The sequence below is a fragment of the Streptomyces sp. NPDC006435 genome, from assembly GCF_040612315.1.
Taxonomy (GTDB): Bacteria; Actinomycetota; Actinomycetes; order Streptomycetales; family Streptomycetaceae; genus Streptomyces.
This window is the reverse complement of sequence record NZ_JBEXPY010000006.1, coordinates 1-56,275: the sequence shown is the minus strand read 5'-3', so window position 1 is coordinate 56,275 and position 56,275 is coordinate 1. Positions and strand designations below refer to the sequence as shown.

48 protein-coding genes and 1 tRNA gene (1 of these 49 cut by a window edge) are annotated in these 56,275 nt (G+C 72.7%); 25 read left to right on the top strand and 24 right to left on the bottom strand.

Translation table 11 applies throughout. The features are described 5' to 3' along the window. The 4 genes from ABZZ04_RS09290 to ABZZ04_RS09275 all read left to right on the top strand — a co-directional run. Positions 1-441, top strand: the 3' end of a protein-coding gene (locus tag ABZZ04_RS09290) for a DNA polymerase III subunit delta' (protein ID WP_356931576.1). Its footprint begins 765 nt before the window's first position; only the last 441 of its 1,206 coding nucleotides appear in the window; its start codon lies off the left edge, out of view; the stop codon is at positions 439-441. 259 nt (positions 442-700) lie between these two features. Then, a complete protein-coding gene (locus tag ABZZ04_RS09285; protein ID WP_356931575.1) occupies positions 701-2,245 on the top strand; it encodes an alpha/beta hydrolase in 1,545 nt (514 codons plus the stop codon). Between the two features lie 118 nt (positions 2,246-2,363). Next, positions 2,364-2,437: transfer RNA gene (locus tag ABZZ04_RS09280), tRNA-Thr, on the top strand. A gap of 240 nt (positions 2,438-2,677) precedes the next feature. Next, positions 2,678-3,340: a response regulator transcription factor gene (locus ABZZ04_RS09275; RefSeq protein WP_356931574.1), complete on the top strand. Its 663-nt coding sequence runs from the start codon at positions 2,678-2,680 to the stop codon at positions 3,338-3,340. A gap of 50 nt (positions 3,341-3,390) precedes the next feature. On the opposite strand, the gene ABZZ04_RS09270 is transcribed toward ABZZ04_RS09275, so the two are convergent. From ABZZ04_RS09270 to ABZZ04_RS09250, 5 genes are all read right to left on the bottom strand, one after another. Continuing rightward, a complete protein-coding gene (locus ABZZ04_RS09270; RefSeq protein WP_356931573.1) occupies positions 3,391-4,812 on the bottom strand; it encodes an aldehyde dehydrogenase (NADP(+)) in 1,422 nt (473 codons plus the stop codon). A gap of 47 nt (positions 4,813-4,859) precedes the next feature. Then, complete coding sequence (leuD, locus tag ABZZ04_RS09265) at positions 4,860-5,453, bottom strand: 3-isopropylmalate dehydratase small subunit (RefSeq protein WP_356931572.1); 594 nt, start codon at positions 5,451-5,453, stop codon at positions 4,860-4,862. Continuing rightward, a complete protein-coding gene (locus ABZZ04_RS09260; RefSeq protein WP_356931571.1) occupies positions 5,453-7,051 on the bottom strand; it encodes a 2-isopropylmalate synthase in 1,599 nt (532 codons plus the stop codon). Before ABZZ04_RS09260 ends, leuD begins: the two co-directional genes overlap by 1 nt. A gap of 187 nt (positions 7,052-7,238) precedes the next feature. Continuing rightward, positions 7,239-8,057, bottom strand: coding sequence for a cyclase family protein (locus ABZZ04_RS09255; RefSeq protein WP_356931570.1), 819 nt, complete (start codon positions 8,055-8,057; stop codon positions 7,239-7,241). Further along, positions 8,054-8,848, bottom strand: a complete 795-nt coding sequence (locus tag ABZZ04_RS09250) for a YmdB family metallophosphoesterase (RefSeq protein ID WP_356931569.1) — start codon at positions 8,846-8,848, stop codon at positions 8,054-8,056. The genes ABZZ04_RS09255 and ABZZ04_RS09250 overlap by 4 nt, the downstream gene beginning before the upstream one ends. Before the next feature lie 249 nt (positions 8,849-9,097). Here ABZZ04_RS09250 and ABZZ04_RS09245 point away from each other — a divergent pair, with 249 nt between their 5' ends. The 3 genes from ABZZ04_RS09245 to ABZZ04_RS09235 are packed head-to-tail and all read left to right on the top strand — an operon-like array spanning position 9,098 to position 12,967. Then, the gene (locus tag ABZZ04_RS09245; RefSeq protein WP_356931568.1) at positions 9,098-10,453 is read left to right on the top strand and encodes a cation:proton antiporter; all 1,356 of its coding nucleotides are present in this window, start codon (positions 9,098-9,100) and stop codon (positions 10,451-10,453) included. Further along, positions 10,450-12,192 (top strand): dihydroxy-acid dehydratase, encoded by a 1,743-nt coding sequence (ilvD, locus tag ABZZ04_RS09240; RefSeq protein ID WP_356931567.1) that lies wholly within the window; start codon positions 10,450-10,452, stop codon positions 12,190-12,192. The genes ABZZ04_RS09245 and ilvD overlap by 4 nt, the downstream gene beginning before the upstream one ends. Then, on the top strand, positions 12,182-12,967 hold the full coding sequence (locus ABZZ04_RS09235; protein WP_356931566.1) for an SDR family NAD(P)-dependent oxidoreductase: 786 nt from the start codon (positions 12,182-12,184) through the stop codon (positions 12,965-12,967). The genes ilvD and ABZZ04_RS09235 overlap by 11 nt, the downstream gene beginning before the upstream one ends. A gap of 79 nt (positions 12,968-13,046) precedes the next feature. On the opposite strand, the gene ABZZ04_RS09230 is transcribed toward ABZZ04_RS09235, so the two are convergent. The 6 genes from ABZZ04_RS09230 to ABZZ04_RS09205 form a co-directional block, all read right to left on the bottom strand. Next, entirely contained in the window at positions 13,047-13,616 is a 570-nt protein-coding gene (locus tag ABZZ04_RS09230) for an adenine phosphoribosyltransferase (RefSeq protein ID WP_356931565.1), read from the bottom strand. Between the two features lie 146 nt (positions 13,617-13,762). After that, positions 13,763-14,587: an SAM-dependent chlorinase/fluorinase gene (locus ABZZ04_RS09225; RefSeq protein WP_356931564.1), complete on the bottom strand. Its 825-nt coding sequence runs from the start codon at positions 14,585-14,587 to the stop codon at positions 13,763-13,765. Between the two features lie 311 nt (positions 14,588-14,898). Further along, on the bottom strand, positions 14,899-16,065 hold the full coding sequence (metK, locus tag ABZZ04_RS09220; RefSeq protein ID WP_356931563.1) for a methionine adenosyltransferase: 1,167 nt from the start codon (positions 16,063-16,065) through the stop codon (positions 14,899-14,901). Continuing rightward, entirely contained in the window at positions 16,062-17,171 is a 1,110-nt protein-coding gene (gene leuB, locus ABZZ04_RS09215) for a 3-isopropylmalate dehydrogenase (RefSeq protein ID WP_356931562.1), read from the bottom strand. Before leuB ends, metK begins: the two co-directional genes overlap by 4 nt. After that, entirely contained in the window at positions 17,168-18,598 is a 1,431-nt protein-coding gene (leuC, locus tag ABZZ04_RS09210) for a 3-isopropylmalate dehydratase large subunit (RefSeq protein WP_356931561.1), read from the bottom strand. The genes leuB and leuC overlap by 4 nt, the downstream gene beginning before the upstream one ends. Before the next feature lie 14 nt (positions 18,599-18,612). After that, positions 18,613-19,416, bottom strand: a complete 804-nt coding sequence (locus ABZZ04_RS09205; RefSeq protein WP_356931560.1) for an SDR family oxidoreductase — start codon at positions 19,414-19,416, stop codon at positions 18,613-18,615. A gap of 226 nt (positions 19,417-19,642) precedes the next feature. Here ABZZ04_RS09205 and mtnP point away from each other — a divergent pair, with 226 nt between their 5' ends. From mtnP to ABZZ04_RS09185, 4 genes are read left to right on the top strand one after another with little or no spacing between them, the layout of a single operon-like run. Next, on the top strand, positions 19,643-20,548 hold the full coding sequence (mtnP, locus tag ABZZ04_RS09200) for an S-methyl-5'-thioadenosine phosphorylase (RefSeq protein WP_356931559.1): 906 nt from the start codon (positions 19,643-19,645) through the stop codon (positions 20,546-20,548). Next, positions 20,541-22,001, top strand: coding sequence for an MFS transporter (locus tag ABZZ04_RS09195; protein ID WP_356931558.1), 1,461 nt, complete (start codon positions 20,541-20,543; stop codon positions 21,999-22,001). Before mtnP ends, ABZZ04_RS09195 begins: the two co-directional genes overlap by 8 nt. Continuing rightward, on the top strand, positions 21,998-22,399 hold the full coding sequence (locus ABZZ04_RS09190) for a DUF1330 domain-containing protein (RefSeq protein WP_356931557.1): 402 nt from the start codon (positions 21,998-22,000) through the stop codon (positions 22,397-22,399). The genes ABZZ04_RS09195 and ABZZ04_RS09190 overlap by 4 nt, the downstream gene beginning before the upstream one ends. Further along, positions 22,396-22,734: a hypothetical protein gene (locus ABZZ04_RS09185; protein ID WP_356931556.1), complete on the top strand. Its 339-nt coding sequence runs from the start codon at positions 22,396-22,398 to the stop codon at positions 22,732-22,734. Before ABZZ04_RS09190 ends, ABZZ04_RS09185 begins: the two co-directional genes overlap by 4 nt. Here the strand turns inward: ABZZ04_RS09185 and ABZZ04_RS09180 are convergent. Continuing rightward, a complete protein-coding gene (locus ABZZ04_RS09180; protein ID WP_356931555.1) occupies positions 22,706-24,313 on the bottom strand; it encodes a helix-turn-helix transcriptional regulator in 1,608 nt (535 codons plus the stop codon). The genes ABZZ04_RS09185 and ABZZ04_RS09180 overlap by 29 nt on opposite strands. A gap of 438 nt (positions 24,314-24,751) precedes the next feature. Then, positions 24,752-25,675, bottom strand: coding sequence for a LysR family transcriptional regulator (locus ABZZ04_RS09175; RefSeq protein WP_356931554.1), 924 nt, complete (start codon positions 25,673-25,675; stop codon positions 24,752-24,754). 207 nt (positions 25,676-25,882) lie between these two features. Here ABZZ04_RS09175 and ABZZ04_RS09170 point away from each other — a divergent pair, with 207 nt between their 5' ends. The 6 genes from ABZZ04_RS09170 to ABZZ04_RS09145 all read left to right on the top strand — a co-directional run bounded on the left by ABZZ04_RS09170 (position 25,883) and on the right by ABZZ04_RS09145 (position 32,323). Further along, entirely contained in the window at positions 25,883-27,367 is a 1,485-nt protein-coding gene (locus tag ABZZ04_RS09170; protein ID WP_356931553.1) for an MFS transporter, read from the top strand. Between the two features lie 30 nt (positions 27,368-27,397). Further along, positions 27,398-27,886, top strand: coding sequence for a pyridoxamine 5'-phosphate oxidase family protein (locus ABZZ04_RS09165; RefSeq protein WP_356931552.1), 489 nt, complete (start codon positions 27,398-27,400; stop codon positions 27,884-27,886). A 128-nt stretch (positions 27,887-28,014) separates the two neighbouring features. Beyond that, positions 28,015-29,256 (top strand): serine hydrolase domain-containing protein, encoded by a 1,242-nt coding sequence (locus tag ABZZ04_RS09160; protein WP_356931551.1) that lies wholly within the window; start codon positions 28,015-28,017, stop codon positions 29,254-29,256. Positions 29,257-29,481: 225 nt separating this feature from the next. After that, positions 29,482-30,837 carry an alpha-lytic protease prodomain-containing protein gene (locus ABZZ04_RS09155; RefSeq protein WP_356931768.1) on the top strand — a complete coding sequence of 452 codons (1,356 nt, stop codon included), beginning with the start codon at positions 29,482-29,484 and terminating at the stop codon, positions 30,835-30,837. 210 nt (positions 30,838-31,047) lie between these two features. Then, positions 31,048-31,881, top strand: coding sequence for a carbohydrate-binding protein (locus tag ABZZ04_RS09150; RefSeq protein ID WP_356931550.1), 834 nt, complete (start codon positions 31,048-31,050; stop codon positions 31,879-31,881). 241 nt (positions 31,882-32,122) lie between these two features. Beyond that, on the top strand, positions 32,123-32,323 hold the full coding sequence (locus ABZZ04_RS09145) for a hypothetical protein (protein WP_356931549.1): 201 nt from the start codon (positions 32,123-32,125) through the stop codon (positions 32,321-32,323). Between the two features lie 39 nt (positions 32,324-32,362). Here ABZZ04_RS09145 and ABZZ04_RS09140 read toward each other — a convergent pair whose 3' ends face one another. The 6 genes from ABZZ04_RS09140 to ABZZ04_RS09115 all read right to left on the bottom strand — a co-directional run bounded on the left by ABZZ04_RS09140 (position 32,363) and on the right by ABZZ04_RS09115 (position 41,951). Next, the gene (locus ABZZ04_RS09140; protein WP_356931548.1) at positions 32,363-34,057 is read right to left on the bottom strand and encodes a bifunctional 3'-5' exonuclease/DNA polymerase; all 1,695 of its coding nucleotides are present in this window, start codon (positions 34,055-34,057) and stop codon (positions 32,363-32,365) included. A 135-nt stretch (positions 34,058-34,192) separates the two neighbouring features. Then, complete coding sequence (locus ABZZ04_RS09135; protein ID WP_356931547.1) at positions 34,193-35,251, bottom strand: type III polyketide synthase; 1,059 nt, start codon at positions 35,249-35,251, stop codon at positions 34,193-34,195. 845 nt (positions 35,252-36,096) lie between these two features. Continuing rightward, positions 36,097-37,302, bottom strand: coding sequence for a cytochrome P450 (locus ABZZ04_RS09130; protein WP_356931546.1), 1,206 nt, complete (start codon positions 37,300-37,302; stop codon positions 36,097-36,099). A gap of 344 nt (positions 37,303-37,646) precedes the next feature. Then, positions 37,647-38,690 carry a DUF1259 domain-containing protein gene (locus ABZZ04_RS09125; protein WP_356931545.1) on the bottom strand — a complete coding sequence of 348 codons (1,044 nt, stop codon included), beginning with the start codon at positions 38,688-38,690 and terminating at the stop codon, positions 37,647-37,649. Positions 38,691-38,853: 163 nt separating this feature from the next. Continuing rightward, positions 38,854-41,028 carry an FtsX-like permease family protein gene (locus tag ABZZ04_RS09120; protein ID WP_356931544.1) on the bottom strand — a complete coding sequence of 725 codons (2,175 nt, stop codon included), beginning with the start codon at positions 41,026-41,028 and terminating at the stop codon, positions 38,854-38,856. Beyond that, positions 41,022-41,951 carry an ABC transporter ATP-binding protein gene (locus tag ABZZ04_RS09115; RefSeq protein WP_356931543.1) on the bottom strand — a complete coding sequence of 310 codons (930 nt, stop codon included), beginning with the start codon at positions 41,949-41,951 and terminating at the stop codon, positions 41,022-41,024. Before ABZZ04_RS09115 ends, ABZZ04_RS09120 begins: the two co-directional genes overlap by 7 nt. A 106-nt stretch (positions 41,952-42,057) precedes the next feature. Between ABZZ04_RS09115 and ABZZ04_RS09110 the strand changes: the two genes are divergently transcribed. Both ABZZ04_RS09110 and ABZZ04_RS09105 read left to right on the top strand, forming a co-directional pair. Further along, complete coding sequence (locus ABZZ04_RS09110) at positions 42,058-43,260, top strand: DUF2786 domain-containing protein (RefSeq protein ID WP_356931542.1); 1,203 nt, start codon at positions 42,058-42,060, stop codon at positions 43,258-43,260. A 226-nt stretch (positions 43,261-43,486) separates the two neighbouring features. Continuing rightward, complete coding sequence (locus ABZZ04_RS09105) at positions 43,487-45,784, top strand: FUSC family protein (protein ID WP_356931541.1); 2,298 nt, start codon at positions 43,487-43,489, stop codon at positions 45,782-45,784. Between the two features lie 91 nt (positions 45,785-45,875). On the opposite strand, the gene ABZZ04_RS09100 is transcribed toward ABZZ04_RS09105, so the two are convergent. Continuing rightward, a complete protein-coding gene (locus ABZZ04_RS09100; RefSeq protein ID WP_356931540.1) occupies positions 45,876-46,376 on the bottom strand; it encodes a hypothetical protein in 501 nt (166 codons plus the stop codon). Between the two features lie 252 nt (positions 46,377-46,628). Between ABZZ04_RS09100 and ABZZ04_RS09095 the strand changes: the two genes are divergently transcribed. Beyond that, complete coding sequence (locus tag ABZZ04_RS09095) at positions 46,629-46,871, top strand: DUF397 domain-containing protein (protein WP_148840675.1); 243 nt, start codon at positions 46,629-46,631, stop codon at positions 46,869-46,871. A gap of 223 nt (positions 46,872-47,094) precedes the next feature. Here ABZZ04_RS09095 and ABZZ04_RS09090 read toward each other — a convergent pair whose 3' ends face one another. Beyond that, the gene (locus ABZZ04_RS09090) at positions 47,095-47,592 is read right to left on the bottom strand and encodes an ATP-binding protein (protein WP_356931539.1); all 498 of its coding nucleotides are present in this window, start codon (positions 47,590-47,592) and stop codon (positions 47,095-47,097) included. 347 nt (positions 47,593-47,939) lie between these two features. Between ABZZ04_RS09090 and ABZZ04_RS09085 the strand changes: the two genes are divergently transcribed. From ABZZ04_RS09085 to ABZZ04_RS09070, 4 genes are all read left to right on the top strand, one after another. Next, positions 47,940-48,803, top strand: a complete 864-nt coding sequence (locus ABZZ04_RS09085; RefSeq protein WP_356931538.1) for a helix-turn-helix transcriptional regulator — start codon at positions 47,940-47,942, stop codon at positions 48,801-48,803. A 54-nt stretch (positions 48,804-48,857) separates the two neighbouring features. Further along, complete coding sequence (locus tag ABZZ04_RS09080) at positions 48,858-50,315, top strand: aldehyde dehydrogenase family protein (protein ID WP_356931537.1); 1,458 nt, start codon at positions 48,858-48,860, stop codon at positions 50,313-50,315. Between the two features lie 181 nt (positions 50,316-50,496). Continuing rightward, positions 50,497-51,048, top strand: a complete 552-nt coding sequence (locus tag ABZZ04_RS09075) for a DinB family protein (protein ID WP_356931536.1) — start codon at positions 50,497-50,499, stop codon at positions 51,046-51,048. An 18-nt stretch (positions 51,049-51,066) separates the two neighbouring features. Next, positions 51,067-51,711, top strand: a complete 645-nt coding sequence (locus ABZZ04_RS09070; protein WP_356931535.1) for a PadR family transcriptional regulator — start codon at positions 51,067-51,069, stop codon at positions 51,709-51,711. A 55-nt stretch (positions 51,712-51,766) separates the two neighbouring features. Here the strand turns inward: ABZZ04_RS09070 and ABZZ04_RS09065 are convergent, their stop codons facing one another. The 3 genes from ABZZ04_RS09065 to ABZZ04_RS09055 all read right to left on the bottom strand — a co-directional run bounded on the left by ABZZ04_RS09065 (position 51,767) and on the right by ABZZ04_RS09055 (position 55,170). Then, positions 51,767-53,191 carry a glutamate decarboxylase gene (locus tag ABZZ04_RS09065; RefSeq protein ID WP_356931534.1) on the bottom strand — a complete coding sequence of 475 codons (1,425 nt, stop codon included), beginning with the start codon at positions 53,189-53,191 and terminating at the stop codon, positions 51,767-51,769. A 16-nt stretch (positions 53,192-53,207) separates the two neighbouring features. Beyond that, the gene (gene wrbA / locus ABZZ04_RS09060) at positions 53,208-53,831 is read right to left on the bottom strand and encodes an NAD(P)H:quinone oxidoreductase (RefSeq protein ID WP_356931533.1); all 624 of its coding nucleotides are present in this window, start codon (positions 53,829-53,831) and stop codon (positions 53,208-53,210) included. Between the two features lie 112 nt (positions 53,832-53,943). Next, the gene (locus ABZZ04_RS09055) at positions 53,944-55,170 is read right to left on the bottom strand and encodes an ion channel protein (RefSeq protein ID WP_356931767.1); all 1,227 of its coding nucleotides are present in this window, start codon (positions 55,168-55,170) and stop codon (positions 53,944-53,946) included. 235 nt (positions 55,171-55,405) lie between these two features. On the opposite strand from ABZZ04_RS09055, the gene ABZZ04_RS09050 reads away from it, so the two are divergent. Then, the gene (locus ABZZ04_RS09050) at positions 55,406-56,164 is read left to right on the top strand and encodes a MerR family transcriptional regulator (protein WP_356931532.1); all 759 of its coding nucleotides are present in this window, start codon (positions 55,406-55,408) and stop codon (positions 56,162-56,164) included. Positions 56,165-56,275 lie beyond the last annotated feature (111 nt).

Genomic DNA, 56,275 nt, shown 5'->3' with positions numbered 1-56,275 from the left:
GCCCAGGAGCTGATCGACACCGCGACCGACGACGCCAAGCAGGTATCGGAGGAGGTCGACGCCAAGGAGACGGAGGAGATGAAGGCCGCGCTCGGGGCCGCGGCCGGAGGGCGGCTGCCGCGCGGCACCGCCGGGGTGATGAAGGAGCTGGAGGACCGGCAGAAGCGCCGCAAGACCCGTACCCAGCGCGACAGCCTCGACCTCGCGCTCACGGACCTGACCGGCTTCTACCGCGACGTGCTGGCCATCCAGCTGGGCTCGCGGATCGCCATCGCCAACACGGACGTGGAGGACGCCCTCGACCGGGTCGCCCGCTCCTCCACCCCCGAGCGCACCCTGCGCCGGATAGAGGCGGTGATCGCCTGCCGCCGGGCGCTGGACCGCAACGTGGCGCCGCTGCTCGCGGTGGAGGCGATGACGATGGCACTCCGCGCGGGCTGACCCGCCCCGCCGCGCTGCCGCCACGCCGGTCCACCGACCCGCCCCGCCGTTCTGCCGCGCCGGTCCGCCACCCCGCCGTCCCCGGCGGACCGCGTACCGCTGCCCCCTTCGCCCGCGTACCGGAAACCGGCATTCACGGCCGTCGCCCCCGGTGGACCGCGTACCGCTGCCCGCACCCACCCATTGCCGCTTTTCGCCGCTTTTCACCCGTACGGGCAGGGGGCGGGGCGGTCCGTCACTCGGCGACTACGCTCCGGGGATGGACACCAGGCGCTCGCTCCGCATTCTCGCCGCCGCACTCGGCGCGGCCGGCCTCCTCGTCTCCGGCTGTACCGGCGGGAGCCCGACGGACACCTCGTCGTCCGCGCCGGCGACGGCGTCCGTGCCGCCCGTGCCAAAGGGGCTGGAGCGGTACTACGGGCAGACGCTGAAGTGGCGGGACTGCGGTGTCGAGGGCTTCCAGTGCGCGACGATGAAGGCGCCGCTGGACTACGCGGAGCCGGACGGCGACGAGATCGATCTGGCGGTCTCCCGCAAGAGGGCCACCGGGCCCGGCAAGCGGATCGGGTCCCTCCTGGTGAATCCGGGCGGCCCCGGCGGCTCCGCCATCGACTACCTCCAGGGCTACGCGGCGATCGGCTACCCCGCCCCGGTCCGGGCCCGCTACGACATGGTCGCCGTCGACCCGCGCGGAGTGGCCCGCAGCGAGCCCGTCGAATGTCTCACCGGCCCGCAGATGGACACCTACACCCAGGTCGACCAGACCCCGGACGACGCGGCCGAGATCACCGGGCTGGGCAGCGAGTACGAGCGGTTCGCGAGCGGCTGCGAGAAGCGCTCCGGCACGATCCTCCCGCACGTCTCCACCGTCGAGACCGCCCGCGACATGGACGTGCTGCGGGCCCTCCTCGGCGACGAGAAGCTGCACTACGTCGGGGCGTCGTACGGCACCTTCCTCGGCGCGACGTACGCCGGGCTCTTCCCCGGCCGGGTCGGCCGCCTGGTCCTGGACGGCGCGATGGACCCGTCGCTCCCCTCCGTCGAGATGAACCGCGACCAGACGGCGGGCTTCGAGACCGCGTTCCAGTCCTTCGCCGCCGACTGCGTGAAGAAGGCGGACTGCCCGCTCGGCACCACCTCCACCGCCGACGCGGCCACCCGCCTGAAGCGGCTCTTCGCCGACCTCGACGCCCACCCGATCGAGACCGGGGACTCCCGCCAGCTCACCGAGTCCCTCGGCACCACCGGGGTCATCGCCGCGATGTACGACGAATCGGCCTGGCCCCAGCTCCGCGAGGCCCTCGCCGCGGCCCAGGACGGCGACGGCTCCGGTCTGCTCTCCCTGTCGGACAGCTACTACGAGCGCCAGCCGAACGGCACGTACGCGAACCTCATGTTCGCCAACGCCGCCGTGAACTGCCTGGACCTCCCGCCCGCCTTCACCGACGCCGAGGACGTCGAGCAGGCGGTTCCCGGTTTCGAGAAGGCGTCCCCGGTCTTCGGCCGCGCCTTCGCCTGGGCCGCCCTGAACTGCGCCCACTGGCCGACCCCGCCCACCGGCACCCCCCACCGCATCGAGGCGAAGGGCGCGGCCCCGATCGTCGTGGTCGGCACGACCCGCGACCCGGCCACCCCGTACAAGTGGGCCGAGTCCCTGGCCGGCCAGCTCTCCTCCGGCACCCTCCTCACCTACAGCGGTGACGGCCACACGGCGTACGGCCGCGGCAGCGACTGCATCGACACGGCGATCAACACCTACCTCCTGGAAGGCACCCCGCCGAACGACGGCAAGAAATGCTCCTGACCCCGCCGACCCCCTGCTGACCTGCGAGGACGGACCGGAACAGAGGTGGTGCGGAGCACCCCCGGAAACTGTGTAGACTTGGCGACGCTGCTGATCGCACCATGGTGCGACAGGGTGTGCCGCCTTAGCTCAGTTGGCCAGAGCAACGCACTCGTAATGCGTAGGTCTCGGGTTCGAATCCCGAAGGCGGCTCAGAGAAAGGCCGGGTCGGACGATGTCCGACCCGGCCTTCTGTTTTTCCGGCGGCACCCCCGGGACGTGCTGTTCTTCGGTGCGGGAACCCGTCGGCCGGGGGTGGTTCCAGCATGGGTAGCCGTTAGAACGAGTGGGTTCATCTGCATGAATGTGCGGGCTGCGCGGGCCGAGCAGGAGTGCCTACGATCGGACGCATGGACCTGACCGGGGATCGCTCTGCAGAGTCTTGGAGGCCGCGTGCTGAGGGCTGAGGAGCAGATTCGGGTGGTGGTGGGCGGCCGGCGCGACCTCTTCAGGGAGGGGGTCAGCAAGATCCTCGAAACCACCCCGGACATGCACGTCGTCGGACAGGGGGACACCGGATCGACGGTGCTCGCGGCGGCGACGCGGCAGTGTCCCGATGTCGTACTGGTCGACGCGGAGCTGCCGGGGACGCCGCTCATGACGCTGTTGCGCCAACTCCTCGATCTCGGGCCCTCGGTGAGCATCGCCGTCCTGCACGCGGACGAGGACGTCCGCACGGTGAGCAAGGCGATGGGGCTCGGTGTGCACGCCTTCATCTCCAAGGAGTCGACCGGCGCCGATCTGGTCGCCACGATCCGGGGCGCGGCGCGCAGTCACGACCGGGTCCTGCTGTCCGTGCCGCGCAGGATGATGGAGCGGCTGAGCGACCCGGACGGAGGGGTTCTCACCCAGCGGGAGATCGAGGTGATCGAGCTGGTCGCGCAGGGGCTGCGCAACTCCGGCATCGCCCGTTCGCTGTTCATCTCCGAGGGCACGGTGAAGCGCCATCTGACCAACATCTACCTGAAGTTGGACGTCGACACCCGCATCAGCGCGGTGAACAAGGCGGAGAGCATGCGGCTGCTGACCCTGCGGCGGCAGCCCTCCGCCTCCTGACGGGCGGGGCGGTGGCCGACCCCGGCCACCGCCCCGCCCGTCGGCGGTCGTCACGCCCGCAGCGCGGCCGGGAGCAGCTCCCCGGGGAAGTCCTGGAACGTCACCGGGACCTGGAAGCGGCGGACGGACTCGGTGCCGATGGAGGTGTGCGCGGCCGAGGTGGTCGCCGGCCACGGTCCGCCGTGGTGCATCGTCCGGTTCACCGCCACACCGGTCGGCCAGCCGTTCCACACCACGCGTCCCACCTTGCGGGTCAGCACGGGAAGGAGCCGCCCCACGAGCGCGGCGTCGGACGGTTCGGCGTGCAGGGTGGCGGTCAGGGAGCCCGGCAACTGCGCGGCCGCCGCGAGCAGTTCCGCCTCGTCCTCGTAGGTGACGAGGACGGACGCCGGGCCGAAGCACTCCTCCGAGAGTTCCGGGCGCTCCAGGAAGTCCCGGGACGTCGTGCGGAACAGGTGGGGGCCGTCGGTGACGGCCACCAGCGGGTCCGCGGCCCCGGTCAGGCGCTGGACGCCCTGGCGGAAGCCCTCCAGGATCCGCCGGTTGAGCAGGGGGGCCGCGGGGACCTCGGACAGCTCGGCCGCCAGGGCCTCCTCCAGTCCGTGGCCCGCGGGCAGGAACAGCAGCCCCGGGTTGGTGCACAGCTGGCCCACGTAGCGGGTGGCCGCCGTGACGAAGCCGGACACGATCTCCGCCCGGCGGGCCGACGCGGCCGCCCGGCTGATGAACACGGGGTTGACGCTGCCCAGTTCGCCGTAGAACGGGATCGGGTCGGGGCGGGAGGCGGCGGCGTCGAACAGTGCGCGGCCGCCGGCCTGGGAACCGGTGAACGAGGCGGCCCTGATGTGCGGATCGGTGATCAGCGCCTGCCCGGCCGCCATGCCGTGCACCACGGAGAACGTGCCGTCCGGGGCCCCGGCTTCCCGCAGCGCCCCGGTGACGGCCTCGTCGACGAGCCGCGAGGTGAGCGGGTGGCCGGGGTGCGCCTTGACGACGACGGGGCATCCCGCGGCCAGTGCCGCGGCGGTGTCCGAGCCGGCCACGGCCAGTGCGAGGGGGAAGTTGCTCGCCGCGTACACGGCGACCGGGCCGATGGGCAGCAGGGCCCGGTGGAACGACGGGGTGCCGTCCGGGCCCTGTTCGGTGCGCCCGCTCAGGAAGTCGGGGCGCCGGACCTCCTCGGCGAGAAGGCGCAACTGGTTGGTGGTGCGCGCCAGTTCGGCCTCCAGGGTGGGGCGACCCAGCGCGGTCTCCGTGTCGGCCGAGCCGATCAGCTCGTCCGCCACGGCGTCGAGGCCCGCGGCGACGGCTTCGAGGAGCCGGGCCCGGGTGCCGAGCGGCAGCGCGGCCAGCGCGGGAGCCGCCCGGTCGGCCGCCGCGCACCGCTCCGCCACCTCCGCGGGCGTGGTCTCCGGGACCGGGGGCTCCAGGCGCTCGCCGGACCGGGCGTCGATGCCGTACAGATGTGTCATCGTCTTTCCAGCTCTCTTCTTTCCTCGTTCTCCGCGGTCGGGCCCTGTCATGACCCGAGCGTCGTCGGCAGCCAGCCGGGGCGGGTAGCTTCGTAGGCATCGATCTGCTCCGCCCTGCTCAGCGTCGCCCGGAGGTCGTCGAACCCGTTCATCAGCTGCCAGCGGCTGTAGGCGTCGATGCCGAACTCGATGGTCAGGCCGTCCGCAGTGATCGTGCGCCGCTCCAGGTCCACGAGGACGGGCAGCTCGGGCCGGGCGGCGGCCGCCCGGCGCAGCCGTGCCGCGCTCTCCTCGGGGACCTCGGCGGTCAGCACGCCGTTCTTGGTGGCGTTCGCCCGGAAGATGTCTCCGAAGGAGGGGGCGACCACCACCCGGAACCCGAAGTCGCGCAGCGCCCATACCGCGTGCTCCCGGGAGGAGCCGATGCCGAAGTCGGGGCCGCTGACCAGGACGCTGGCGCCCGCGTGGCGCTCCGAGGTGACCGTGAAGTCCGGGTCCCGGCGCCAGCGGAAGAACAGGGTGTCCTCGTAGCCGGTCCGGCCGAGCCGTCGGCAGAACCGTGCGGGGATGATCTGGTCGGTGTCCACACCGCCGCGCTCCAGGGGCGCGACGGTTCCGGTGTGCCGTATCAGCGCTTCCATCAGTGCTCCTCCGGTCCGGTGTGCGCGGCGGCCGCCAGTCGGCGCGCCGCGGAGTGCAGGGCGCGGCCCCGGGCCTCGTCCTGTGTCGCGCCCTCCCCGACGCCCCAGCGCACCGCGGTCCCGTCGGCGGCCTCGACGTAGACCTTCCAGTCGGTCCCCGCGCCGTTCGCCGTCCCGGTGCCGGGGGGCTGCACGACGACGTCCCGCGGAGTGATCCGGGTCCCGGGGGCGGAGGGGACGGCCGCGGCGTCGGGCGTGAGGTACTCGGCGGTGAACCACTGGAGCAGCAGCTCGGGTGTGACCTCGCCCGTCGCCTCGGACCGTGCCTGGACGACGGCGGCCAGTTCGATCTGGAGCCGGCGGGGCAGCACGTATCCGTGCTCCTGCCTCATGAGGTAGGCGATGCCGCCCTTGCCGGACTGCTGGTTGATCCGGATCAGGGCCTGGTAGTCGCGGCCCACGTCCCGCGGGTCCACCGGCAGGTAGGGCACGTCCCAGCAGCGGCCCTCGCCGGTGCCGGTGCCGCGCTCCGCCAGGCCCTTGCTGATGGCGTCCTGGTGGGACCCGGCGAAGGAGGTGTAGACGAAGTCCCCGACCCAGGGGTGGCGGGGCGGGACGGGGAGGCGGTTGCAGTACTCGACGATCTGCCGGGCCTCGTCGAGGAAGCTCAGGTCGAGCCCGGGGTCGATGCCCTGCGAGTACAGGTTCATGGCCAGCGTGACCAGGTCGACGTTGCCGGCCCGTTCGCCGTTGCCGAAGAGCGTGCCCTCCACGCGGTCGGCGCCCGCCAGCAGCGCCAGTTCGGCCGAGGCGATGCCGCTGCCCCGGTCGTTGTGCTGGTGGAGGGAGAGGATGATCGCCTCGCGGTGGGAGAGGTTGCGGTGCATCCACTCGATGCGGTCGGCGAACTCGTGCGGCGGGTAGCACTCCACCGTGCTCGGCAGCACGATGCGGCATCCCTCGGCGGGCTCGGGCCGCCACAGGTCGAGGACGGCGTTGCACACCTCCAGCGCGAACTCGGGCTCGGTCTGGGTGAACGACTCGGTGCCGTACTGGAGTTGGATCTCGGTGCCCGGCAGGGAGTCGCGGAGCCGCAGGGCCCGCTCGGCCCCGACGAGGGCGAGCCGCTTGACCTCCTCGCGGGACATGCCGAAGACGACCCTGCGCTGGGCGGTCGAGGTCGGGTTGTAGATCTGGAGGATCACCCGGGGCGCGCCGCGGACACAGCGGACCGTCTCCTCGATCATGCCGTCCCGGATGGGCGACATCACCTGGATCGTCACGTCGTCCGGAATGGCGTCCTGCTCGATCACGGCGCGGGTGAAGTCCCGGTCGGCCTGCGAGGACAGCGGGAAACCGACCTCGATCTCCTTGAAGCCCATCCGCAGGAGCAGGCGGTACATGGCCCATCTGCGGTCCATGTCCATGGGGTCGATGAGCGCCTGGTTGCCGTCCCTGAGATCGACGCTGGCCCACAGCGGCGCCCGTTCGGGCATCCGGTCGGGCCACCGGCGGTCGGGCAGGGGGAACTTCTCGTAGCGCCGGTACTTGTGCACGGGCATGCCGCTGGTGCGCTGACGGCTGGTCGGGGTCTCCATGGTGGACGGCTCGCCTTCTCGGCTGGAGTGGAGTGACGGGGGGACGTGGGCGAGGGGACCGGGGACCGGCGTGTCAGCGGGCCAAGTCTTCCGCCGGTACGCCCTCGTGACATCGCCGGAAGGGATGCCCCGCGTGCGACTTTCGTCGTAGCCGCAGGGGCGCAACGGCCCACTCCGGCGGGCCGGTTCACCCGGGGGCGGCCGGCAGGAACGCCACGGCGCGGCCCGGCGCGCCCGTGCCGTGCTCGATCTTCAGGGGCAGGAAGCAGAACCGGGCGCCGCGGGGCGGCAGCCGGTCGAGCCGGGTCAGCCCCTCGACGTAGACGGCGCCGGTGCGCAGACCGGCGACGTGCACGGGTACGGGGTCGTGCGCGGCGCCGATCGACGGTGCGTCGATGCCCACGCAGCGCACACCGCGGGCGAGCAGCAGTTCCAGCGCCTCGACGGACGGGGCGGGCCAGCCCGGCGCGGTCCGGGAGACGACGACGTCGTGCACATAGCCGTGACCGGCCGCGCCGCGCAGGTAGCGCGTGTCCCAGCCGGTGCGGAACAGGACCACGTCGCCGGCGGCCAGCTCCCCGTGCGCCGCCTCCCAGGCGGTGACCACCCCGGGCGGGACGAGCGGGCTCGTCCCGCCCGGGGTGCCCGGAACGTCGAGCGCGCGGACGTCGATCACGGCCGCGGGGCCCATCAGCCGGTCCAGCGGAAGTCTGTCCACGGACAGGGCGCCGGCGGGCCCCGCGTGCGGCAGCCCCGAATCCTCGGGCGGGATGAAATGGGTGGGTGCGTCGCAGTGGGTGCCGGTGTGCTCGTCGATCGCCATCCAGCGGGTCGCGTAGGGGCCGCCCCGGCCCGACACCGGTCCCGCGGGGGAGTGCACGTCGGTGAACCAGTTCCACGTCTTGTGCTGGAAGGGCTGGTGGGTCGGCCAGAAGCAGGGCAGGTCCTCGGCGACCGGCAGGGAGAGGTCCACCACCGCGGCGGGGGCGGGAAGCGGTGCGCTCATCGTCCCGCCCCCCAGGTGAGGCGCTCGATGCCGACGGTGCGCCGTCCCTCGGTGCGCAGCAGCACGGCGCCGAGCACGAGGGGGCCGTCGGAGACCGGGGGTATCCCGTGGGCGAAGGCGTCGCCGGTCTCGTGGAGCCCCTTGACCAGGATGTCGTACGCGAATCCCTGCATGCCGTCCGACGGTCCGGTCATGCCCACCTCGGTGACGAAGCCGGTGCCGCCGGGCAGTACGTGGAGCGGGATGGTGGCCTCGTGGCTGTGGGTGCCGAGGACGGCGGTCGCCACGCCGTCCACGGCGCGGGCGAAGATCTGCTTCTCCAGGACGTGGTCGCCGTGGTAGTCGACGAGGACGACGCCCCGCCGCTCGGCCTCGCGCCAGGCCCCGAAGGCCGGCCGGAAGGTGTCCTCGATCGCTCTGACCGACCGCATGGCGGCGTGGTCGGCGAGATTGATCACGGTGACCTCGCCGAGCGGGGTGCCCACGTGCAGCAGGCCGCGGCCCGGGATGTGCGCGTCGATGTTCAACGGCCGCAGCACCTGCGGGAGTTCGAGGAGCTGGACCGACTCCTCGCTGTCCCAGGAGTGGTTGCCGCCGGTGATGACGTCGACCCCGGCCGCGAGCAGCCGGTCGACCTGGACCCCGGCCATGCCGAGGCCGGTCGGGGCGCAGTTCTCGGCGTTGGCGACGACCAGGTCGACCCGCCGTTCGGCGCGGAATCCCGGTAGCCACGCGCAGAGTTCCGCGACGGCGCGGTCTCCCACGATGTCACCGATGAAGAGAATGTTCACGGCAGGTGTTCCTTCCCTCGACATCCCGCGTGGCCTCGCGCGGCCGTGTTCCCCGATGGTTTCCTCCGCCCGGCTCTCCGGCTTCCGCCGGCCGTTGCAAAGGGTCTGCGACTTTCCGCCAAGGTGTTCGGCCTCTTCTCGCAGAGCGGCAATCCCGTGGGTGCATTTCCCGGGCGGCCGGCACTCCTAGCGTTGATCCCGGTGAATTCCGGATGAGTGACGAGTGCGACTCGTATGGAGGGGACGGAATTGGAGGCCAGGGAAACGGTTCACCTGCTCGCGGCGCTCGCCACGGTCTGTGCAGTGGCGCACGGCTGCGGTTTTCTCTTCTCGGCCCTGCGGCAGCCGCCGGTGATCGGGGAGATCGTGGGCGGCATCCTGCTGGGGCCCTCGTTCCTCGGTCTGTTCGCGCCGGGCCTCGTCGCCGCGCTGTTCCCGTCCTCCGGGCCGGTGGCGCACGGCCTGGACGCGCTGTACCAGCTGGGCCAGTTGCTGCTGCTGTTCCTGGCCGGCGCCGAACTGAGGGTCGGGGCGGCCCGCCGGGAACGGCGCACCGGGGCCGCCGCGGCGGCGGCCGGGCTGCTGCTCCCGTTCGCCGTCGGGGCCGGGGTCGTGCTGATGTCGGGGCCGGGGCGGTTCGCCGGACCGGCGGGGACGACGGCGACGACGGCTCTCGTCGTGGCCCTGGCGATGGCGGTGGCGGCCATCCCGGTGATCTCCCGCATCATGATGGACCTCGGCATCATGGACACCGTCTTCGGCCGCATCGTGCTGATGGTGGCGGTGATCGAGGACATCGTCCTCTACGTCGTGCTCGCCGTGGCCCTGGGCCTCGCGCAGGCCGGGTCCGAACAGTCCGTCGGGCTGTGGCACACGTTCGGCAGCACGTCGCCGCTGTGGAGCGCCGTCTACTTCACACTGATCAGCCTGGTCTTCATCTGGGGCGCGCTGATGCACGGGCCGCGCTGGTTCCGGTGGCTCGCCGAGCACCGGGGCAACGTCGTGGCGCGGCGCAGCCCGATCGCCTTCCGGCTGGCCTTCCTGCTGGTCGTGGTCCTGGTCTGCCTGGGCCTCGGCGTCAACACGGTGTTCGGCGGGCTGGTCGCGGGGATCTGCGCCGCGCGGGGGGACGAGCGGGCCGGGGACCTCCGGGCGAAGGAGAACGCGTCGCAGGCGTGGGAGGCGATCGGCCGGTTCTCCCAGGCGTTCTTCGTACCGGTCTTCTTCGCCCTGGTCGGCGTACGGCTCGATCTGGTCCGGGAGTTCGACGTGTGGTTCTTCGTCTGGTTCCTGCTGCTGGCGTGCGGCGTCAAGACGCTCAGCATCTGGGGCGCGGCCCGGCTGGCGGGCGAGACGAGCGCGTTCGCCGGTTCCCTGGCGCTCGCCCTCAACGCCCGCGGCACGCTCGGGGTGATCCTCGCCGGGGTCACCCACCAGGCCGGGCTCATCAACGACGGGTTCTTCGCCGTTCTCGTCCTCGTTTCCATCGTCACCAGCCAGGCGGCCGGATTCTGGCTGGCCCGCCGGGTGTCCGCGCTGCGCGACCCGATGCCCCGGGGCACCCACCGGGCCGCCCCCGACCCCTCACCCGCGGAGATCTCATGAACGCAGTCCCGCCCACGCGCAGGAGCCGCCTGCTGTACGCCGGCCCCGACCGGGCCCCGGCGCGCGCGCAGATGCGTGCCGTCGGGTTCACCGAGGAGGACCTGGAGCGCCCGGTCGTCGCGGTGGCCCACTCCTGGACCGAGACCATGCCCTGCAACCACACGCACCGGATGCTCGCGGAGGAGGTGAAGAAGGGGGTGCGGGCCGCGGGCGGCACCCCGATGGAGATCAACACCGTGGCCGTCTCCGACGTGGTCACGATGGGCACGGAGGGCATGCGGACCTCGCTGGTGAGCCGGGAACTGATCGCCGACTCCCTGGAACTCGTCGCCCGCGGCCACATGTTCGACGCCATGGTCACGGTCGTCGGCTGCGACAAGACCATCCCGGCGGCGGCCATGGCCCACGCCCGGCTCGACATACCGGGGGTGATCCTCTACTCCGGGGCGATGGCCCCCGGACGGTTCGACGGCCGGGACGTGACCCTGGCCGAGGTCTTCGAGGCGGTGGGCGCCCACGCGGCGGGCCGGATGAGCGAGCAGGACCTGACCCGTCTGGAACGGCGGGCGTGTCCCGGCGCCGGTGCCTGCGGGGGGCAGTACACCGCCAACACCATGGCCATGGCGATGGAGTTCCTCGGCCTGTCCCCGCTGGGCTCGGCCGGGCCGCCCGCCACCGACACCCGGCGGCGGGAGTGGGCGGTACGGGCCGGCCGGCTCGCCGTCGAGGCGTGGGCGTCCGGGCGGACCCCCCGCACCCTGCTCGGCCGTGCCGCGTTCCGCAACGCCGTCGTGGCGGGGGCCGCGACCGCGGGCTCCACCAACCTGGTGCTGCATCTGCTGGCGATCGCGCGGGAGGCGGGCGTCCCCCTGGACCTCGCCGACTTCGACACGTACAGCGCGCGCACGCCGGTGATCACCGACCTGAAGCCGTTCGGCCGTCGCACGGCCGTCGACCTGGACCGGGCGGGCGGCACGGCGCTCGTCGCCCGGCGCCTGGTCGGGGCGGGGCTCGTCGACGGGACCACGCCGACGGTCACCGGGCGGACCCTGGGCGAGGAGGCCGAGGAGGCCGAGGAGGAGCCCGGGCAGGACGTCGTCGCGGAGGTGGCGCGTCCGCTGAGCCCGAGCGGGGCCCTGCTGGTGCTGTACGGCTCCCTGGCACCGGAGGGCGCGGTGGTCAAGGCGACGCCGCACGTCCGCCCGGTGCACACCGGACCGGCCCGGGTGTTCGACTGCGAGGAGGACGCCATGGCCGCCGTGCAGTCGGGCGCGATACGTCCGGGTGACGTGGTGGTGATCCGGTACGAGGGACCGCGCGGCGGACCCGGCATGCGGGAGATGCTCGGGGTGACCGCGGCGATCGTGGGGCGCGGGCTCGGGGAGTCGGTGGCGCTGGTGACGGACGGGCGGTTCTCCGGGGCCACCCGGGGGCTGATGGTGGGGCACCTCGCGCCGGAGGCCGCCGTCGGGGGGCCGATCGCCCATGTCCGGGACGGGGACGTCGTCACCGTCGACCTGCCCGGACGCCGGGTCGGGCTGGACGTCGCGGAGGAGGAGCTGGCCGCGCGGGCGGCCGGCTGGCGGGCGCCGGAGCCCCGGTACCGGCACGGGGTGATGGCGAAGTACCGGGCGCTGGTGGGGTCGGCGGCCCGGGGTGCGGTGACGGCGGTCCACGTCGTGGACCACGGGAGCGGCGGGGGCCGCGCGGACGACGAGGAGAACACGGATGCGCACTGACGGCGGCACGGCCCAGGGGACACTGGCCGGGAAGGTCTGCGTGATCACCGGCGCGGCGCACGGCATCGGGGAGGCGACGGCGGAGCTGTTCGCCCGTGAGGGCGCCCGGCTCGTGCTCACCGACCGGGATGCCGGGGCGCTCGCCGAGGTGGTCGCCCGGCTGGCCGGCGAGGGCTTCGGGGCGGTGGCCGTCACGGGCGACGTGTCGGACCCCGAGGACGCCCGGGCCATGATCGCGGCGGCGGTCGACCAGTACGGGCGGCTCGACGTCCTGGTGGCCAACGCGGGGATCATCCCGCTGCTCGACATCACCGAGGCCGATGCGGACGACTGGGACGAGGTGATGGCGATCGACGGCAGGGGCATGTTCCTGACCTGCAAGTACGCGATCGAGGCGATGGAGCCGAACGGCGGCGGCGCCATCGTGTGCCTGTCCTCCATCTCCGGTCTGGCCGGACAGCGGGGCCAGAGCACGTACGGTCCCGCCAAGTTCGTGGCGACCGGGCTGACCATGCACCTGGCCGTCGAGTGGGCGGCGCGCGGCATCCGGGTCAACGCGGTGGCGCCGGGCACCGTGCGCACCGACCGGGTGCGCAGGCTCCCGGAGGAGCCCGGGGGTCCGGAGTACCTCGCGGCGATCGAGCGGATGCACCCCATGGGCCGGATCGGCGAACCGGCCGAGGTGGCCGCCGCGATCCGCTTCCTCGCCTGTGACGAGGCGTCGTTCATCACCGGTGCCGTACTGCCGGTGGACGGCGGCTACCTGGCCCAGTAGGCCCGGCCCGGTCCCGCACGGCTCCGCCCCGTCACCGCCCCACCGGGGGTGACGGGGCGGAGCCGTCGTGCCGTGCGACTCACACGACGACGACGGCGTGCAGGTCGGCACCGGCTTCGGCGAGGGCCGGGGCGAGGCGCTCGCGCCCTTCGAGGAAGGCCAGTTCGAGCAGCACGGCCAGGCCGGCCACCGTCGCCCCGGTGGACCGGACCAGTCGCAGGACGGCCTCGGCGGTGCCGCCGGTGGCCAGGACGTCGTCCACGACCAGGACCCGGTCGTGGGCCCGGAGGGCGTCGGCCCGGAGTTCGACGACGGCGCTCCCGTACTCCAGGTCGTAGGCCCGCGACAGGGTGGGGCCGGGCAGCTTGCCGGCCTTGCGCGCGGGGACGAAGCCGACGCGGGCCCGCGCTGCGGCGGCCGCGCCGAGGATGAACCCCCGCGCCTCCACGCCGACGATCGTGGTCGCCCCGAGCCGGACGCACTCGTCGGCGAGCAGGTCGGCCAGGGTGCGGAAGGCGAGGGGGTCGGCCAGCAGGGGGGTGATGTCCTTGAACACCACCCCGGGGCGCGGGTGGTCGGGCACGTCCCGGATCCGTTCCCGCAGCAGGGCGAGGGCGGCGTCCCGGTCGGGGGGACTCGTCGTGGTCATCACAGGCTCCCGGGGTGAGGGGGAAGGGCGGGAAAGGGAGGAGGGGAGGAGGGGAAGAGGCGCGGGAAAGGGGAACGCCTCTGACACCGGGGGGAGGCGGTGTCAGAGGCGGTGCGTCGGTGCGACGCGGTCGGCGCGGGGGAGCCTCAGGACTCCACTACCCGCACGGAGAACCGGCTGCCGGGGGCAACCTGCCACTTGGCGAGGAAGCTGTCCTGGTTCCGGCCGAAGGCCAGCGTGCCCCGGCTGTTGGTGTAGGCCAGCGGCTCGCCGACGGCGACCTCGCCGAAGGTCGGGTGGAACGGCAGGTCGACCTCCGCACCGTCGAGCTTGACGCGCAGGGTGCGGCCGACGAGCTCGTCCGCGGGCGCGATCAGGTTGACGTTGACGTTGGTCCAGACGTTGCCGAAGGCCTTGTCGATGCGGGTGATCTCGCCCTCGGCGCCGCCGCCACCGGGCAGTGCGACGGCCTTCTCGTGGGGCAGGAGCACGATGTCCTCCAGCGGCAGCGCCGGGCCCACCGACTCCGGCGCGGTGCCCGCGGCCAGGTGGGCCGCCGCCGCGGCGACCACGTCCTTGCCGTACCAGGTGGGGGTCACCGGCTGCTTCATGACGTACGGGGACGTCACCTCCCAGGCCTCGACGGCGGGGATGCCGGCCAGGGCGTGGGTGAGCAGCCCGTTGTTGGGGGCGACGAGCAGCTGTCCCTTCTGGTTGCGCACCACGATGGTGCGCGTGCTCGTGCCGGTCTCGGGATAGACGTACGCCGTGATGATCGTCCACGCCGGGTACGAGTCCGGTACGTCGGCGAGGTAGAGGGAGCCCTCGCGGACGTCGAACGGCGTGACCTGGTGCGTGATGTCGGTGATCGTCGCCTCGGGGGCGACGGAGTGGATCAGGCCCTTGCAGAGCGAGTGTGCCTCGTCGTGCGAGCCGATGTCGGAGAGGAATGCGATGAGCGGCCTGGGCATGACATGTCCTCCGGATCGTGGGGCGGGTCCGCGGCGCGGACCCGTTCCGATTGCTGATGACGAGTATTCGCGAATGGGCGGGACGTCTCGTCGGCTGAAAAGACCCATCGGATGTGCGATGCGCGCGAAGAATTCGCCGTTCGGTACTTGACAGGAAATTTCTTTCGGGGTGCGGGAAATGGAATGGGTCGGGGGCGGGGAAATACGGACGGCCCGGGCGGGGAAATACGGGCGGCCCCGGCGGGGAAATGCGGACGGCCCCGGACCGGTTCGGTCCGGGGCCGTAGGGCCGGGAGTTCTCCCCGAGGGGTTCAGTACCGGCCGGCGGCCTCGCGCAGCGCGTCGGCGCGGTCGGTGCGCTCCCAGGTGAAGTCGGGGAGTTCGCGGCCGAAGTGGCCGTACGCCGCGGTTCGGGCGTAGATCGGGCGCAGCAGGTCGAGATCGCGGATGATCGCGGCCGGACGCAGGTCGAAGACCTCGGTGACGGCCCGGGAGATCCGCTCGTCGTCGACCGTGTGCGTGCCGAAGGTCTCGACGAACAGGCCGACCGGCTCGGCCCTGCCGATCGCGTACGCGACCTGGACCTCGCAGCGGGCGGCCAGCCCCGCCGCCACCACGTTCTTGGCGACCCAGCGCATCGCGTACGCCGCCGAACGGTCCACCTTCGACGGGTCCTTGCCCGAGAAGGCGCCGCCGCCGTGCCGGGCCATGCCGCCGTAGGTGTCGATGATGATCTTCCGGCCGGTCAGACCCGCGTCGCCCATCGGGCCGCCGATCTCGAAACGCCCGGTCGGGTTCACCAGCAGGCGGTAACCCTCGGTCTCCAACTTGATGCCGCTGTCCGCGAGTTCGGACAGCACGTGCTCCACGACGAACTCGCGGACATCGGGCGCGAGCAGCGAGTCGAGACCGATGTCGGAGGCGTGCTGCGAGGAGACGACGACGGTGTCCAGGCGTACGGCCCTGTCGCCGTCGTACTCGATGGTGACCTGGGTCTTGCCGTCGGGGCGCAGGTACGGGACGGTCCCGTCCCTGCGGACCTGGGACAGGCGGTACGACAGGCGGTGCGCGAGCTGGATGGGCAGCGGCATCAGCTCGGGCGTCTCGTCGCACGCGTACCCGAACATCAGGCCCTGGTCGCCCGCTCCGCCGGTGTCGACGCCCTGCGCGATGTCGGGCGACTGCGCACCGATGGACACCGAGACGCCGCAGGAGGCACCGTCGAAGCCCTTCTCGGAGGAGTCGTAGCCGATGTCGAGGACGCGGTCACGCACGAGCCGGACGATCGGCGCGTTCGCGGTGGTGGTCACCTCGCCGACGAGGTGCACCAGACCGGTGGTGACCATCGTCTCGACGGCGACCCGGGAGGCCGGGTCCTCGCGCAGCAGCGCGTCGAGGACGGTGTCGCTGATCTGGTCGGCGATCTTGTCGGGGTGGCCCTCGGTGACGGACTCCGAGGTGAACAGGCGACGGGTCATCGTGTTCTCCTGCCGGGGGAATCGGACAGTGCGGACAGGACGGCGCGGGTCGCCGCCTCGGTGCCGTCGGTGCCGCCGAGGTCGCGCGTGCGCAGCCCGGCGCCGACCGCGCGCTCGACGGCCTCCTCGACGATGTTGGCCTCCTTCTCCAGGCCGAGCCCGTGGCGCAGCAGCAGCGCGGCGGAGAGGATCATGCCGAGCGGGCTGGCGATCCCCCTGCCCGCGATGTCCGGGGCGGAACCGTGCACCGGCTCGAACAGGGAGCCCCGGGCGGCCCGGCCCGGCTGCGGCAGGGCCGGCAGCGAGGCGCTGGCCAGCAGGCCGAGCGAGCCGGCGAGCGCGGCCGCCTCGTCGCTGAGGATGTCGCCGAACATGTTCTCCGTCAGCAGCACGTCGAACCGGGCGGGCGCGGTCACCAGGCGCATCGCGGCCGTGTCCACCAGGACGTGCTCCACCTCCACGCCGGGGTAGTCCCGCTCGGCGACCCGGGTCACCACCTCGCGCCAGAGGCGGGACGTCTCCAGGGCGTTGGCCTTGTCCACCGAGGCCAGCCGGGGCGGCCGCGCGTGGGCCCGGGACCGGCGCAGCGCCAGCTCGAACGCGACCCGGGTCACGCGCTCGATCTCCGCCGCGGTGTACTGGCAGGTGTCATGGGCGCGTTGGCCGTCCCCGGTGCCCTCCCTGCCCCGGTCGCCGAAGTAGAGCCCGCCGGTCAGCTCCCGGACGACCAGCAGGTCCACGCCCTCGACGTACTCGCTCCGCAGCGGGCTCGCCGCGCGCAGCGCCCGCAGCGGACGGACGGGGCGGAGGTTCGCGAACAGGCCCAGTCCGGCCCGCAGTTCGAGCAGTCCCTGCTCGGCGCGCGGCGCCTCGGGGTCGGTGGGCTGCACACCGGTGCCGACCGCGCCCAGCAGCACGGCGTCGGACCGGCGGCACCCGTCGAGGGTGCTCCCCGGCAGCGGCAGGCCATGGGTGTTCAGCGCGGCGGCGCCGATCGCGTACTCGTGGAACTCGAAGTCGCCGACCTCGGCGAGGACCCGTTCGGCCGCCGGCATGATCTCCGGGCCGATCCCGTCGCCCGGCAGCACCGCGATCCGGTAGGTCATGTCCCGGCGCCGATCGCCGGAGGGAGGTCCGCCGGGGCGGCCAGGGAGCCCAGCACCGCGGTGGCCGCGGCGACGGCGGGCGACACCAGGTGGGTGCGCGCGCCGTCGCCCTGGCGGCCCTCGAAGTTGCGGTTGGACGTCGAGGCGCTGCGCCCGCCCGGGGCCAGCCGGTCCGGGTTGACGCCGATGCACATGGAGCAGCCCGCCGAGCGCCACTCGGCCCCGGCCGCGACGAAGACGGTGTCGAGTCCCTCCCGCCCCGCCTGCTCCCGTACCGCGGTCGAGCCCGGCACCACGAGCATGCGCAGCCCCGGCGCCACCCGGCGGCCGCGCAGCACGGACGCGGCGGCCCGCAGGTCCTCGATCCGGCCGTTGGTGCAGGAGCCCACGAAGACGGTGTCGACGGCGACGTCCCGCAGCGGCAGGCCCGCGTCGAGCCCCATGTAGGCGAGTGCGGACGCGGCGGCGGCGCGCGCCGCCGGGTCCGGGAAGGACTCCGGGTCGGGCACCGACGAGGACAGGGGGGCCGCCTGGCCGGGGTTGGTGCCCCAGGTGACGTACGGGCCGAGCGCGGAGCCGTCGATGACGACCTCGGTGTCGAACTCGGCGTCGTCGTCGCTGCACAGCCCGGACCAGTCGGCCACCGCCGCGTCCCAGTCGGCGCCGTCGGGCGCGAAGCGCCGTCCCCGCAGGTAGTCGAACGTGGTGCGGTCGGGCGCGACGAGGCCCGCCCGCGCACCGGCCTCGATCGACATGTTGCACAGCGTCATCCGGGCCTCCATGGACAGGGCCCGCACCGCCTCGCCCCGGTACTCGATGACGTGGCCCCGGCCGCCGCCCGTGCCGATCCGCGCGATGACGGCGAGGATCAGGTCCTTGGCGGTGACGTCCGGCGGCAGGGTGCCGTTCACGGTGACCGCCATGGTGCGCGGCCGGGTGACCGGCAGGGTCTGGGTCGTCAGGACGTGCTCGACCTCGCTGGTGCCGATGCCGAAGGCGAGCGCCCCGAACGCGCCGTGCGTGCTGGTGTGGCTGTCCCCGCAGACGATGGTCATCCCCGGCTGGGTCAGCCCGAGTTCGGGGCCGATGACATGGACGATGCCCTGCTCGGCGTCGCCGAGCTTGAACAGCGGAACCCCGAACTCGGCGCAGTTGGCGCGCAGTTGCTCGACCTGGGTGCGGGCGATGGGCTCGGTGATGGAGAGCAGCCCGGCCTCCGTGGCGTCGGTCGGTACGTTGTGGTCCTCGGTCGCGAGGGTCAGGTCGGGGCGGCGCGGGCGCCGTCCCGCCGCCCGCAGCCCGTCGAAGGCCTGCGGGCTGGTCATCTCGTGCATCAGGTGCAGATCGATGAAGAGGAGGTCGGGGCCGCCGTCCGTGGTGTCCACGACGTGGCGGCGCCAGAGCTTCTCCGCGAGTGTCAGTGCCAAGACGCCCTCCTCCCTCAGCGCTTGCTCAGCAGGAGGCCGCGCCAGCTGGCGTCCGCGGTCCAGCCGCCGTCCACGCTCAGCGCGGTCCCGTTGACGTAGCCGCTGCGGCGCTCGTCGGCGAGGAACGCGACCGCCTGGGCGACGTCCTCGGGCTCGGCGAACCGCCCCAGGGGCGAGCGTTCGGTGATGTCCTCGGCCGTGTAGAAGCCCCGGGCCTGGTTGGTCGCGTTCATGTCGGTGTTGACATAGCCGGGACACACGGCGTTGACCCGTACGCCCCGGGCGCCCCACTCCACCGCCAGGCTGCGGGTCAGGCCGACGACGCCGTGCTTGCTGACGGCGTACGACGCGCGGTCGGGGGCGCCCTGCAGCCCCAGCAGGGAGGAGATGTTGACGATGCCGCCGCGGCGCCGCGCCAGCATCCGGCGGCCGAACTCGCGGCTGCACAGGAACGTTCCGGTGAGGTTGACCCCGAGGACCCGGTTCCAGTCCTCGCCCGTCAGCTCCTCCGTCGGCGTGATCAGGTTGACCCCGGCGTTGTTCACCAGGACGTCCACCCGCCCGAAGAAGTCGTGCACCCGCTCCGCCAGGCCCACGACGTCCTGTTCCCGGGACACGTCGCCGACCAGGGAGACGACCCGCCGGCCGGCCTCCCCGACGGCCTTCTCCGTCTCGTCGGCCGCGGCCACGTCGATCAGGGCCAGGTCGTACCCCTCGGCCGCGAGTGTCTCCGCGATGTGGCGGCCGATGCCGCGCCGCGCCCCGGTGACCACGGCGACCGGCCCCTGTTCCGCTCCTGTGCTCTGGGTTTCATCCATGCCGGGGACGGTACGGTCCGCGTCCCGCGCGCCACATGTGGAGACAGGGGGCACCGGGACCACGGACCGGACAGCCGCGCGGGGCGGACCGGCACCGGCGGCTACCACTTTCGTCGCAGGGCGTGGGCCCCCCGTCGGATGCCCGCCCGCACCGGCCCGCCGTACTCCTGGGAGTACTGACGAGAACACGGCTCGTGGCCACGGCTCACGCGACGAAGGGTTGTCGATGTCCTCTCGGGAAAGTCAGCAGGAACGCGGTTCTGTCCGGGCGGAACTCGGAGTCATCGGGGGAAGCGGGCTGTACGACCTGGACGGCCTGGAGGACGTGCGCGAGACACGGGTCGCCACCCCTTACGGGGAACCGAGCAGCCCGGTGGTCAGCGGCACCCTCGGCGGCCGGACGGTCGCCTTCGTGGCCCGGCACGGCAGGGGGCACCGGCTGCTGCCCGGCGAGGTGCCCTACCGGGCCAACATCTACGCGCTGAAGTCCCTGGGCGTACGGCGGGTGCTCAGCGTCAGCGCGGTCGGCAGCCTCCGCGAGGACCACGCCCCGGGGGACATCGTGGTCCCCGACCAGATCGTCGACCGGACCCGGGGGGTGCGGCCCGCCACCTTCCTGGGCGGCGGCCTGGTCGGGCACGTGCCGTTCGCCGACCCCTATTGCGCCTCGCTGCGCCGCCTCGCGGTCGCGGCCGTGCACGGCTCGTCGGCCGCGGTCGTGCACGAGAAGGGGACCTACTGCTGCGTGGAGGGGCCGCGGTTCTCCTCCCGCGCGGAGTCGAACCTCTTCCGGTCCTGGGGCATGGACGTCATCGGGATGACCGCCCTGCCGGAGGCGTCCCTGGCCCGTGAGGCGCAGCTGTGCTACGCGGGTCTGGCCCTGGTGACGGACTACGACTGCTGGCGCGAGAACGGCGACGAGTCGGTCACCGCGGAGGCGGTGGGCGAGGTCATGCGGCGCAATTCGGCCACCGCCCAGGCCGCCGTGGCCGAGCTGGTCAAACGGCTGGCCGAGGCGGACGACTGCACCTGCCGGACCGTGCTGGAGACGTCGGTGCTCACCGCGGGCGGCGTCGCCGCGCTCGCCGCCGACGCCAAGACGGCGTGGCTGGTGGCGGCGGACGATGAGTGAGCGCCCGGGGCGCGGCGGCGAGCCGGTGGCCGTCGCCGCGGCCCCCGGTCGCGCGCCGGCCGCCGGGGCGGGTCCCGGGCTCACCGGGGCGGGGCTGTTCACCCTGCTCGTCGGGGCGTCGCTGCCGCTGCTCGACTACTACATCGTCAACGTGGCGCTGCCGTCGATGGAACGGGACCTGCGCACCACCGAGACGATGCTCGAACTGGTAGTGGCCGGGTACGGGGTGGCCCACGCGGTTCTGCTGGTGCTGTGCGGCCGTCTCGGCGACCGCTTCGGCCGTCGGCGGCTGTTCCTGTGGGGGATGGCGGCCTTCGGCCTGACCTCGCTGGTCTGCGGCCTGGCCACCGACGCGTGGACCCTGGTGATCGCCCGGGTGGCCCAGGGCGCGGCGGCGTCGCTGCTGCTGCCGCAGGTGCTGGCCACCATCCAGGCGACCACCGAGGGGGCGCGGCGCGGCCGGGCCATCGGCCTGTACGGCGCCACCACCGGGCTCTCCATGGTGGCCGGACAGGTACTGGGCGGCGTGCTGGTCTCCGCGGACATCGGCGGCACGGGCTGGCGGGCGGTCTTCCTGGTCAACGTGCCCGTGGTGCTCCTCGGCCTGGCGACGGCCCTGCGGACCGTGCCCGAGACCCGCTCGGACCGGCCGCACCCGGTGGACCTGCCGGGCACGCTGCTGCTCGCGCTCGCCCTGGGGTGCCTGCTGCTGCCGTTGACGGAGGGACGGGCGGCGGGCTGGCCCTGGTGGGCCTGGACCCTGCTGGTGGCCGCCGGGCCGGCCGCGGCGGCGTTCGTCGCGGTCGAGCACCGCGCGGACCGGGCCGGCCGGGTGCCGCTGTTGCCGCCGTCCCTGGTGGGCGTGCGCAGCATGCGGCGCGGGCTGGCGATGGTGCCCACGTTCTCCATCGGATTCGGCGGGTTCATGTTCTGTATCGCGGTCGCGCTCCAGACAGGGCTGGACTTCGGCCCGGTGACCTCGGGGGTCGCGCTGGCGCCGATGGCGCTCGCCTTCTTCGTCGCCTCGCTGGTCGGGCCCTCGCTGGTCGCCCGGTTCGGGGGGCGGGTCGCCGCGGGCGGTGCCGCGGTCCAGATCGTCGGACTTGTGCTGGTCGCCGTGGCGGTCCGGGCCGACTGGTCCGGCCTCGGGGTGCTGGAACTGGCGCCGGGGATGGCGATCGCCGGGTTCGGCCAGGGCCTGGTGATGCCGGTGGTCTTCCGCGTCGTGCTGTCCGACGTGCCGAACGCCATGGCGGGGGTGGGGAGCGGTGTGATGATCACCGCTCAGCAGTCGATGCTCGCCCTGGGCGCGGCCACGCTCGGCTCGTTGTTCCTGGGGCTCGTGCCCGGGGAGGGGATGCGGGACGCGCTGCTGACGGTGCTGACCGTGCAGATCGCGATGGGCGTGGGGACGTTGCTCCTCGGACTGCGCCTGCCCCGGAGGCTGTCATGACCGGACACGAGGGGGAGGGGACCGGGTACGACGGGACCGGCCCGGACGGGACCGGCTCCGGCCGGACCGGCCCCGTCTACGCGCTGAACCTCTTCGACCTGGCCGACCGGGAGGAGTACCTGGCGTACGCCAGGCGGTCGCCCGCGGCGGTCGCCCGGCACGGCGGCCGGGTCGTGGCGCTGGGCCGGCTGCGTGGGGTGGTGCGGGGGGACATCGCACCACGACAGGTGCTGATCCTCGTCGAGTGGGAGTCGGAGGCGGCCTTCCGGGGCTATCTGGACGACCCCGCCCTGGCGGATCTGCATCCCCACCGGGTCGGGGGAACGGCCGCGTACGTCTGGCATCTGTTCGACCGCCTGGAAGACCTCAGGCCGCTACTGAAAAGTGTCGCTCCATGAATGACGCCGAAGAGAACACCGCCGGGAGTACCGGGAGTACGGCGGGCATCGCCGGGAGTGCCGAGGTCCTCGCCCGGGAGGCGCGCGCCCTCCTGGACGCGCTGCGCGACGAGGACGACCCGGAACTGGCCTTCGACCAGGCAGCGTTCCGGGCACTGGCGGAACCGCTGGTGCGGGCCTTCGACGATCTCGCCGCCTCCTGCGAGCTCCTGGCCGGGGCCGAACCGCACAGCATCCACCGCGGTCCGCTCGACCGGTCCTCGGAGGCGCTGCGGTCCCTGGCCCGGAGCTGGGGAACGATCCGGCTCAACGCCGGGTGTCATGGCGTCGGGTAGGGACCGCGGCCGCGCCGCCCGGCAGGTCGGGTTCGGCCTGCAGCATGATCGTGCTCAGCCTGACCCGCGTCGAGATCGAGAGCTTCCTGAAGACGTTGCGCAGGTGGAAGCTCACCGTGTGCGGGGAGAGCCCGAGTTGCTGCGCGGCTCCCTGGTTGGTCATGCCCCGCCCCACGAGCCGGGCGATTTCGAGCTCCCGGCGGGTGAGCCGGGCGACGAGGGCCGAGGCGTCCGACGCGCTCGCCACGGCGCCGGTGCCCGCCCGGTCCGGGGCGGTTCGCCGCACATCCGGTACGTCCGGCGCATCCGGGCCGCCCTGCCCGCCCGGCCCGTTCCGCCCGTCCTGCCGGGCCCGGCCGCCGGGTCCGCCCGGTTCGCCAGGTCTGCCGGGCCCGTCCGGTCCGCCCGGGGAGGCCGCCGGTGCCGTCGCGGGGTGGGCGGGCGGCAGCACCGTCGGCAGTTCCAGCCGGCCCCCCGCCATCGCCGCACGCGCGCTGTCCGCCGCCGTCCTCAGCACGGCCACACCGGGATTGAGCTCGACCAGGTGCTCGATCTCCCCCAGCAGCCGTTCGCCGAGCTCGACGTCGCCCGCCCGCACGGCGACGGAGATCAGCCACGCCGGGCGGGCGGGGTCCTCGACGAAGAACCCCGAACCGGTGCCCAGCAGGTCCCAGCGCGCCCGGATCCGTTCGGCCGCGGCGTGCGGCCCCGACCGGGCGTGGGTCAGGGCCACCTCCCCGCACTCGGCGCGCCCCACGGAGTCCGGCATGCCGTACAGCTCGGGCCTGGTGCGGGAGACCTCCAGGTACTCCGCGGTCTTCGCCCAGTCCGCACGGCCCAGGCTCACCATCGCCAGGACCGACAGCGCCATCTTGACCCCGAAGGTCGAGGTGTACTGCCGGCTGAGCCGGACGGTGAGCTGCGCGGACCGCTCGGCCTCGTCCAGCCGTCCCTCCTGCCAGTGCCGCACCGCCTCCAGGGCCTCGGGCATCGGACCGAACACGAAGAGGCCCGCGCTGCGGGCGATTTCCCGCGTCTCCCGGATGATCCGGTCCGCCTGGTACGGGACGTGGATGTCGATGAGCCGCTTCGCGAGTAGGAAATTCGCGTAGAACTTCCAGATCGGAGCGGCATCACGGGCCTGCTCGACCGCTACCTGATTCAGCCAGAGCCCCTGGATGAGGTCTCCCGTGTACCAGCACTCGTTCGCCTTCAGACAGAGCGTCATCACGTCCAGGGCCGTGGAACCGGTCTGGTACGACTTGCCGGCCTCGGCGATCAGCGATTCGGCGTCCTCCCCGGTCATCGCCACGATCAGGAGCCGGAGGGCAACGATGTCGAGGTATCCGCGGTCCGACGGATCCAGGCCGCGCAGCATGGCGTCGATCGAGCGCAGAGCGAGGCGGCTGTGCCCGCGGATGAAACTGATCCGGGCCTCGTCGAGTTCCGCGGGAGGCTCGGACTCCGTCCCCGGAAGGTTCCGGGAATTGATGAGATAAAGTATGTCGCTCAGCGAGGAGATGTCGAAGGGTGGCGAATTCGAGAATTTCTCGAAATCCCCCTCCCCCTTGCCAGTCATGCCCGCTTCCCCCTCGTGCCGGTGCCTCTGTCACGTTAATTCCGACCTTCTGTCGGCACCAGATACTCGCCCCTGGAAGTCATGGATTCAGGCCATTGAGCAGAGTGACCGAAAAGGGGCGGTATGGAGAATTTGTCGCCCATGATTTCGGCAAAGAAGGGAGAGCGGGGAGGGGATATAAGGACCATTGTGGGCGCCCGGCAAGATCAGCCTTGGCTGAAATGTCGCACCGCATGCCCCTGGTCTCGGCCATACCGAAGCCCGGTGCCGGGCACCAAATGGCAGAACGCCCGGGAGGTCCTCTCCCGCCGACCGTCACGATAACCGGCCACCACGATATTCGGATACCGGTGGGAGGGGGCAGTTCGCTCACCGGATGGGCCGCCCCGTCGCGCCGGACGCGCGTTCCGGTCCGAACCGGACGGCCGGGGGCGTCCGTCAGGACGGTGCCGTGACCCGCGGGTCCCCCTGCGCCACTTCCCGGGCCACCCGGCGGGCCGCGCCGGCGAATGCCTCCACCGCGCCGGTGTCGTCGCCGGTGCGCCACACCAGGCCGTACCCGACCGGTTCCGCGTCGACGAAGGGGAGGTAGGCGATGCCCGGTCGTGCGTGGTACGTCGCCGTGTGCGCGGCGGTGAGCAGGGCGCCCTTCCCGCCCGCGACCAGCATCAGCGCCTCCTGCATGTTGGTGACGGCGGGCCCCCGCCCGATCGGCCGGCCCGCCGGGGTGCGCGCGGGGACGTGCTGTTCCAGCCAGTAGTCCGGCAGTTCGCCCTCGACCGTGAGCAGCGGTACGTCGGCGAGGTCCTCCATGGACACCGAGTCGCGCGCGGCGAGGGGGTGCGCCGAGGTCACGGCGAGCACGCGCTCCTCGGTGATCAGCGGCGGGCCGCCGCCCAGGTCCTCCTCGCGGACCGGGAACTCCTGGAGCTGGACGTCGAACTCTCCGTTGCGCAGCTGCCCGTACGGATCGGACAGCGGCACCTCGCAGATCTCCACGGCGAGTTGGGGGTGGCTGATCCGCAGCGACTCCGTCACCTTCATCACGATCTCGCCGGTCAGCGGGTTGGAGAACCCGACGTGCAGCACGGCGTCGATGCCGCGCGCGGTGGCGGCGGCGCGGTCGAGGGCGGCCCGCATCGCGCGGTGGGCCGGTTCGAGGTCCGCGTGCAGCTGCCTGCCCAGCGAGGTGAGGGCGACGCGGCGGCTGGTGCGTACGAACAGCGGCGCCCCGACGCGCCGTTCGAGCCGCTGCACCAGCTGACTCACCCGGGCGCGGGAGAGCCGCATCCGATCGGCGGTGCGGCCGAAGTGCAGTTCCTCGGCGAGCAGCAGAAAGCACTCGACCTCGTCGCGTTCCATCGGATTCCCCCAGGTGAACCGGATCGGTAAGCCTGGTTGAACGAACGTTGAGATCTTCGCCGTTGTTCCGTTCCCGGGCCCGGCGGATGGTGGACGAGCCGCCCCGACGAAGCCCCGAAGCCTCGAAGCCTCGAAGCCCGAAGTCCCGTCGGCGCAGCGGTGATTCCCCCTTCCCCCTTCCTCGGATGAACCAGGAGTTGAACCGGCATGCGAACACAGAAGCAACCGGCGGCCGCCCCGCTGAGCGCCCGTGACTGGGGCGTGCTGCTCGTCCTGTGCGGCGCGATCTTCCTCGAAGGCATCGACGTGGCCATGCTCAACGTGGCCCTGCCCGCCATCCGCGCCGACCTCGGCCTGTCCACCGGCTCGCTGCAGTGGGTCATGAGCGCGTACGTCCTCGGCTACGGCGGCTTCATGCTGGTCGGCGGCCGGGCGGCCGACCTCTTCGGGCGGCGCCGGATGTTCGTCCTCTGGCTCTCGGTCTTCCTGGTCTTCTCCGGACTCGGCGGACTCGCCACGGAGGGCTGGATGCTGGTCACGGCCCGCTTCGTCACCGGTGTCGCGGCGGCCTTCATGACCCCGGCCGGGCTGTCCATCATCACCACCGGCTTCGAGGAGGGCCCGCGGCGCAACAAGGCACTGCTCTTCTACTCCGGCACCGCGGCGGGCGGCTTCTCGATCGGCCTGGTCGTGGGCGGTCTGCTCGCCTCGGCCGACTGGCGCTGGGTGTTCTTCGCCCCGGTCGTGCTCTCGGCCCTGATCCTGCTCGCCGCGCTCGCCCTCGTCCCCAGGTCGCCCCGCCCCGACCGCGCCGGGCAGAGCCTCGACCTGGCCGGTGGACTCGCCGTCACCGCGGCCATCCTGCTCCTGGTCCTCGGCGTCGAGCGCGCCGGTCACGCCCCGCTCGTCCAGACCCTCGCCACCCTCGGCGCGGGCCTCGCCGCCCTCGCCGTGTTCGTCGTGGTCGAACGCCGCTCGGCGGCGCCCCTGGTCCGTCCGGGCATCTTCCGCAACACCGCCCTGGTGCGTGCCAACGCCGTCGGGCTGCTCTTCGCGGCGGGCTTCTTCGGCTTCCAGTTCCTCGTCGTCCTCTACCTCCAGGAACTGCGCGGCTGGTCCACCCTCCAGACCAGCTTCGCGATGATCGTCATCGGCATCGACGCGATCCTCTCGCCGGTCCTCGTGCCCAGGCTGGTCGACCGCTTCGGCAACGCCAGGCTGATCCTCGGCGGCCTGGTCCTCGCCTCCCTGGCGTACGGGCTCTTCCTGCCGGTCGGCGCCGACTGGACCTACCCGGTCATGCTCCCGAGCCTGCTCCTGCTGGGCCTCGCCTTCGCCCTGACCTACGGCCCGCTCACCATCGTCGCCACCGAAGGCGTCGACGAGGAGGAACAGGGTCTGGCCGGCGGGCTGCTCTACACCTCGTTCCAGTTCGGCGCGGCACTCGGCCTCTCGGCCGCCGCGGCCGTCAACGTCTCCGCCACCGTGTCGAGTTCACCGGCCGCGCTCCTCGACGGCTACCGGGCCGCGCTCTGGGTGCCCCTGGTAGCGGCCCTGGCCGCGGCGCTGATCAGCGGCTTCGGAGTGCGCTCCCGCCGGGCCGGGGCCGACCGGGTGGTCGCCGGGGGCGAGCAGCCGGCCGACGACCGCGCGTCCGAACTCCCCGCCTCCGAACTCCCCTCCTCCCGCTGACACTTCACCCGCATCACGAAGGAGCACCCCATGGCCGCCACCCGGGTCGACAGCTTCGCCGACCTCCAGGACACCTTCTTCACCTACGTGCGCGACATCAAGTACGCCACGATGATCACCGTCGACCGGAGGAACCGGCCCCGCGCCCGGGTCCTGCTCCCGGTCTGGGAGGTCGTCGACGGCCGGCCCGTCGGCTGGCTGGCGGCGTACCGGACCCCCGTGAAGACGGCGCACCTGGCCCACAGCCCGCACACGACGTACTCCTACTGGAATCCCCGCCAGAACACCGTCCACGTCGACGCCCTCTCCACCTGGGCCGACACCGACGCCGACCGGCGCCACGCCTGGGAGCTCTACACCCGGGGCGGCCCACCGGGCGTGGGCTACGACCCGATCCACTACTGGCGGGGCGGCCCGGAGGATCCCGAGTACCACGTGATCCGCATCGATCCCCGGCGGATCCAGCTGGTCCGCGGCTCGGACCTGCGGAGCACGATCTGGCAGCCGGGCACGGACTGACCTCCCGCCGTGCTCCCCGCCGTGCCGCCCGCCCCGGCGGCACGGCGGTGCCCGTCGAGGTCGCCGGGGCGGGCGCACGGTCCTAGGCTTTTTGTGGAGTCCTGTTCCCTCGTGACGGGAGTCGGTCCATGACGCGCCCGAAGAACCGACTGCGCAACGGGTTCGCGGCCGCGGCGGCGGCCGGGCTGCTGATCGTTCCGGCGGCGTCGGGAAACGCCTGGTCGGTGGCGGTCGCGCAGCCCTCCGCAGCAGCCTTCCCGGCCCGGACCGACCCGCCCGTCCCCTCGCCCTCCCCCGGGTTCCCGGAACTCACGCCCGCCGTGAGCCGGCAGCTGGACCGGGCGGTGCGGCAGGTCATGCGCGAGGCGGGGGTGCCGGGCGTCACGGTCGGGCTGTGGACACCCGGCAGGGGCAGCTACGTCCGGGCCTTCGGCGTCGCCGACAAGGCATCGGGCGCGCCCATGTCGACCGGCCTGAACATGCGGGTCGGCAGCGTGACCAAGACGTTCACGGTGACGGCCCTGCTCACCCTCGTCGACCGGGGCGAGGTCGGGCTGGACGACCCGATCGGCAGGTACGTGAAGGGCGTTCCCAACGGGGACCGGATCACCCTGCGCGATCTGGCGGGGATGCGCAGCGGGCTCTTCAACTACTCCATGGACCCGGACTTCTTCAAGGCTCTGACGAGCGACCCCCACCGGCCGTTCACCCCGCAGGAGCTGCTGGCGTACTCCTTCAGGCACCCCGTGCAGTTCCAGCCGGGCGAGAAGTTCGAGTACAGCAACACCAACGCGATCCTGCTGGGGCTCGTGGTGGAGAAGGCGGGCGGGCTGCCGCTGGCGGAGTACCTCGAACGGAACGTCTTCCGGCCGGCGGGCATGCACCACACGTTCCTGCCGCGCGGCACGGAGTTCCCGGCCCCGCACGCCCAGGGCTACACCGACCAGACGGCGGACGGCCGGACGCAGAACGCGACGGACTGGGACCCCTCCTGGGCGTGGGCCGCCGGGGGAGCCATCTCCGACCAGCGCGACCTGCGCGTCTGGGCCCGGGTCCTCGCCACCGGCACGCTGCTCACCCCCGCCACCCAGGCCGAGCGGCTGAGGACCGGGTCCAGCGGTCTGCCGGACACCGGATACGGCCTGGGGATCTTCGACGTGCACGGCTGGATCGGCCACAACGGTTCGCTGCCGGGCTACGAATCGCTGGTCGTGTACCTGCCGGAAACGAGGACGACACTGGTCGTGCTCCTCAACACCGACACCGATTACCGGGGTTCGGAGCCGAGCACCCTCTTCGGCGAGGCGATCACCCGGATCGTGACGCCCCGGCACGTCTACACGCTGCCGGCCCAGCCGGCGGGGCGGTAGCGGCGACCGGAGGGGCAGAAGGAGGGGCGGGGGGCGCGGGGGCGCGGGGTGACACATGGGTTGTCGGGGGCCGGACGGTACGCCGTCCGGCCCCCGACAACCCATGCGCACGCCCACCCCATAACGCGAAGTGAGGGGGAGAACGGGATCTCCTGGCGGTGACGTGTCCACGGCTACCTTGGCGGCAATTCCCCCGAAGTCAAGGAGAGTTCCGTGGAGAGATCCATGCTCCGCAGACGTGCCCTGGCCGCGTGTACCGCCACCGTGGCCGTCGGTGCGCTCGCGCTCGCCGGCCTGGCCGGCACCGCGTCCGCCGACCCCGCCCCCCGCACCCCCACCGCCGCGGGTTCCGAACAGCTCTCGCCCGGTCTGCTGGAGGCCATGCGGCGCGACCTCGGTCTCACGGACGCCGAGGCGCGCAGCAGGATCGGCCACGAAACCCGTGCGACGGCCGTCTCCGCGGGGCTGAAGCGCACCCTCGGCGCGGACTTCGCCGGCGCCCGGGTGAGCGGTGACGACGCGGCCCTGACCGTCGCCACCACCGACGCGTCGGACGCCGCCGCGATCCGCAAGGCCGGTGCCGAGCCCGTCGTCGTCGCCCACACCCTGGCCGAACTCGACGCAGCCAAGGCCAAGTTGGACCGGGTGGCGCTGCGCGACGCCCCCGAGGACGTGCCCGTCTGGTACGTCGACGTGACCACCAACCGGGTCGTCGTGCAGGCCGCCGACGCCTCGGCCGCCGACACCTTCCTGGCCGCCGCCGGGGTGTCGCGCGAACTGGTGAAGGTGAACCGGTCCACGGAGCAGCCGCGCACCTTCGCGGACCTGCGGGGCGGTGACGCGTACTACATGAACGGCTCGGGGCGCTGCTCCATCGGCTTCCCGGTGAAGCTCGGCACCCAGTCCGGCTTCGTCAGCGCCGGCCACTGCGGAACGCCCGGGGTCAGCACCAGCGGCTACAACCAGCAGGCGCAGGGCTCGTTCCAGGGCTCCACGTTCCCCGGCCGCGACTACTCCTGGGTCGCCACCAACAGCAACTGGACGCCGCGCGCCCTGGTGAACGGCTACGGCAACGGCGACGTGACGGTCACCGGGTCCACCGAGGCGCTGGAGGGTTCGTCGGTCTGCCGCTCCGGTTCGACGACCGGCTGGCACTGCGGAACGGTCCAGCAGCGCAACACCAGCGTCACCTACCAGGAGGGCACCGTCTCCGGGGTCACCCGGACCAACGTGTGCGCCGAGCCCGGTGACTCCGGCGGTTCGTTCATCTCCGGCAGCCAGGCGCAGGGCGTCACCTCCGGCGGCTCCGGCAACTGCTCCCAGGGCGGCACGACGTACTTCCAGCCGCTGAACCCGGCGCTCCAGGCGTACGGGGTCACCCTGGTCACCAACGGCACCCCGACCGACCCGCCGGACCCGACGGACCCGCCGGCCCCGGGCGGCACCTGGAAGGAAGGCACGTCGTACGCGGCGGGCGACGTCGTGACCTACGGCTCCGAAAGCTTCCGCTGCCTCCAGGCGCACCTGGCGCAGCCCGGCTGGACGCCGCCGAACGTGCCGGCCCTCTGGCAGCGGGCCTAGTGCCCCTCGCGGCACCGGTGTCCCTTCCGGCACCGGTACCGCGGCGCCGATGACCGCGCCGCCCGGCCAGCGCTTCGGCCTCCCCGCCGGGCGGCGCGCACCGGCACACCGCACACCGCACACCGCACACCGCACACCGCACACCGCACACCGCACACCGCTCCACGTCATGTCATGCCCGTGTCCTTCCCCCATATCGAGGAATCAGCCATGACTCCAGAAGTGCCCGAAGGTTCCGGCGACCCCCGCGGGATCAGCCGCAAGACCCTGCTCAAGGCCGCCCTGGTCGCCGGTACCGTCCCGCTGCTCGCGGGCGGCGGCGTCGCACTGGCCCGGGACACCGGTGCCGACGGCCGGCCGCTGGCTCCCACGCCGAACTGCGACGACGGCGACGGCCCGACCCACGAGCAGATGGAGGGGCCCTACTTCAAGCCCAACTCCCCGCTCCGCACGAGCCTGATCACCGACAGCACCCCCGGTGTCCGGCTGACCGTGAGCGGCTACGTCTTCGGGCGGAGCTGCAAGCCCATCCCCGGAGTGCTCCTGGACTTCTGGCAGGCCGACACCAACGGCGCGTACGACATGAGCGGATACGCCTTCCGCGGCCACCAGTTCACCGACAAGTCGGGTGCCTTCAAGCTGACCACGATCGTGGCGGGGCTCTACCCGGGCCGTACGCGGCACATCCACGTGAAGGCCCAGGCGCCCGGCTCGGGCATCCTGACCACCCAGCTCTACTTCCCCGGCGAGCCGCGCAACAACACCGACATGCTCTTCGACCCGGCGCTCCTGATGAACGTCCGGGACGTCGGCTCCGGGAAGGAGGGGTCCTTCGACTTCGTCCTCGACGTCGAGGGTCCGAGCGTTCCGCCCACCAACCCGCCCACCGACCCGCCCGGCTCCACCACCTGGGCGGCCGGCAGCTCCTACAACGCGGGAGACCGCGTCACGTACGGCGGGGTCACGTACCGCTGTCTGCAGGCGCACTCGGCCGTGACCGGCTGGGAACCGCCGAACGTCCCCGCCCTGTGGGAACGCGGGTAGACACGCAGCACGGCGCAGGCGTACCACCGCCGCGCGGTGCGCACCCCGGACTTGCCTCGCGGGGGGTGCGCACCGCGCCGGGTCCGGGCCGACGGCACCATCGGCCCGGACCCTCCTTTTCGTCCTCCGGGGGCGGATCCGTCCTCCGGAGGCGGGTGCGGGGCCGCGGAGTAGCCTGGATGTGTACGGCTCCCGGTGAGCCGGTTCTGTCGGCCTGCGCATCGAAGGGGGCCGGAACCGCATGGACACCCTGGTCACCGTCGTGGTCGTCCTCGCGATGATCGCGCTCGCGGCGTACGTCATCCATCTGCTCAACGCCCGCCACCGGCACCAGCATCTGCGTCCCGTGCACTACGACCACGGCCTGGCCGGGTTCGACGAGGGCGGGCGGAGAAACGACGGGGAGACCGATTCCGGCTCCGGCTCCGGTTCCGGGAGATGAGTGGTCCGGGGCGGTGAGCGGCGGGTGCCGCCGGGGGGGCTACTTCGCGTCCGAGTAGCGTTCCACCACCGCCGTCGTGAACGGGAAACGCACCGGTGTCTCGCCGAACACGGTCCGGCCGGCCAGGTCACCGGCCGCCCGGATCGCCGCCACCACGGCCTCCGCCTCCTCCTTCGGACAGTGCACGATCACCTCGTCGTGCTGGAAGAAGACCAGCTCGGCCCGGAGCCCGGCGGTGCGGAGCGACTGGCGCAGGGCGGCCAGGAGCAGCAGCGCCCAGTCCGCGGCGCTGCCCTGCACCACGAAGTTGCGGGTGAAGCGGCCCCGCGCGCGGGCGTTCGTCGATGCGTAGCCGGGGGTGAACTCGTCGTCGGCGGAGGCCGGGTCGGTGTCCTCCTGCGGGAGCCCGGCCTCCCCGTCCTCCCCCCTCCCGGCCGCGGGAGGGCTGGTCCGGCCCAGCCACGTCCGTACGAGACGGCCCTCCTCGCCCGCCTTCGCCGCCTCGTCGACATGGGCCACGGCCAGCGGGAACCTGCGGCGCAGGGCGGCGAGGTTCTTCAGTCCGTCGCCCGAGGTCTGGCCGTAGATCGCGCCGAGCAGGGCGAGCTTGGCGTGCTCCCGGTCCCCCTGGAAGGCCCGGTCGGACAGGGACGTGTACAGGTCGCCGTCGTGGCCCGCGACCTCCATCAGGCCGCGGTCGCGGGAGATCGCGGCGAGCACCCGGGGCTCCATCTGGTCGGCGTCCGCGACGACCAGGCACCAGCCCTCGTCGGCGACGACCGCCCGCCGTATCACCTTGGGGATCTGGAGCGCCCCGCCGCCGTTGGTCGTCCAGCGGCCGCTGACCGTGCCGCCCGGCAGGTACTCGGGGCGGAAGCGGCCGTCGCGCACCCAGTCCTGGAGCCAGCTCCAGCCGTGCGCCGTCCAGATCCGGTACAGCTTCTTGTAGCGGACGAGGGGTTCCACCGCCGGATGGTCCAGCTCCTCCAGCTCCCAGCGCCGGGTGGACCTGATCCTGATGCCGGCCTGCGCGAACGCCTTCACCACGTCGGCGGGGAGGTCGGGGCGGACCCGTCTGCCGAAGGCGGCCGAGATCTCGTCGGCCAGCTCGGCCAGTCTGCGGGGCTCGCCGCCGCCCGCGTACCGCTCGCCGAGCAGCTCGTCCAGCACGTCCCGGTGGACGTCGGCGCGCCAGGGGAGGCCCGCCCGGTTCATCTCGGCGGCGACCAGCATGCCGGCCGACTCGGCGGCCGTGAGCAGGCGCATCCGGGCCGGGTGCTCGGCGGCGTCGTGGCGGCGGAGCTGGTCGGCGTACACCTGGAGCAGGTCGTCGAAGGGCAGCTCGGTGCCGGTGCGGGGTTCGAAGAGGGAGGACTGCGAGCCGGGCTCCGCGGTGCGGGGCGGGGGATCGGGGGGTACGGGGGCGTTGCGCAGGCGGGCGTGGGCGGCGGCCGCGGAGCGGGGTTCGCCGAGGCGGCCCTCGTGGGCGAGGAGGAGGGACTCGGCGACCTCGATGTCGTAGCAGCGGTCCACGGGGACACCGGCCGCGAGCAGCCGTGGGTAGATCTCGGCGGTGGACCGCCAGACCCAGCGCACGACGTCCGGACGGGAACGGACCGCGGCCACGAGGTCGGGCTCGGCCACGACCGGGGCGGCGGGCAGGCCGGTGGGGGCCAGCGGGGCGAGGAGCGCACCACCGGTCTCCGTCATGGCCAGAGCCCAACGTTCGGTCATGCTGTCGAGTCTGGCACCCGGCACTGACAACGCCGTCCGGGCACGCGGGGCGCCTCCGGCCCCGGCCCCGGCCCCGGCCCCGGTCCGGGGCTCGGGGCCCGGGACCGGGGCGGAGGAGAGGGCGGCGGGTGCGGGTCAGGACTCGGCCTCGCTCGTCCAGGTGCCCAGGGAGATCTCGGCGGTGATGCCGGGTCCGAAGCCGGCCATCAGGCCGCGGTGGCCGTCGAGGGCCGAGGCCTCGTCGAACATGCGGCCGAGGGCGTCCAGCACCACGGCGCTGGCGATGTTGCCGTACTCGGTGAGTGTGGCGCGGCTGAAGCGGAACGCCTCGGGCGGCACGTCCAGGAAGTGGCTCAGGTCGTCCAGGATGCGCGGGCCGCCCGCGTGGATGATGTAGAAGTCCATCTTCCCCGCGTTCCACTGGTGCTCCTCGGCGACCGCCTCCAGCGCCGGTGCGAGGGGCTCCATGGTGCCGGGCACCCGCTTGTCGAGCTGGAAGTGGAATCCGGTGGAGCGGACCGCGTAGGAGATCCAGTCCTCGGTGGCCGGGATGATGAACGAGCCGTTGCGCTCCAGCCGCACTCCCGTGCCGCCGCTGCCCCGCAGCACGACGGCGGCTATGCCGTCGCCGAACAGCCCGTTGGACAGCAGCGATCCCACGCCCAGGTCGGTGGGCTGGTAGCACAGCGAGCAGAACTCGCAGGCCACGATCAGCACGTTGGCGTCGGGGTAGGCCGTGCAGTAGTCGTGGGCCCGGTTCACCGCCGCGCCGCCCGCCGCGCAGCCGAGCTGGGCGATCGGCAGCTGCCGGGTCTCCGGGCGGAAGCCCATCTCGCCGATGAGCCACGAGGTGGCCGGCGGCATCATGAAGCCGGTGCAGGAGACGTAGACGATCAAGTCGATCTGATCCGGCTCAAGTTCGGCGTGATCGAGCGCCCGGCGCACCACCGCCGGCACCCGGGCCTTGGTGTGCTCCTCGTAGGTGACGCTGCGGGCGTCGAACCCCGGGTGCTGCAACACCTTCTCGATCGGCTGGATCAGATGCCGTTTCTGCACCCCGGTGTGTTCGATCAGACGAAGGACCAGATCGATCTGCGGGTGGTCACCGTGCAACCGCCGGGCCAGATCGAGGGTTTCCTCGTTGGTTATGACGTACTCGGGAACCGTGATGGCCGGCTTGCAGAGAACCGCCATGGAACTCCTCCTAGCGGGCATGGTCCACACGGCCGGGCCCGAAGGTTTCCTCGTAGGGGGTGTTCGTCGGCCGGAGGCGGCCACCACGGCTTTGTGCGCGCGGCATCGCGTCGGCATACGCGGTCGCGCAGGATGGAGCACTGGTGGATTCCGGCGCCGTGCAGGTACCCCTGGAACGGGCGCGGACGGGCCGACCGTCGAAGACTGAGTTCTGGGGCCTCTCGTTTTGGATCATGCCGGGCTCGCGTGCCCCGGCACGCACGCTCGCCGCGTTGTCGTCGGTCGCCATGGCTCCGCCATGGCTCCCTCCTCCGCCTTGCGATCGCACGCACCGGACCCCGCTCGCTGATCCGGCCTGATCCAAACGAAAGACCCCAGCCGTTCGTGGGCGGACGCTGCTCCGCCACGGGATGGGTGGCCGTCGGGTTCACGCTACGGCAGGCGGATCGGGGTCGCATGTCGGGACGGCGAGGACCGAGGGGCGGGCACGTGCGCCGGAGGCGTGGCACGGCGCGGCGAGGCGTGGTGGGGCAAGGTGGGGCGGGGTGGGGCGAGGCGTGGTGGGGTGCGGTCGGGCTTCGGGGGTGCCGGAAGCGGGGTGGGGTTCGGCGGGGCGCTCCGGTTGCCGCCCGTCCCTCGCGGACGCATCATCGATGACGGCCTCCCGTCGGCCGGGTCCGGCCCGGTCCCGGCCGTGCGCGCGCCGTACGCCGTACACGTACGACGTGCGGAGGCGCGCACGGCGGTCCGGGGCGTGTGCCCCGGTCCCGCGGCGCGGTCCGGAGCCCCCGGTCACCGGGGGCTCCGGACCGCGTCCGGTCGTCGGGCGTACGGGACCTCCCCGGTCACCAGGTGACGGGGAGTTCGAGGGGGTAGCGCCAGATCGACGTCTTGTTCCAGCGCACGTCCTCGGCCGGTACCGCCAGCTTCAGGGCGGGGAAGCGCTCCAGCAGCGTTCCGATGGCGACCTGGAGCTCCGTGGCCGCGAGCGGGGCCCCGAGGCAGTGGTGTCCGCCCCAGCCGAAGGTCATGTGGGACGGCCCCGTGCGTTCCAGGTCCAGCTCGTCGGGGCGGTCGAACTTCCGGCCGTCGCGGTTGGCCGTCAGATAGGAGACGTGCACGATGTCCCCCTCCCGGATGCGCACCCCGCTCAGCTCCACGTCCTCGGTGGCGACCCGGGGGATGCCGACCCCCTTGCGGAAGGGGATGAAACGCAGCAGCTCCTCGATGGCCTGGGGGAGCATGCCGGGCTGATCGCGCACCATGGCGAGCTCGTCCGGCCTGGTGAGCAGGGTGTAGGCGATGTTCCCGATCTCGTACGTGGTGGTGTCCTGGCCGGTGATGAGCAGGACCATGGCCATGACGGTCAGTTCCTGGTCGTTGAGGATCTCGTCCCCGTCGCGGGCGGTGGCCAGCGCGCTGATCAGGTCGTCGCCCGGGTTCGCCCGGCGCTGGGCCGTCAACGTGGCGAAGTAGGCGCGGAGATCGGCCTTGGAGCGGATCGCCGCTTCCTTGTTCTCGACGGTGGTGTCCATCATGGTCCGGGCGTGGGCGCGCAGTTGCGCGCGGTCCGCCTCGGGAATGTCGAGGACCTCGCAGATCGTGGTCAGCGGCAGCGGGGCCGCCAGGTGCTCGAACAGGTCGGCCGGGGCGCCCTGCTCCTCCATCCGGTCCAGCAACTCGTCGACGACGTGCTGGGTGCGCACCCGCATGCGCTCCATGTGGCGGGGCGCGAAGCCCTTGGAGATCAGGCTGCGCAGCCGGCTGCTGCCCGGCGGGTCCATCACGTTGATCGCCTCGGCCTGGACGATCGGTTCGGGGGTCATGCGCGGGAAGTTCCGGCCGATGACGGCGGTGCGGCTGAAGCGCCGGTCGGTGGTCACCGTGCGCACGTCGTCGTAGCCGGTGACGAGCCACGCATCGCCGTCGCCGTGCGGAAGACGGATGCGGGACACCGGTCCCTCGTTCATCAACTCCCTCAGCACCGGGTCGAATTCGAGTGCTTCGGCGTAGTCGAACGGGCAGTGCCGGGCGTCGGCGGCTGGTTCCATGCGGAGCTCCAGGTGAGGGTCTGACGGTCGGTTCGTGGGGTGGGGAGGCCGGGCTCCGTCCGTGCGGGGTGCGGGCCGGACGGGACATGGGTGCCCGGCCGTCGGCCCGGACACGCGCTGCTCCCGGCCGATTGGTCCATATGCAGAAGAGATCGGCGGCCCCGGTCGCTGGACCGGCGCAATACGGTCCGGCGACCGGGTCGTGCACTCGTCCGGGCCGCCGGGCTCCTCCGGGCCGCCGGGCTCATTCGGGTCGTCGGGCTCATTCGGGTCGTCGGGTCCGTTCGGGCCGTCGGGTCCGTTCGGTCCGTGCGGTTCTTCCGGGTTGTGCGGTCGGGCCGGGGTCAGGTGTTCGGTACGACGTCGGTGGCGTCCACCGCCGGGCGCAGTGCCCGCGCGAGCTCGACGCCGTCGCCCACGGCCCAGAAGTGGATGAAGAACAGGCGGGGGTTCTCCGACAGGTGGTGGTTGTGCAGTTCGACGAGTTCGATCCCGCCGCGCCGCAGGGCCCTCAGCACCTGCGGGACCTCGTCGGCGATCATGGCGCAGTCGCCGCTGAGCGCGGCCCGGCCGCCGCCCAGCGGCTGGAAGCTGAACGCGCTGGTCGACCCCAGGCCCGGCGGCAGGACCAGGTGACCGTCCACGACGGTCTCGCGGCGGATGAAGAGGATCTTGTAGATCCCGTCGTTGGTAGTGCCCCTCGTGCCCAGCGCGGCGTCCATCGCGGCGGTGTCCAGGTCGATCGGCGTCTGCGGGCGCGGCGGCCGGGCGGGCGGGGTGGCGGTGAGGTCGATCCCCGCGCGCAGCCCGCGGGCCAGGGCCGGCGCGTCGTGGCCGTGCGCGTGGATGTGGGTCCACCAGATGTCGGGGGTGTGGGAGAGCAGGTGCTTGTGCAGCGCGGTCTGCTCGATCCCGTGCTCCTGCCAGGCGTCGGTCACCCGCTGGAGCTCCTTCTCGGTGACTGCCACGTCGCCCATCATCATCGTGCTGCCGTCGGCGTAACGGACGAAGGCCACGTGCGTGCCCAGCGCGAGCCCCGGGGTGACGACGACGCCCCCGGAGACCACCAGCAGGTCCTGCCGGGGGAAGCTCGTGTGGTACGCCGTGTCGCGCAGCATGCTGCCGGGGCGGCCCAGCGCCCGCGCCACGCCCGCCCAGTCCGCCAAGGCGGTCCGCACGGGCTCGATCCGTTCGCCGTGCCCGGTTGCCGTCCCGGTGCGGGTCGCTCCGGCCGCCCCGGTCGCTCCGGCCGCAGTCAGTACCGGGGCGAGCGCGGCGGCGGCCAGTACGCGCCGTCGCGAGGTGACCACCCGCGCGCCCGCGCCCGTACCCCCGTCCGTCTTCCCGCCCGGGTTCTTGCTCGTGTTCTGCTGTCGGTCTCCGGTCATTCCTCGATCGCCTCCGTCGGCGGCCTCTGGGATGGGACAGGAAGCACGCTAAAGCGTGACGAAAGGGGAAAGCGGATGCCCCGTCAGCAAGTGCCGCTGGATGGACCACAGACGTTGCCCGGCCGGGTTCGGCGGCCCGGTCCGGCCGGGCCGCCGAACCCGGTCACCGGCAGCGCGTGCGGCGCACCGCCCCCGGCAGCAGCGCCGCCCCCACCGCGACCACCGCGCACACCCCCGCCGCGCCGCCCGTCAGCGACCACGGCACCGACACCTCGACCGGCGCGGAAAGCGAGGCCAGCGCGGCGGCCGGGCCCGCCAGGTTCACCGCGGTCACGGCCAGGCCGAGCACCGCCCCGAGCCCGACCGCGAAGAGGGTCTCCCCGGCCACCACCGCGAGGACCCGCGGCCGGGTGGCGCCGGCCAGCCGGAGCGCGTCCAGCTCCCGGGCCCGTACGGACCCCGCCATCAGCAACGTGTTGGCCAGGGCGATCACCGTGTAGACCAGCGCGATGCCCAGGACCACGGCCAGGCCGAACCGGGTCTGCGCACCGGTGCGGGGATGCGTCGCGGCCAGCCACCGCTCCACCGGCCGCACCGTGCCGCCCGTCCCGCGCAGCCGCTCGGCGACGGCGGCCCGGTCGGCGCCCGGCGCGAGGCGCACGTCGATCCGGTCCACCCCGGCCGCCGGTGCGTTCGCCCTGGTCACATAGGCCCCGTTGTTCCCCGTCCCGAGCGCCAGCACCGCCACGATCCGCAGCTTCGCCGGCCGCCCGTCGCCCAGCCACACCCGCACCGTCGAGCCCACGGTGTGCTGCTCCCACTCCTCGTTCACCACGATCGAGCGGTCGTCCAGATCCCTGATGTCGCCCGCCACCACCGGCAGTCGGCCGACCGCCGCGAGGGCCTTCGGGTCGTCCACCGCGCGGGCCTCGGACGTGACGAGGGCGGAGCCCTCCTCCCGTACGTGGACGGCGGTGGGGGCCGAGGCGGAGAGCGTCGCGCCCGGCACCGGACGGGGCCTCAGATCCCGTCCCGTCACGACCAGGTCGGCCCGGGTGTGCTCACGCGCCTCCGCCGCCCGCGCCGCCGACACCGACATCGCCGAACCGGCCACCGAACCGGCCAGCCCCACGATGACCAGCACCGGGGCGACGATCGCGGCCGTGCGCCGCAACGCCGCCGACGTGTTCGCGGACACGAGCGTCCCGGTCGCCCCCGGCAGCCGGACCAGTCGGGCCAACGGGCGCACCAGCAGCGGTGCGAGCAGCGCGACGGCCGTGATCAGGACCATCGGCTGAGTGATGTACGTCTTCCGCTTCAGCAGCGCGGACGGGTCGGCGACCAGGGACTTCGTCATCAGGAACGCGGCCCCCGCGAGCAGTGCGACGCCGAGCAGACGGCGGACCGGCGGGAGCACGCCCGTGTCGACGTCGGCCTCGCGCAGCGCCTCCGCCGGCCCGGTCCGGCCCGCCCGCCGCGAGGCCGCCCAGACCCCCGCGAGCGCCACGGCCTGACCGGTCCAGAAGGCGACGTGGAGCGGCCAGGCGATCGGGCGGATCGCGAACCAGGACGGTGCCATGCCCTCCGCCACCAGCAGTTCGGCGAGCACCGGCGCGGCCAGGCGGCCCAGCGCGCACCCGGCGGCGGAGGCGAGCACGCCGATCACGGCGGCCTCCGTCAGCAGCAGCCGCCGCAACTGGCCGGGCGTCGCCCCCGCCGTGCGCAGCAGCCCGAACTCGCGGCGGCGCAGGGCCACCGAGAAGGCGAACGTCGACGCGACGACGAAGACCGAGACGAAGGCGGTGACGCCACCGGCCGTGCCGAGCAGGGCGTTCACGGCCACCAGCCCCTCGGCGTCCCGCTCCGTGTCCGGGTCGGCGCGGCGCCGGTCGTCCCCGGTGAGGACCTGGGCGCGGTCGCCGACGACGCGGCGCACCTCGTCGGCTGGCGCGTCCACCCCCACGGCGTCCGGGCCGCGCGTCGCCCGGCCGGTGGCGGAGGGCGGTCCGACGAGCTCCGGCCCGTCGTCCCGGGTCACCGGACCGAGCGCCCGGAGTTCGCGCAGGAGTTCGGTGTCCACAGGGTGTGGATGGGCGAGCCGGTGACCGACCTCGGCTGTGGACGGCCCGCGCCGCACCCGTACGGTCAGGGTGTCGACGCCCATCACGACCACCGGCGATCCGGCGAACCGCTGCGGCGCCCGGTCCGGGGCGTCGAGGGTCGAGGCGAGCCCGAGGCCCATGGTCGCGATCAGCCCCACACCCAGCGCGAGCGCGACGAAGGTGCCGATGAGCGTGGTCCAGCGGGCGCGCAGGGAGGCGAGGGCGACGGTCAGCACGACGCCTCCGGGGCCTGGGTGCCGGCGTTGATGCCGGTGCCGGTGCCGGTGCCGACGCTGTTGCTGTTGCTGTTGCTGTTGCTGTTGCCGCGCCCGGCGCCACGGGTGCCGTTTCCGCGCGTGCCGTGCCCGGCGCGTTCGCGGCCCGCCGTGAGCCGGGCCGCGATCCGCTCGGCGCCGGGAGCGGCCAGGTCGTCCGCCACCCGCCCGTCGACCAGGAAGACCACCCGGTCCGCGTACGCCGCGGCCACAGGGTCGTGGGTGACCATCACGATCGTCTGCCCCTCCAGGTCCACCAGTTCCCGCAGCATCTCCATCACCTCCCGGCTCGTCGCGGTGTCCAGCGCGCCGGTCGGTTCGTCGCCGAAGAGCACCGCGGGCCGGGTGATCAGGGCCCGCGCCAGGGCCACCCGCTGCTGCTGGCCGCCGGACAGCTCGGTGGGCCGGTGCCCCGCCCGGTCGGCGAGGCCGACCCGTGCCAGGGCCTCCCGCACCTCGGCACGGGACGGGCGGCGGCCCGCGAGGCGCAGCGGCAGCGCGACGTTCTGCGCGGCGGTCAGCGAGGGGACGAGGTTGAACGACTGGAAGACGAAGCCGATCAGGTCCCGGCGCAGCAGCGTCAGCCGGCGCTCGCTCAGTCCGGTCAGTTCCGTCCCGCCCACCTCGACGGTCCCGGACGTCGGCCGGTCCAGCCCGGCCGCGCAGTGCAGCAGCGTGGACTTGCCGGACCCGGACGGGCCCATGACGGCGGTGAAGGTGCCGGTGCGGACGGCGAGGTCGACGCCGTCGAGGGCGTCGACCCGGTCGTAGGCCCGGCGCAGGGAACGGAGCCGTACGGCGTCGGCGCCGGACACGGACGCCGCGGCACGCCGGCCGGACGCAGAGGGTGCGGCGGACGCGGTGGACGGGTGCGGGGAGGTCATACCTGCGATCGAACCGTTTCCGTGTCCCGCGATCACGACCACCAGGGCCCGTCCGCACGGTGGGGCCAGCCCTACCCCTCCGTTCCGCCCTGCCTACCCTGACCTCATGGAACCGGTGATCGACCAGGCATTCGCGGCGGCCCTCTACTCGGAGGGCGACGCCGGACTCGACGCCGGTGCCTCGCTGCTCGCCGCCGATCCGACGGCCGACGCGGAACTGTTCCGGCGCGGCGAGGAGTTCGTCCGCCGGGCCTGGGAGCGCGGCTGGCAGCCCGCCGACGTCGTACGCACCGTCCGCCGCGAGCTCGACGAGACCGCGGCCGGGATCGCCGCCGGGCTGATCGGCTCGGAGACCGGGCGGTACGAGCCGCTGCCGCCGCGCTGGCGCGCCCAGCTCGACGGGCTCCCGGACGCCCCGCCCCGCAACCGGCCGGACCGTTTCTCCTACGCGTCCGCCGTCCTCGGGCTGTACCGGCTGCTGCTCCGGCTCCCCGCCATCGAACCGGTCGGGCCGCCGCCCGGCGCCGTCCCGCACGATCTCCGACTGCCGCCCGCGCACGACGAACCCCGGATGCTGACCCGGATCCGGGCCCTGCTCGCCAAGGCCGAGGCAACCGGCTTCCCCGAGGAGGCGGAGGCCCTGACCACCAAGGCGCAGGAGCTGATGGCCCGGCACTCCATCGACGAGGCCCTGCTCGCCGCCCGTACGCACAGCGAGGAGGCGCCCGGGGCGTGCCGGGTCGGGGTGGACGCGCCGTACGAGACGGCGAAGGCGATCCTGCTCGACGCGGTCGCCTCCGCGAACCGCTGCCGCGCGGTGTGGAACAGCGACCTCGGCTTCTCCACGGTGGTCGGCTTCGAACCGGACCTGGACTCCGTGGAGCTGCTGTACACCTCCCTGCTGGTCCAGGGCACGGTGGCGATGACGAAGGCGGAGGCGGGCCAGCGGGCCGGCGGACGCAAGCGGACCAAGACTTTCCGGCAGTCCTTCCTGATGGCGTACGCCCAGCGGCTGGGCAGTCGGCTCGCCGCCGACACCGCCCGCGTCACCGCGGCCGCCGAGGCCGGGGCGGGGACCGGTTCCGGTGCGGGGGACGGGGGAGGGGGCGACCCGCAGCTGCTCCCGGTGCTCGCCGCCCGGGACGTGGCGGTCACGGACGCCGCCGAGCGGATGTTCCCCCGAACCACGACCACCCGGGTCAGGGGCGTCACGGACCTGGACGGCTGGAACCACGGCACGGCCGCCGCTGACCGGGCACGGATGGGCGGGCCGGGCCCGCAACTGCGCGGCCGGCCCGGGAAGCACTGACCGCCGACCGGGAGCCGCCGACCGGGAACCGCTGATCGTGGGCCGCCGACCGTGGGCCGTTGAGCACCGACCACCGACCGCCGACCGCCGACCGCCGACCGCCGACCGCCGACCGCGGGCCGTGGAGGGCCGGACGATTTTCCCGGGCCTGACGATTTTCCGGGGCCCGAGGGATTCGGGCTCTCTCGACTCGGGGCAAAACGGGAATTCCGGTTAGGCTCTGGGCATGAGCTGGCTCCGGGCGCTGAAGGAGACCGCCCGCTCGGGGCTGAAGATCGAGCGGCAACGTCTCGAACCGCTCATCGCGATCCGCGGCGCGGCCGGTCTCGCCCTCGTCATCGGGATCTCCCTCGCGCTCTTCGGCCCCGTGGTCGCCGCGAGCTCCGCGTTCGGCGCGTTCCAGGCGGCCATCGCCACGTTCCAGCGCAGCTGGCGCCCCCGGCCGGTGCTCGCGCTGGTCTCCGGGGCGAGCCTCGCCGTGTCCACGTTCCTCGGCTACCTCACCGGCTCCCGGCTGCTGCTCTTCCTGGCCCTGCTGGTGATCTGGACGTTCGTCGCGGGCCTGGCCTGGGCGGCGGGCCCGACCGGCGGCCTCATCGCGGCCTCCAACGTGGCGATCATGCTGGTCACGATCACCCTGCCGACCTCCGTCGCCGACTCGGCCGTGCACGCCGTGATGATCCTGGTCGGCGGGATCGTGCAGGCGACGCTGATCGTCCTGTTCCCGGTACGGAGATGGGGTGCCCAGCGCGACGCCCTCGCCGACGCGCTGGCCGCCGAGGCCGACTACGCCCGGCGGCTGCGCCACGACCCGGTCGCCCCCTTCGACCCGGTGCCGCTGATGACGGCCCGCAGCGCGGCGGCGGTCACCCCGCGCCAGGCCCGCCGCCGCCCGCCCGAACTGCGGGGCTCCCGGGGCATCGCCGAACGCATCCGGCCGGTCCTCGCCTCGCTCGCCGACCCGTCGCTGGGCGTGCCGTCCGAGGGGCCCGAGCGGGACCGGGTCCGCGAACTCCTGGCCGCCGCCGGGTCGGTGCTCGACTCGGCGGCCCACGCGATCCGCCACGGCGACCCGGTCGAACTGTCCCCGGCCGCCGTGGCCGCGCTGCGGACCCCGGACACCGGGACGCTGCTCACCGGCCCGCCGCGCCGGGCCGCCGACCGGCTCGGCGCGCTGCTCTCCGACGTCATCGAGACGGCCGACGGCGAGGGGACGAAGGAGGAGAAGGCCGAGGCGGACCGGGCCGCCGAGTCCATCAAGGCCGGTGCGGACGCAACCCCCGCCGCCGCGCCGCACCGCCGCCGCCCCACCCTCCTGCGACTGGTCCCCGTCGTGGTGAAGGCGATGCGCGCCGAACTGCGCCCCGGTTCACCGATCCTGCGGCACGCCGTCCGGGTCTCCGTCGTCGTGGCCGTCGGCTACCTCATCGGCACCGCGCTGCCGTTCGGACACGGCTACTGGGCACCGATGGCGGCCGTCATGGTGATGCGGCCGGAGTTCTCCCAGACGTACGGGCGCTCCGTGGCCCGGTTCGGCGGCACGATCGTCGGGGTGTCGCTCGCCACGGGGATCGTCCAGGCCACCCGGCCCGGCACGGGCCTGGCCGCGACGCTCGCCGTGCTCTGCGCCCTGCTGATGTACCTGCTGATGCGCACCGGGTACGTGGTCGGCCAGGCGTGCATCTCCGCGTACGTCGTCTTCCTGCTCGGCATGGCGGGCGACGACTGGTCGCAGACCGTGCTGGAACGGGTCGTCCTCACCCTCGCCGGAGGTCTCCTCGCGATGATCTCGTACGCGCTCTACCCGGCGTGGGAGACGCCGCGGCTGCGCGGCAGGCTCGGGGACTGGCTGAAGGCGGACGGGCGGTACGCCGCCTCGGTCGTCGACCAGTACGCCGAACCGGCCGAACGCGGCCACGACGACGTCCGCTCGGCGCTGCTCGACACCCGTGAGGCCCGGGTCGCCTGGCAGGAGGCGCTGGCGATCGCCCAGCACGAACCGGTGCGCAACCGCGGTCTCTCCCGCGCCGCCGCCGACGACACCCAGCACGCGCTCGCCGAACTCGGCCGGGCCGCGATGCTGCTGGAGGCACACCTCCCCGGCGGCGGCGCCACCCCCGTACCGGACGCCGCACGTCTTGCCGGAGCGCTGCGCCGGGCCACCGAACAGGGCGCGAAGGAGGTGCGGGAGCGGCGCGTACCGGACTGGTCCGAGGTGCGCGAGGCACTGGCGGAGTGGGACGCGCGGCAGGGCTCGGGCGAGGGGAGGGCGGACGACCCCTTCGTACGGGAAGGGGCCCACCTCCTCCTCGACGCCCTGGAGGAGTTCTCCCGGGGCCTGGACGGATCGGCGAAGTCGAAGTCGAGGTCGAAGCCGAAACCGAAGCCGGAACCGAAGTCGAAGGCGAAGCCCGCCCCCGAGTCCGGACCCGGGACGAAGCCCGGCACCGATCCCGATCCCGGCACCGATCCCGGCACCGGCCCCGAGCCGGATTCGGATCGGCCCGGTGGCCGGGCGGAGTGAAGCGGTCGCGCACCGCGCGCGATGCCGACCGGCACATCGGGAATCCGACGGTTCCGGCGGCCGGGTCGGAGCCGCCGGGCCGGTCGGTTCGTCAGGACGTCGGCAGGTCCGACATGTCAGGGAGTTCGGGCAGGCCCGACGGCAGGGCGCCCGGGTCGGTCTTGGCCAGGGTGTCCTTGACCCCGCTGTCCCAGGAGATCACGACGGTCTTGCCGTCGTTGGACTCGACGGACCCCGAGGTGCGGTCGGTGCCGCCGCTGACGCACTTCAGCGCGATCACCACCTTGTCCGTGTCCTGCACGGTGCCCGTGCAGGCGCGCTCCTCGGTGACGAGCGCCGCCTTGCCCGAGGAAACGGACAGGACGATGGCCTTGCCGTCGGTCTGCCCGGCCCAGCCGCCCTCCAGCATCGAGGCGTCGCCCGCGGAGGCGTCGTCGTCCCCGCCGCCGGAACCCTGGGCGGGCGTCTCCTGCCCCGCGGCGGAGTCCTTGCCCGGGTCGTCCTTCCCGCTGTCGCTGCTGCAGCCCGTCAGCGCGACGGTGGCGAGGATTCCGGTCGCGAGCACCGCACCGGCACGTACGACTCTGTGCATCTGTAATTCCCCCTTGTCGACGAAAGTCCGAGCCAAGTTATCAGCGCGCTCCACCGGTGTGGTGCGTTCATCTCGGGGCAGATGGAGCCGAAGAGCCGTTCCGTGCGTCTATCCCTGGGAGTAAAGCTGTAATCGTGGGAACACCCCGCGTGCACGTGCATCCGCGCATGCATCTGCTCATGCAGGGAAATTTGAACAGAGCTATGATCCGGGACAGTTGACACTTGCACCTTGCAACTCGGGGAGCGTCCTGTGCACCACGTGTACAACGGCATGGCGGCCACAGAGCTTCACGGAGTCGTCTGGCAGAAGAGCAGACACAGCAACTCCCAGGGATCCTGCGTGGAGTTCGCGAAACTGCCCGACGGAGATGTGGCGATGCGGAATTCGCGCCACCCCGACGGGCCGGCCCTGGTCTATACGCCGGCCGAGATAGAGGCGTTGCTGCTCGGCGTGAAGGACGGGGAGTTCGACCACTTGGTCGCGGGCGGCTGACCGCCCCGGACCCGAGTGTCCGGCGCCGCGCCCATAGTCGGCGCGCCGTGGAAATCCCGTACCCGTCGCAGGCGGCATTCCGTCCGAACGCACTCCGGCGCACACCCCGAAGAGGTGTGCGCCGTCAGGTCGTCATCCGCCGGTCGCCCGCCGGTCCGTGACCGGTCGACCGCCGATCCGTCGCGGATCCGCCGTCGGCCGACTGCCGGTCATCCGCTGCCGGTCATCTGCCGTCGGAGAGCCGGAACAGCGCCCAGACCACCTTGCCGCACGTTGCCGAGCCGTCCGGGCCGACGGCGTCCGGCGCGGGGGACGGGTGCCAGCCCCACGAGTCGCTGAAGGACTCCACGAGGAAGAGGCCCCGCCCGGACTCCGCGGAGTCCGGCGCCTCGGAGGCGATCGGGCTCTCCTGGCTGGGGTCGCGCACCGCGCACACCAGACGTGAGCTCCACCGCATCAAGTGCAGCCGTACCGGCGGGTCCTGGGGGTTCGGTGCGTTGTCCCCGGGCAGGGCGTGCCGCAGGGCATTGGTGACGAGTTCGGAGACGACCAGTGCGACGTCGTCGAAGCGCTCGCCCAGCCCCCATCCGTTCAGCGTCGTCCGGGTGAACTTCCGTGCACCGCTCACGGCTTCGTAGCGGGCGGGAAGGGTGCAGGTGGCTGACCCGGAGGCGGCTGAGGGATCGATGGGGGGAAGCCCCTGCCTTAACGGCTCGAGCATCGTCGATCCATTCGTCCCCATGCGAGGCACTCCCGGGATTCGCGGCTGTATCGGTACTGCGGGGGGTACAGCGGCACAACACGAACGAGCACGCAGGTGCGCGGGCTCCATCGTTCCCAATGCGTAGGGCAGATGCAAGGGCAGATGCACGTGCACGCGCCTGACCTGTCCGAACCCGTGCCGGTTCTTGGTCATTTCTTCCCTTGCGTATTTTTGCAGCTTTACGGAAGTCTTCCCATTTCCGTAATCGAATGAGTACGGGCTGAAGCGTTTTGGTGGCAGAATCCGGCACTTGGGGATCGAGGGGGAGCCCCGATGCCCAGGAAGCGAAGGGAAGGACCGGACCGGTGGCGGCAGGCGAGTCGAGTGGATCTGTGGTGCGGCGCATCCTGCTGGGCTCGCAGCTCAGGCGGTTGCGCGACTCGCGCGGCATCACGCGTGAGGCGGCCGGCTACTCCATCCGGGCCTCCGAATCGAAGATCAGCCGCATGGAGTTGGGACGGGTGAGCTTCAAGGCCAGGGACGTCGAGGACCTGCTCACGCTCTACGGCGTCACGGACGAGGCGGAACGGGACGCCCTGCTCGGGCTGGCCCGCGAGGCCAACGTGGCGGGCTGGTGGCACAGTTACGGCGACGTGCTGCCCGGGTGGTTCCAGACCTACATCGGCCTGGAGGGGGCGGCCTCGCTCATCCGGGTGTACGAAGTCCAGTTCGTCCACGGCCTGTTGCAGACCGAGGCGTACGCGCACGCGGTCGTCACCCGGGGCATGGGCGACGCCCCCGCCGTCGAGATCGACCGCCGCGTGGCGCTGCGGCTGGAACGCCAGAAGGCCCTCGTGTCCGAGAACGCGCCCAGCTTCCACGCGGTGCTGGACGAGGCCGCGCTGCGCCGCCCGTACGGCGACCGGGAAGTGATGCGGGGGCAATTGCGGCATCTGATCGAAATGTCGGAGCAGCCCAACATCACTCTTCAGGTGATGCCGTTCAGTTTCGGCGGGCATGCCGGGGAGGGCGGTTCCTTCACGATGCTGCGATTCCCGGAATCCGATCTGTCGGACATTGTCTATTTGGAGCAGCTGACAAGTGCGCTCTATCTGGACAAGGCCGAAGAAGTCGCTCAGTACGAAAAGGCCATGGCGCGGCTGCACGAGGACAGTCCGGATGCCGAGGAGAGCCGCGATCTGCTCCGCGGTCTGCTCCAACTCATCTGATTCATCAGTACGATGACGGTTCGACGGAAGTCTGCGGATGAGTTAAGGGATCGTATGTCCTTCTTCCACGAGCTGGCCCACCAATACATCGACGGTGAATGGCGGACCGGTACCGGATCGTGGGACATCATCGATTTCAACCCCTACAACGGGGAGAAACTCGCCGAGATCCCCATCGCCACCGCGCACGAGGTCGACCTGGCCTACCGCGCCGCCGAGCGTGCCCAGCGGAGCTGGGCCACCACCAATCCGTACGAGCGCCGGGCCGTCCTGGAACGCGCCCTGCGCATCACCGAGGAACGGCACGACGAGATCGTCGACGCGATCATCGACGAACTGGGCGGCACCCGCATCAAGGCGGAGTACGAGTTCCGCGCCGCCCTGGAGTTCCTGCGCGACGCGATCCACCGGGCGCTGCGCCCGCAGGGCAGCCTCCTGCCCTCCCCGGCGGACGGCAGGGAGAACCGCCTCCACCGGCTGCCCGTCGGCGTCATCGGCGTGATCACCCCCTACAACTTCCCGTTCCTGGTGACGATGAAGTCCGTCGCGCCGGCCCTCGCGCTCGGCAACGCGGTCGTCGTCAAGCCCAACCAGAACGCCCCGGTCGTCGGCGGCGGGCTGATCGCCCGGATCTTCGAGGACGCCGGGCTGCCCGCCGGGCTGTTCAACGTCCTGGTCACCGACGTCGCCGAGATCGGGAACGCGTTCATCGAGCACCCCGTGCCCGCGGTGATCTCCTTCGCCGGATCGGACCGGGTCGGCCGCCACGTCGGCGCGGTCGCGGCCGGGCACTTCAAACGGACGATCCTCGAACTCAGCGGCAACAGCGCCCTGGTGGTGCTGGAGGACGCGGACATCGACTACGCGGTCGAAGCGGCCGTCTTCAGCCGCTTCGTGTACCAGGGGCAGGTCTGCATGGCCGCCAACCGCATCCTGGTGGACCGCCGGATCGAGCGGGAGTTCACCGAGAGGTTCACCGCCGCGGTCGCCGCGCTGACGACCGGTGACCCGCGCGACCCGGAGACCCGGATCGGCCCGGTCATCAACACCTTCCGGGCCGACGCCCTGACCGCGCTCGTCGACCGGGCGATCGCCGACGGGGCGACCGCGCTCGTCCGCGGCCGGACCCGGGGCAACCTCGTGGAGCCCACCGTGCTCGCCGGGCTCCCCGAGGACTCCCCGCTGCTGTCCCAGGAGATATTCGGCCCGGTGGCGCTGCTGATGACGTTCGACGGCGAGGACGACGCCGTACGGATCGCCAACGACACCCCGTACGGGCTGAGCGGCGCCGTGCACACCCGCGACGTCGAGCGCGGGGTGCGGTTCGCCCGGCGCGTCGTCAGCGGGATGTTCCACGTCAACGACTCCACCGTCCAGGACGACCCGCTGGTGGCCTTCGGCGGCGAGAAGTTCTCCGGGCTCGGCCGGCTGAACGGCGAGGCGACCGTCGACGCCTTCACCACCCAGCGGTGGGTCTCCGTCCGGCACGAGCGCGCGGTCTTCCCCTTCTGACGCCCCCGCTCCCGACGCCCCCGCCCCCGGCGCCTCCTCGGGCCGCCCGCCTCTGCGGGCGGCCCGTTTTTTGTCCCCTCTTTCTGCCGCCCCTTCCTCCTTTAGGACGGAAGCTGACCGCGATGGGCCATAGCTTGATCCGTGTCAGGAAGAACCGGCACCGAGCATCAAGGCGGACATCATGGTCACTCACGTTCCCGCAGGAACCCCCGGCGACGAGCGCGGCGTTCTCCTCTCCTTCGTCGAGGCCCAGCGCGGCGGCATCCGTCGCGCGCTGCTCGGACTGACCGAGGAGCAGGCGGCGAGCCGCCCCAGCGCCAGCGGGCTCTCCCTCTCCGGGCTGCTCAAGCACGTCGCCGAGACCGAGCTGAACTGGCTGCGGATGGCCCAGCAGCAGCCGAGCGAGATCGCCCGCGACGAGAGCAACTGGGCGGACAGCTTCCGGCTCGTCGACGATGAGACGGTGCCGCGGATCCTGGAGTTCTGGGACGGCGTCGCGGCCCAGGTGGAGAAGTTCATCCGCTCGGTGCCCAGCCTGGACGACACCTTCCCGCTGCCCGAGGCGCCCTGGTTCCCGAAGGACGAACAGGTCTCGATGCGGTGGCTGCTGATCCACCTCGTCGAGGAGCACGCCCGGCACGCCGGGCACGCCGACATCATCCGGGAGTCCCTGGACGGCCGCACCGCGTTCGAGCTGGTCGCCGAGGCGGGCGGTTACTCTGGTCAAAGTTGACCAGAAGGGGTGCGTGAGATGTCCGCGATCCGGCTGCTGGTTCTCTGTGCCGTCCGGCAGCACGGCCGGGCGCACGGCTACCAGGTCCGCAACGACCTGGAGTACTGGGGCGCCCACGAGTGGTCCAACGCCAAACCCGGATCGATCTACCACGCACTGAAGCAGATGGCGAAGCAGGGCCTGCTGGTCGAGCACGAGACCGCCCCGAGCGCGGCCGGCGGCCCGCCCCGCACCGAGTACGAGCTCACCGAGGCGGGCGAGGAGGAGTACCTGGCGCTGGTGCGCGCCGCGCTGACCTCGTACGACCAGCGGCCGGACGTGCTGTCGGCGGGCCTCGGCGGCATCATCGACCTGGAGCGGGCCGAGGCGGTCGCGCTGCTCAAGGAGCGGGTGGCCGGCCTCGCGGCCTGGCGGGACTCGGTCACCACCCACTACCTGCCGGAGGCCGGTCCCGAGTCGGTCGGCCACATCGGCGAGATCATGAACCTGTGGGTCCACTCGGCGGACGCCGGGGCGGAGTGGACGCGCGGCCTGATCGCCCGCATCGAGGGCGGCGCGTACACCTTCGCGGGGGAGAAGGGCGAGCCCTTCGTCGGCGTGCTCGCCGAGGGGCAGGAGAACCCGTACGCGACGGGCGTCCCGGACCCCGGCGACGAGGAGTAGCCCCCTTCGCCCGGTCCGGACCGGTCCTCGTGGACCGCGCGGCGCGGGCCGGGCGTCAGTGGTGGAAGGACGTCGCCACCTGCTTGTCGCGGCTCAACGGGTGCGGCTGACGGCGCAGGTCGGGCAGGATCCGCCGGAGGTCCCCGACCAGCAGTTCGGCGAGGTCCGACGAGAAGCCGTTGCGGCACACCACCCGCAGCACCGCCAGATCCTGCCGGTCGGCCGGGAACGTGTACGCGGGCACCAGCCAGCCGTGCTCGCGCAGCCGCCGCGACACGTCGAAGACGTCGTACGCCTCCACGTCCGGCGCGGTCGTCAGCGCGAACACGGGCAGCTGGTCGCCGCGGGTGAGGAGCCGGAAGTCGCCGAGGCCCTCGATGCGCTCCGCGAGCCCGCGGGCCACGTCCCGGGAGGCCTGCTGGACGGCCCGGTAGCCGTCCCGTCCCAGCCGCAGGAAGGTGTAGTACTGCGCCACCACCTGGGCGCCGGGCCGGGAGAAGTTCAGCGCGAAGGTGGGCATCTCGCCGCCCAGGTAGTTGACCCGGAACACCAGCTCCTCGGGCAGCTCGGCCGGGGAGCGCCACAGCGCCCAGCCGATGCCCGGGTAGACCAGGCCGTACTTGTGCCCGGAGGTGTTGATGGAGGACACCCTCGGCAGCCGGAAGTCCCACACCAGGTCCTCGTCGAGGAACGGCGCCACCATCGCCCCGGACGCCCCGTCCACATGGACGGGGACGTCGATTCCGGTGCGCTCCTGGAGGGCGTCCAGCGCGGCGCAGAGCTCCGCGATCGGCTCGTACGAACCGTCGAAGGTGGAGCCGAGGATGCCGATGACGCCGATGGTGTTCTCGTCGCAGAGTTCGGCCGCGGCCTGCGGGTCGATGTGGAAGCGGTCGCCCTCCATCGGGACCTGCCGCGCCTCGATCTCCCAGAAGTTGCAGAACTTCTCCCAGCAGACCTGGACGTTGACGCCCATGACCAGGTTCGGCCGGGCCGTCGCCGGATAGCGGTCGGCGTTCCTGGCCGCCCAGCGGCGCTTGAGCGCCATCCCCGCGAGCATGCAGGCCTCGCTGGAACCGGTCGTCGAGCAGCCCACCACCGCCGCGGGATCGGGGGCGTGCCAGAGGTCGGCGAGCATCGCCACGCAGCGCCGCTCCAGCTCGGCGGTGCGCGGGTACTCGTCCTTGTCGATCATGTTCTTGTCGCTGCACTCGCTCATCAGCACCCCGGCCTGGGGCTCCATCCAGGTGGTGACGAAGGTGGCGAGGTTGAGCCGCGAGTTGCCGTCGAGCATCAGCTCGTCATGGACCAGGTTGTACGCGATGGAGGGCGGCATGGGCCCGTCGGGCAGCCGGTGCCGGGGCGGCGCCAGCTCCATGCCGACGACCGGGTCGGCCTCCCCGAAGAACGGGTTGAGGGCGAGCCTGCGGCGTTTCGCGGACGGTTCCGCGGCGGGGGAGGAACCTTCGTGGAGAGGCATCGGCGGATGGCCCTTCTCAGCTCTCGGCGGCGAGGCCGTCCTTGATGGCCCGGGTGAACCTCACGACCCGTTCGGCCTGGACCCGGGCGGCGGTCAGGGTCTGCTCGCCGACCGGGATTTCGCCCTGGCCTGCGACGTGCGAGGTCCCGTACGGGTTGCCGTCGACGAACTTCGACGGGTCCGTGTAGCCGGGGGCGACCAGGATGCCGCCGAAGTGGTGGATCGTGTTGTAGAGCGCGAGCAGCGTGGACTCCTGGCCGCCGTGCGTGGTGCTGGTGGAGGTGAAGCCGCTGTAGACCTTGTCGGCGAGGTGGCCCGCCTGCCAGAGCCCGCCGAGGGTGTCGATGAACTGCTTGAGCTGGGAGGTGACGTTCCCGAACCGGGTCGGCGTCCCGAAGATCACGGCGTCCGCCCAGACCATGTCGTCGGGTGAGGCCACGGGGATGTCCGCGGTGGCCCTCGCGTTGGCCGCCCAGGCCGGGTTGGAGTCGATGGCCGCCTGCGGGGCCAGCTCACCGGCTCTGCGCAGCCGGACCTCCGCCCCGGCCTTCTCTGCGTACTCCGCGACGGCCTTGGCGATCGTGGCGACGGTGCCGGTCGCGGAGTAGTAGATGACGGCGACGTTGACGGGCGTGGGCATGACCGGACCTCCGAAGGGGCTTACGGGACTTGTGCATGCGAATGCGACGATACGGAAGTACCGGTCGTCCGGCGCGCCGGACGGAGCGTCGGGCGGTGGTGCCGCGCCGGGCTCACCTCAGCGGCGTACCGTCCTCGTGCAGCTCCATCTGGGGGCGCCCGGTCACCAGCAGCCAGGCCGGCAGCGAGGCGACGCACAGGACCGGGAGCACGGCCGAGTCGCCGACCAGCACCGCCGCGGTGAACAGGCTCAGCCAGCCCTGCCGGGTGATGGCCAGCAGCACCCCCAGCACCCCGCAGGTCACCGCGAGCGCCGGCGGCACCCGGTCGACGAGGGCGTGGGCGCAGAGCCCCAGCGCGACCCCCACGAAGACGGCGGGGAAGATCCGCCCGCCCCGGAAGCCGCAGGTCGCCGCGATCAGCAGCGCGGCCGTCTTCACCACGGCCATGACGGCGAACTCCCCGGCCGACCAGCCCGTCGGATCGGCGGCGAGCGTCTTCACCTCGTCGAGCCCCTTGAACAGGGTCAGATGGCCGCCCAGCGCGCCCAGCAGCCCGAGCAGCAGCCCGCCGAGCGTCAGCGTCAGGACGGGGTGCCGCAGGGCCCGGAAGAACCGGTGCACGTGCGGGAAGGCGTACACCGCCAGCAGGCCCAGTGCCGCCCCGGCCAGGGCGATGACGACCGCGGACAGCAGATCGCCCCAGTGCGGGTGGGTGTAGGGCGGCAGCGACAGGTCGAAGCTGGGGTGCTCCAGCAGCGTCATGGTGAGCGCCCCGGCGGCGCCGGCCGCGAGCGGCCCGAACAGTCGGTCCCACAGGGCCCCCGGCCCGGGGCGGGAGGCGAGGATCTCCGAGAGGATCAGCGCGGCGGCGACCGGGGTGCCGAAGAGCGCGCCGATGGTGCCGGCCGCGGCCAGGGAGAGCCACAGCTCGGCGGAGGAACCGGGCAGGAACCGGCGGCCGAGCCAGAAGGCCAGCGCGATGTTGGCGGCCGTGATCGGATTCTCCGGACCGAGGCTGATCCCGCCCGCCAGGGTGAGCACCGTGACGAGCAGCAGCCCCGGCACCACCCCCGGCGGCAGCGGCGGATCGACCAGCCCCGTGGTCGCCGGATCGGGCCCCGCGTGACCGGGCACCACCCGGATCAGCAGACCGGCCGCCAGTCCGCTCGCGGTCAGCACCGTGATCGTCCAGACCGTGGAGTAAGGGCCGATGGAGAGCGCGTCGGGAAGCGTCCCCCAGAGCACGTCCTGCAGTTCCTCCGCGACCGTGCTCACGCCGAGCAGGACGAGGGCGGAGGCGACCCCGACGGCCAGCGCGGGCACGATGACGGGCAGCAGCCGGAGCGCGGGAGTGGGTGCCGGGGCCGGCCCGGCAGGCGCGGGGGTGGACCCGGCGGGTGGGGGAGAATCGGTGGCCACCGGCTCACCATAACGGCGCAAAAGCCGCATAACCCTCATGGTGGTGGCGAACGTGACGGCGCCGTCGGGCGCGACGGCGTTCCGGCTTGCACCTCACGCGACGTCAGGACCCAGCATCGGGACGTACCCGGAACGGAGAAGGGAGCGGGGAGTCATGGACTACTCCGTGGGACAGGTCGCCGAGTTCGCCGGAGTCACGGTGCGCACCCTGCACCACTACGACGGCATCGGGCTGCTCTCGCCCGGCGGGCGCAGCCGCGCCGGTCACCGCCGTTACGACGACGGCGACCTCGACCGGCTCCAGCAGATCCTGTTCTACCGGGAGCTGGGCTTCCCGCTCGACCGGATCGCGGTACTGCTCGACGACCCGGAGGCGGACCCGCAGGAGCACCTGCACCGCCAGCACCGGTTGCTGACCGACCGGATCGCCGAGCTCCGGAAGATGGCCGACGCCGTCGAGAAAGCCATGGAGGCACGGAAGATGGGCATCAACCTCACACCCGAGGAGAAGTTCGAGGTATTCGGGGACAAGGACCCCGAGGCGCACGCGGAGGAGGCCGAACGCCGCTGGGGCGGCACCGATCTGTACGCCGAGTCGCAGCGCCGGGCCGCCCGGTACACCAAGGACGACTGGAAGCGGATGCAGGCGGAGGTCACCGAGTGGACCGCCGCGTACGACGCGCTGATGGAGGCCGGGGAGCCGGCCACCGGTGAGCGGGCGATGGATCTGGCCGAGGAGCACCGGCGCCACATCGGCAAGTGGTTCTACGAGTGCTCCGCCGAGATGCACCGGGGGCTCGGCGAGATGTACGTGTCCGACGAGCGGTTCCGCGCGTACTACGACTCGATGCGGCCGGGCCTGGCCGAGCACCTGCGCGACGCGATCGAGGCCAACGCCGAACGCCTGGCGTGACCGGGTGGCGCGGTCCGCGGCGGGGCGCCCCGCCGCGGACCCCGCGGCCGTCACCCGCCCGGCGGACCCCCCCGCCCGCCCGCCGCCCCACGTTTGTTCATGAGGGGGCGG

What these genes read in the sequence shown, in the direction of transcription:
- ABZZ04_RS09285 (WP_356931575.1), top strand. Translation starts at nt 701, where the DNA reads ATGGACACCAGGCGCTCGCTCCGCATTCTCGCCGCCGCACTCGGCGCG.
- ABZZ04_RS09270 (WP_356931573.1), bottom strand. Translation starts at nt 4,812, where the DNA reads ATGACACATCTGTACGGCATCGACGCCCGGTCCGGCGAGCGCCTGGAG.
- leuD (WP_356931572.1), bottom strand. Translation starts at nt 5,453, where the DNA reads ATGGAAGCGCTGATACGGCACACCGGAACCGTCGCGCCCCTGGAGCGC.
- ABZZ04_RS09260 (WP_356931571.1), bottom strand. Translation starts at nt 7,051, where the DNA reads ATGGAGACCCCGACCAGCCGTCAGCGCACCAGCGGCATGCCCGTGCAC.
- ABZZ04_RS09255 (WP_356931570.1), bottom strand. Translation starts at nt 8,057, where the DNA reads ATGAGCGCACCGCTTCCCGCCCCCGCCGCGGTGGTGGACCTCTCCCTG.
- ilvD (WP_356931567.1), top strand. Translation starts at nt 10,450, where the DNA reads ATGAACGCAGTCCCGCCCACGCGCAGGAGCCGCCTGCTGTACGCCGGC.
- ABZZ04_RS09235 (WP_356931566.1), top strand. Translation starts at nt 12,182, where the DNA reads ATGCGCACTGACGGCGGCACGGCCCAGGGGACACTGGCCGGGAAGGTC.
- ABZZ04_RS09230 (WP_356931565.1), bottom strand. Translation starts at nt 13,616, where the DNA reads ATGACCACGACGAGTCCCCCCGACCGGGACGCCGCCCTCGCCCTGCTG.
- ABZZ04_RS09225 (WP_356931564.1), bottom strand. Translation starts at nt 14,587, where the DNA reads ATGCCCAGGCCGCTCATCGCATTCCTCTCCGACATCGGCTCGCACGAC.
- metK (WP_356931563.1), bottom strand. Translation starts at nt 16,065, where the DNA reads ATGACCCGTCGCCTGTTCACCTCGGAGTCCGTCACCGAGGGCCACCCC.
- leuB (WP_356931562.1), bottom strand. Translation starts at nt 17,171, where the DNA reads ATGACCTACCGGATCGCGGTGCTGCCGGGCGACGGGATCGGCCCGGAG.
- ABZZ04_RS09205 (WP_356931560.1), bottom strand. Translation starts at nt 19,416, where the DNA reads ATGGATGAAACCCAGAGCACAGGAGCGGAACAGGGGCCGGTCGCCGTG.
- mtnP (WP_356931559.1), top strand. Translation starts at nt 19,643, where the DNA reads ATGTCCTCTCGGGAAAGTCAGCAGGAACGCGGTTCTGTCCGGGCGGAA.
- ABZZ04_RS09195 (WP_356931558.1), top strand. Translation starts at nt 20,541, where the DNA reads ATGAGTGAGCGCCCGGGGCGCGGCGGCGAGCCGGTGGCCGTCGCCGCG.
- ABZZ04_RS09190 (WP_356931557.1), top strand. Translation starts at nt 21,998, where the DNA reads ATGACCGGACACGAGGGGGAGGGGACCGGGTACGACGGGACCGGCCCG.
- ABZZ04_RS09185 (WP_356931556.1), top strand. Translation starts at nt 22,396, where the DNA reads ATGAATGACGCCGAAGAGAACACCGCCGGGAGTACCGGGAGTACGGCG.
- ABZZ04_RS09180 (WP_356931555.1), bottom strand. Translation starts at nt 24,313, where the DNA reads ATGACTGGCAAGGGGGAGGGGGATTTCGAGAAATTCTCGAATTCGCCA.
- ABZZ04_RS09175 (WP_356931554.1), bottom strand. Translation starts at nt 25,675, where the DNA reads ATGGAACGCGACGAGGTCGAGTGCTTTCTGCTGCTCGCCGAGGAACTG.
- ABZZ04_RS09170 (WP_356931553.1), top strand. Translation starts at nt 25,883, where the DNA reads ATGCGAACACAGAAGCAACCGGCGGCCGCCCCGCTGAGCGCCCGTGAC.
- ABZZ04_RS09165 (WP_356931552.1), top strand. Translation starts at nt 27,398, where the DNA reads ATGGCCGCCACCCGGGTCGACAGCTTCGCCGACCTCCAGGACACCTTC.
- ABZZ04_RS09160 (WP_356931551.1), top strand. Translation starts at nt 28,015, where the DNA reads ATGACGCGCCCGAAGAACCGACTGCGCAACGGGTTCGCGGCCGCGGCG.
- ABZZ04_RS09155 (WP_356931768.1), top strand. Translation starts at nt 29,482, where the DNA reads ATGCTCCGCAGACGTGCCCTGGCCGCGTGTACCGCCACCGTGGCCGTC.
- ABZZ04_RS09150 (WP_356931550.1), top strand. Translation starts at nt 31,048, where the DNA reads ATGACTCCAGAAGTGCCCGAAGGTTCCGGCGACCCCCGCGGGATCAGC.
- ABZZ04_RS09145 (WP_356931549.1), top strand. Translation starts at nt 32,123, where the DNA reads ATGGACACCCTGGTCACCGTCGTGGTCGTCCTCGCGATGATCGCGCTC.
- ABZZ04_RS09140 (WP_356931548.1), bottom strand. Translation starts at nt 34,057, where the DNA reads ATGACCGAACGTTGGGCTCTGGCCATGACGGAGACCGGTGGTGCGCTC.
- ABZZ04_RS09135 (WP_356931547.1), bottom strand. Translation starts at nt 35,251, where the DNA reads ATGGCGGTTCTCTGCAAGCCGGCCATCACGGTTCCCGAGTACGTCATA.
- ABZZ04_RS09130 (WP_356931546.1), bottom strand. Translation starts at nt 37,302, where the DNA reads ATGGAACCAGCCGCCGACGCCCGGCACTGCCCGTTCGACTACGCCGAA.
- ABZZ04_RS09125 (WP_356931545.1), bottom strand. Translation starts at nt 38,690, where the DNA reads ATGACCGGAGACCGACAGCAGAACACGAGCAAGAACCCGGGCGGGAAG.
- ABZZ04_RS09115 (WP_356931543.1), bottom strand. Translation starts at nt 41,951, where the DNA reads ATGACCTCCCCGCACCCGTCCACCGCGTCCGCCGCACCCTCTGCGTCC.
- ABZZ04_RS09110 (WP_356931542.1), top strand. Translation starts at nt 42,058, where the DNA reads ATGGAACCGGTGATCGACCAGGCATTCGCGGCGGCCCTCTACTCGGAG.
- ABZZ04_RS09105 (WP_356931541.1), top strand. Translation starts at nt 43,487, where the DNA reads ATGAGCTGGCTCCGGGCGCTGAAGGAGACCGCCCGCTCGGGGCTGAAG.
- ABZZ04_RS09100 (WP_356931540.1), bottom strand. Translation starts at nt 46,376, where the DNA reads ATGCACAGAGTCGTACGTGCCGGTGCGGTGCTCGCGACCGGAATCCTC.
- ABZZ04_RS09090 (WP_356931539.1), bottom strand. Translation starts at nt 47,592, where the DNA reads ATGCTCGAGCCGTTAAGGCAGGGGCTTCCCCCCATCGATCCCTCAGCC.
- ABZZ04_RS09080 (WP_356931537.1), top strand. Translation starts at nt 48,858, where the DNA reads ATGTCCTTCTTCCACGAGCTGGCCCACCAATACATCGACGGTGAATGG.
- ABZZ04_RS09075 (WP_356931536.1), top strand. Translation starts at nt 50,497, where the DNA reads ATGGTCACTCACGTTCCCGCAGGAACCCCCGGCGACGAGCGCGGCGTT.
- ABZZ04_RS09070 (WP_356931535.1), top strand. Translation starts at nt 51,067, where the DNA reads ATGTCCGCGATCCGGCTGCTGGTTCTCTGTGCCGTCCGGCAGCACGGC.
- ABZZ04_RS09065 (WP_356931534.1), bottom strand. Translation starts at nt 53,191, where the DNA reads ATGCCTCTCCACGAAGGTTCCTCCCCCGCCGCGGAACCGTCCGCGAAA.
- wrbA (WP_356931533.1), bottom strand. Translation starts at nt 53,831, where the DNA reads ATGCCCACGCCCGTCAACGTCGCCGTCATCTACTACTCCGCGACCGGC.
- ABZZ04_RS09050 (WP_356931532.1), top strand. Translation starts at nt 55,406, where the DNA reads ATGGACTACTCCGTGGGACAGGTCGCCGAGTTCGCCGGAGTCACGGTG.